At 72.7% G+C, this 57135-nt stretch carries 53 protein-coding genes (1 of these 53 only partly in view); 18 read left to right on the top strand and 35 right to left on the bottom strand.

Translation table 11 applies throughout. The features are described 5' to 3' along the window. The 8 genes from ABT296_RS16360 to ABT296_RS16325 all read right to left on the bottom strand — a co-directional run. On the bottom strand, positions 1-489 hold the 5' portion of the coding sequence (locus tag ABT296_RS16360; protein WP_351927670.1) for a DUF1266 domain-containing protein. The gene continues 132 nt to the left of window position 1, outside the view; 489 of the gene's 621 nt are visible here — the first part of the coding sequence; the start codon lies at positions 487-489; the stop codon falls past the left edge of the window. Between the two features lie 24 nt (positions 490-513). After that, complete coding sequence (locus tag ABT296_RS16355; protein ID WP_351927668.1) at positions 514-729, bottom strand: hypothetical protein; 216 nt, start codon at positions 727-729, stop codon at positions 514-516. Positions 730-843: 114 nt separating this feature from the next. After that, positions 844-1827: a DUF6879 family protein gene (locus tag ABT296_RS16350; protein WP_351927666.1), complete on the bottom strand. Its 984-nt coding sequence runs from the start codon at positions 1825-1827 to the stop codon at positions 844-846. Positions 1828-1860: 33 nt separating this feature from the next. Next, positions 1861-2829 (bottom strand): SCO2521 family protein, encoded by a 969-nt coding sequence (locus ABT296_RS16345; RefSeq protein ID WP_351927664.1) that lies wholly within the window; start codon positions 2827-2829, stop codon positions 1861-1863. A 1-nt stretch (position 2830) separates the two neighbouring features. Further along, positions 2831-3811, bottom strand: coding sequence for an SCO2522 family protein (locus tag ABT296_RS16340; RefSeq protein ID WP_351927662.1), 981 nt, complete (start codon positions 3809-3811; stop codon positions 2831-2833). Beyond that, positions 3808-4725 (bottom strand): SCO2523 family variant P-loop protein, encoded by a 918-nt coding sequence (locus tag ABT296_RS16335; protein ID WP_351927660.1) that lies wholly within the window; start codon positions 4723-4725, stop codon positions 3808-3810. Before ABT296_RS16335 ends, ABT296_RS16340 begins: the two co-directional genes overlap by 4 nt. A gap of 4 nt (positions 4726-4729) precedes the next feature. Beyond that, positions 4730-6580, bottom strand: coding sequence for an SCO2524 family protein (locus tag ABT296_RS16330; protein ID WP_351927658.1), 1851 nt, complete (start codon positions 6578-6580; stop codon positions 4730-4732). A gap of 105 nt (positions 6581-6685) precedes the next feature. Further along, positions 6686-7483, bottom strand: a complete 798-nt coding sequence (locus ABT296_RS16325; protein ID WP_351927656.1) for an SCO2525 family SAM-dependent methyltransferase — start codon at positions 7481-7483, stop codon at positions 6686-6688. Between the two features lie 356 nt (positions 7484-7839). On the opposite strand from ABT296_RS16325, the gene ABT296_RS16320 reads away from it, so the two are divergent. Together ABT296_RS16320 and ABT296_RS16315 are read left to right on the top strand one after the other, a co-directional pair. Then, on the top strand, positions 7840-8277 hold the full coding sequence (locus tag ABT296_RS16320; RefSeq protein WP_351927654.1) for a GNAT family N-acetyltransferase: 438 nt from the start codon (positions 7840-7842) through the stop codon (positions 8275-8277). A gap of 111 nt (positions 8278-8388) precedes the next feature. Further along, positions 8389-9873, top strand: coding sequence for an alpha/beta hydrolase (locus ABT296_RS16315; RefSeq protein WP_351927652.1), 1485 nt, complete (start codon positions 8389-8391; stop codon positions 9871-9873). Between the two features lie 13 nt (positions 9874-9886). On the opposite strand, the gene ABT296_RS16310 is transcribed toward ABT296_RS16315, so the two are convergent. Next, complete coding sequence (locus ABT296_RS16310) at positions 9887-10324, bottom strand: protein-tyrosine phosphatase family protein (protein ID WP_351927651.1); 438 nt, start codon at positions 10322-10324, stop codon at positions 9887-9889. 82 nt (positions 10325-10406) lie between these two features. On the opposite strand from ABT296_RS16310, the gene ABT296_RS16305 reads away from it, so the two are divergent. The 8 genes from ABT296_RS16305 (at position 10407) to ABT296_RS16270 (ending at position 20300) form a co-directional block, all read left to right on the top strand. Beyond that, positions 10407-10952: a SigE family RNA polymerase sigma factor gene (locus tag ABT296_RS16305; protein WP_351927649.1), complete on the top strand. Its 546-nt coding sequence runs from the start codon at positions 10407-10409 to the stop codon at positions 10950-10952. Next, positions 10949-11881, top strand: coding sequence for a hypothetical protein (locus tag ABT296_RS16300; protein WP_351927647.1), 933 nt, complete (start codon positions 10949-10951; stop codon positions 11879-11881). Before ABT296_RS16305 ends, ABT296_RS16300 begins: the two co-directional genes overlap by 4 nt. A 224-nt stretch (positions 11882-12105) precedes the next feature. Further along, on the top strand, positions 12106-13731 hold the full coding sequence (locus tag ABT296_RS16295) for an ABC transporter substrate-binding protein (protein WP_351927645.1): 1626 nt from the start codon (positions 12106-12108) through the stop codon (positions 13729-13731). A 1-nt stretch (position 13732) separates the two neighbouring features. Next, positions 13733-14695 (top strand): ABC transporter permease, encoded by a 963-nt coding sequence (locus ABT296_RS16290; RefSeq protein WP_351927643.1) that lies wholly within the window; start codon positions 13733-13735, stop codon positions 14693-14695. Continuing rightward, positions 14692-16671: a dipeptide/oligopeptide/nickel ABC transporter permease/ATP-binding protein gene (locus ABT296_RS16285; protein WP_351927641.1), complete on the top strand. Its 1980-nt coding sequence runs from the start codon at positions 14692-14694 to the stop codon at positions 16669-16671. The genes ABT296_RS16290 and ABT296_RS16285 overlap by 4 nt, the downstream gene beginning before the upstream one ends. 32 nt (positions 16672-16703) lie before the next feature. Further along, on the top strand, positions 16704-17717 hold the full coding sequence (locus ABT296_RS16280; RefSeq protein WP_351927855.1) for an oligopeptide/dipeptide ABC transporter ATP-binding protein: 1014 nt from the start codon (positions 16704-16706) through the stop codon (positions 17715-17717). After that, positions 17714-18640 carry a dihydrodipicolinate synthase family protein gene (locus ABT296_RS16275; RefSeq protein ID WP_351927639.1) on the top strand — a complete coding sequence of 309 codons (927 nt, stop codon included), beginning with the start codon at positions 17714-17716 and terminating at the stop codon, positions 18638-18640. The genes ABT296_RS16280 and ABT296_RS16275 overlap by 4 nt, the downstream gene beginning before the upstream one ends. Positions 18641-18764: 124 nt before the next feature. Continuing rightward, complete coding sequence (locus ABT296_RS16270; protein WP_351927637.1) at positions 18765-20300, top strand: FG-GAP-like repeat-containing protein; 1536 nt, start codon at positions 18765-18767, stop codon at positions 20298-20300. Between the two features lie 19 nt (positions 20301-20319). On the opposite strand, the gene ABT296_RS16265 is transcribed toward ABT296_RS16270, so the two are convergent. From ABT296_RS16265 to leuA, 6 genes are all read right to left on the bottom strand, one after another. Next, positions 20320-21507 carry a sialidase family protein gene (locus ABT296_RS16265; RefSeq protein WP_351927635.1) on the bottom strand — a complete coding sequence of 396 codons (1188 nt, stop codon included), beginning with the start codon at positions 21505-21507 and terminating at the stop codon, positions 20320-20322. A 38-nt stretch (positions 21508-21545) separates the two neighbouring features. Continuing rightward, a complete protein-coding gene (locus ABT296_RS16260) occupies positions 21546-22208 on the bottom strand; it encodes a response regulator (RefSeq protein WP_351927633.1) in 663 nt (220 codons plus the stop codon). After that, positions 22205-23413: a sensor histidine kinase gene (locus ABT296_RS16255; protein ID WP_351927853.1), complete on the bottom strand. Its 1209-nt coding sequence runs from the start codon at positions 23411-23413 to the stop codon at positions 22205-22207. The genes ABT296_RS16260 and ABT296_RS16255 overlap by 4 nt, the downstream gene beginning before the upstream one ends. A 124-nt stretch (positions 23414-23537) precedes the next feature. Continuing rightward, a complete protein-coding gene (locus tag ABT296_RS16250; RefSeq protein WP_351927631.1) occupies positions 23538-25628 on the bottom strand; it encodes an MMPL family transporter in 2091 nt (696 codons plus the stop codon). 149 nt (positions 25629-25777) lie between these two features. Further along, on the bottom strand, positions 25778-26473 hold the full coding sequence (locus ABT296_RS16245; RefSeq protein ID WP_351927629.1) for a TerB family tellurite resistance protein: 696 nt from the start codon (positions 26471-26473) through the stop codon (positions 25778-25780). Positions 26474-26841: 368 nt separating this feature from the next. Continuing rightward, entirely contained in the window at positions 26842-28563 is a 1722-nt protein-coding gene (gene leuA / locus ABT296_RS16240; RefSeq protein ID WP_351927627.1) for a 2-isopropylmalate synthase, read from the bottom strand. A 321-nt stretch (positions 28564-28884) separates the two neighbouring features. Here leuA and ABT296_RS16235 point away from each other — a divergent pair, with 321 nt between their 5' ends. Genes ABT296_RS16235 through ABT296_RS16220 form a run of 4 tightly spaced genes read left to right on the top strand, consistent with a single transcriptional unit; the run spans position 28885 to position 32852 of the window. Next, positions 28885-29958: a M4 family metallopeptidase gene (locus ABT296_RS16235; protein WP_351927625.1), complete on the top strand. Its 1074-nt coding sequence runs from the start codon at positions 28885-28887 to the stop codon at positions 29956-29958. Positions 29959-29979: 21 nt separating this feature from the next. Next, the gene (locus ABT296_RS16230; RefSeq protein ID WP_351927624.1) at positions 29980-30246 is read left to right on the top strand and encodes a protealysin inhibitor emfourin; all 267 of its coding nucleotides are present in this window, start codon (positions 29980-29982) and stop codon (positions 30244-30246) included. 57 nt (positions 30247-30303) lie between these two features. Continuing rightward, positions 30304-31608, top strand: a complete 1305-nt coding sequence (locus ABT296_RS16225) for a GH1 family beta-glucosidase (protein WP_351927622.1) — start codon at positions 30304-30306, stop codon at positions 31606-31608. Then, the gene (locus ABT296_RS16220) at positions 31605-32852 is read left to right on the top strand and encodes an MFS transporter (RefSeq protein ID WP_351927620.1); all 1248 of its coding nucleotides are present in this window, start codon (positions 31605-31607) and stop codon (positions 32850-32852) included. The genes ABT296_RS16225 and ABT296_RS16220 overlap by 4 nt, the downstream gene beginning before the upstream one ends. 45 nt (positions 32853-32897) lie before the next feature. On the opposite strand, the gene era is transcribed toward ABT296_RS16220, so the two are convergent. Continuing rightward, positions 32898-33851 carry a GTPase Era gene (era, locus tag ABT296_RS16215; protein WP_351927618.1) on the bottom strand — a complete coding sequence of 318 codons (954 nt, stop codon included), beginning with the start codon at positions 33849-33851 and terminating at the stop codon, positions 32898-32900. A 221-nt stretch (positions 33852-34072) separates the two neighbouring features. Here era and ABT296_RS16210 point away from each other — a divergent pair, with 221 nt between their 5' ends. Then, entirely contained in the window at positions 34073-34411 is a 339-nt protein-coding gene (locus ABT296_RS16210) for a P-II family nitrogen regulator (RefSeq protein WP_351927616.1), read from the top strand. Between the two features lie 22 nt (positions 34412-34433). Here ABT296_RS16210 and ABT296_RS16205 read toward each other — a convergent pair whose 3' ends face one another. The 9 genes from ABT296_RS16205 to ABT296_RS16165 form a co-directional block, all read right to left on the bottom strand. Continuing rightward, positions 34434-34910 (bottom strand): hypothetical protein, encoded by a 477-nt coding sequence (locus tag ABT296_RS16205; RefSeq protein WP_351927614.1) that lies wholly within the window; start codon positions 34908-34910, stop codon positions 34434-34436. Between the two features lie 187 nt (positions 34911-35097). Next, entirely contained in the window at positions 35098-35451 is a 354-nt protein-coding gene (locus ABT296_RS16200; protein ID WP_351927612.1) for a cytidine deaminase-like protein, read from the bottom strand. 23 nt (positions 35452-35474) lie between these two features. Then, on the bottom strand, positions 35475-35834 hold the full coding sequence (locus ABT296_RS16195) for an MmcQ/YjbR family DNA-binding protein (RefSeq protein WP_351927610.1): 360 nt from the start codon (positions 35832-35834) through the stop codon (positions 35475-35477). Then, the gene (locus tag ABT296_RS16190) at positions 35831-37129 is read right to left on the bottom strand and encodes a hemolysin family protein (protein WP_351927608.1); all 1299 of its coding nucleotides are present in this window, start codon (positions 37127-37129) and stop codon (positions 35831-35833) included. Before ABT296_RS16190 ends, ABT296_RS16195 begins: the two co-directional genes overlap by 4 nt. Next, entirely contained in the window at positions 37126-37623 is a 498-nt protein-coding gene (gene ybeY, locus ABT296_RS16185) for an rRNA maturation RNase YbeY (RefSeq protein ID WP_351927606.1), read from the bottom strand. Before ybeY ends, ABT296_RS16190 begins: the two co-directional genes overlap by 4 nt. 15 nt (positions 37624-37638) lie before the next feature. Then, positions 37639-38694, bottom strand: a complete 1056-nt coding sequence (locus tag ABT296_RS16180) for a PhoH family protein (RefSeq protein WP_351927604.1) — start codon at positions 38692-38694, stop codon at positions 37639-37641. 161 nt (positions 38695-38855) lie between these two features. Next, the gene (locus ABT296_RS16175; RefSeq protein WP_351927602.1) at positions 38856-40001 is read right to left on the bottom strand and encodes a carbohydrate kinase family protein; all 1146 of its coding nucleotides are present in this window, start codon (positions 39999-40001) and stop codon (positions 38856-38858) included. A 223-nt stretch (positions 40002-40224) separates the two neighbouring features. Beyond that, positions 40225-41514: a glucarate dehydratase family protein gene (locus ABT296_RS16170; RefSeq protein WP_351927600.1), complete on the bottom strand. Its 1290-nt coding sequence runs from the start codon at positions 41512-41514 to the stop codon at positions 40225-40227. Next, a complete protein-coding gene (locus tag ABT296_RS16165; protein WP_351927598.1) occupies positions 41511-42461 on the bottom strand; it encodes a 5-dehydro-4-deoxyglucarate dehydratase in 951 nt (316 codons plus the stop codon). The genes ABT296_RS16170 and ABT296_RS16165 overlap by 4 nt, the downstream gene beginning before the upstream one ends. A 285-nt stretch (positions 42462-42746) precedes the next feature. Here ABT296_RS16165 and ABT296_RS16160 point away from each other — a divergent pair, with 285 nt between their 5' ends. Then, positions 42747-43931 (top strand): MFS transporter, encoded by a 1185-nt coding sequence (locus ABT296_RS16160; protein WP_351927596.1) that lies wholly within the window; start codon positions 42747-42749, stop codon positions 43929-43931. Positions 43932-44122: 191 nt separating this feature from the next. Here ABT296_RS16160 and ABT296_RS16155 read toward each other — a convergent pair whose 3' ends face one another. The 10 genes from ABT296_RS16155 to hrcA form a co-directional block, all read right to left on the bottom strand. Then, positions 44123-45112, bottom strand: coding sequence for an adenosine deaminase (locus tag ABT296_RS16155; protein ID WP_351927594.1), 990 nt, complete (start codon positions 45110-45112; stop codon positions 44123-44125). Positions 45113-45132: 20 nt separating this feature from the next. Beyond that, positions 45133-46038 (bottom strand): ribonuclease Z, encoded by a 906-nt coding sequence (locus tag ABT296_RS16150; protein WP_351927592.1) that lies wholly within the window; start codon positions 46036-46038, stop codon positions 45133-45135. Positions 46039-46044: 6 nt separating this feature from the next. After that, positions 46045-46398 (bottom strand): histidine triad nucleotide-binding protein, encoded by a 354-nt coding sequence (locus ABT296_RS16145; protein WP_351927590.1) that lies wholly within the window; start codon positions 46396-46398, stop codon positions 46045-46047. A gap of 106 nt (positions 46399-46504) precedes the next feature. Continuing rightward, entirely contained in the window at positions 46505-49696 is a 3192-nt protein-coding gene (locus tag ABT296_RS16140; RefSeq protein ID WP_351927588.1) for a S41 family peptidase, read from the bottom strand. 65 nt (positions 49697-49761) lie between these two features. Then, positions 49762-50307 (bottom strand): hypothetical protein, encoded by a 546-nt coding sequence (locus tag ABT296_RS16135; protein WP_351927586.1) that lies wholly within the window; start codon positions 50305-50307, stop codon positions 49762-49764. Positions 50308-50413: 106 nt separating this feature from the next. Beyond that, entirely contained in the window at positions 50414-50794 is a 381-nt protein-coding gene (locus tag ABT296_RS16130; protein ID WP_351927584.1) for a VOC family protein, read from the bottom strand. 15 nt (positions 50795-50809) lie between these two features. Beyond that, on the bottom strand, positions 50810-51550 hold the full coding sequence (locus ABT296_RS16125; protein ID WP_351927582.1) for a 16S rRNA (uracil(1498)-N(3))-methyltransferase: 741 nt from the start codon (positions 51548-51550) through the stop codon (positions 50810-50812). After that, positions 51547-52632 carry a nitronate monooxygenase gene (locus tag ABT296_RS16120; protein ID WP_351927580.1) on the bottom strand — a complete coding sequence of 362 codons (1086 nt, stop codon included), beginning with the start codon at positions 52630-52632 and terminating at the stop codon, positions 51547-51549. The genes ABT296_RS16125 and ABT296_RS16120 overlap by 4 nt, the downstream gene beginning before the upstream one ends. A gap of 191 nt (positions 52633-52823) precedes the next feature. Further along, positions 52824-53960: a molecular chaperone DnaJ gene (gene dnaJ, locus ABT296_RS16115; RefSeq protein ID WP_351927578.1), complete on the bottom strand. Its 1137-nt coding sequence runs from the start codon at positions 53958-53960 to the stop codon at positions 52824-52826. Next, positions 53961-54977, bottom strand: a complete 1017-nt coding sequence (gene hrcA / locus ABT296_RS16110) for a heat-inducible transcriptional repressor HrcA (RefSeq protein ID WP_351927576.1) — start codon at positions 54975-54977, stop codon at positions 53961-53963. A 159-nt stretch (positions 54978-55136) separates the two neighbouring features. Here hrcA and ABT296_RS16105 point away from each other — a divergent pair, with 159 nt between their 5' ends. Together ABT296_RS16105 and ABT296_RS16100 are read left to right on the top strand one after the other, a co-directional pair. Continuing rightward, entirely contained in the window at positions 55137-55862 is a 726-nt protein-coding gene (locus tag ABT296_RS16105; RefSeq protein WP_351927574.1) for an MBL fold metallo-hydrolase, read from the top strand. Positions 55863-55896: 34 nt separating this feature from the next. Next, on the top strand, positions 55897-56703 hold the full coding sequence (locus ABT296_RS16100; protein WP_351927572.1) for a DUF3097 domain-containing protein: 807 nt from the start codon (positions 55897-55899) through the stop codon (positions 56701-56703). The last annotated feature ends 432 nt before the right edge of the window (positions 56704-57135 follow it).

Here is a 57135-nt window from a genome sequence, read left to right as displayed (position 1 = left end):
GGCGGTGGCGCGCAGGCCGTCCTGCCACACCCGGCGGCCCAGCAGGTAGTGGTCGGCGTACTCCCGCCAGGAGGCGTACGTCCGCACCACCGACGGGACGATGTTCTTCAGCGCGGTCCAGGTGTCGCCCTCGTCGAGCAGCCCGCAGGCGAACCCGCGCCGCGAGATGTCGACGTACAGGGCGGCGTCCCAGGCCAGCGGGGAGATCCCGGTGGCCCGGTACGCGCGCTCCCGGTACCCGGCGCGGGCCAGGTCGTCGAGGCGCTCGACCAGCTCCGCGCGCGAGGTGATCTCCCACTGCTCGGCCAGCCAGCGCCGCGCCCCGTCGTCGTCGATCCGGGTGAACGGGTACAGCGTCGTCCGCGAGGCGCTGCGGTCACGGCTGACCGGCGCGCTCAGCGACACCATCCACAGTTGGTGCGCGGTGAGCGGCACGGGATAGCGGCGGACCGCCTTCGGCCCTTTCTTCCTCCGGCTGAACAGACCCATGCCGCCGAACCCTAGCCCCAGGCGTCAGGGCACCTCACCGCGGCCGCGGGTATCGGCGGGCGCCTGCGTGACGTGGCTCCGCTCGGCGGTGGTGGCCTGCCGTACGGACTCCGGCGCCGCGTCCCACTCCAGGCCGCCGCCGTACGGTCTGAGCTGGACGTACGGTCCTTCGTGCCCCATCACGACGCCCAGCCTTCCGGAGCGGGTGTCCACGACACAGGAACCGACGGGTGGCTTCACGGCAGCTTCCCTTTCCCGTTGCTCACACTGCTTCCGTCCCGTTGGTTCCCCAGGCCTCCCCTGTTTCACTCTTCGCATCCCGACGGCGACGCTCCGCGTCTAGACTCGGCAAGATCACTCGGCGCTGCTGGCCTCCCAGAGGTCGTCGAAGCGCTCGATGCGTTCGTTGACGTGGTTCTGCTTCATCTTCAGCGTGGTCTTGGTGGGCGAGGCGCGGACGTCCGGTTCGATCTCGTAGCAGAGTTCGCCGTCGAAGATGATGAAGTCGTTCACCGAGGTCACCGGCGCGTTGTCCAGCTCCGACTGGTCCACGATCCGCGCGTCGATGCCGTACCGGCGCTGCCGCTCGCAGAGTTTGCGCAGGGCCTCGGTGATCTCGTCGGCGGAGTCGACGAGGAAGAGCCGCCTGATCTCCACTCCCCGTTTGCGGATGGCGTCGCCCTGAGCGACCAGGTACCGCTTGCCGGGGCCGCTGGACCAGAAGTCCCGGTCGACGGAGGTGCTGGTGGCGTAGAGCGTCTTCTTGGCACAGGCGGTCAGGTCGATCAGCCACTCGTGGTTCTCGCCCGGGCATTCGGCGGAGCCGTTGGAGAGGTTCTCCATCAGTAGGGCCAGGCTGGCGATCTCCTCCTGCGCGAACCGCTTCACGATCTCCGAGCCGTGCTCGCCGACCTGGGTGTACTTGCGCGCCAGCCGGGTCACCCCGTCGGAGCGCAGGACCGAGCGGTCGACCTGGCTGAAGAGCTCCGTCGCGGCGTTGATCTTGGCGAAGCTGTCGTCGACCGCAGCCCGCATCTCCCGGTGGTGGTCGGCGAGGCTGTCCCGCATCCCGCGTATCCGGCGCTTCTGGGACTCCTCGACGGCCTCCAGGCGTTCGCCGAAGTCCACCAGGTACTGCATGATCAGCACCGCGCTGCCGATGACCGCGGGCATGGTCCACTGCCACAGCTGGCCGGCGTCCGGACTGAGGACGTTGGTGAGGAAGAACGTGCCGGTCGCGACCAACGCCGTGACCAGCGTCTTGCGGAACAGTCTCGACCGCCGTTCTTCCTCCGGCTGCGGCGTTGTCGTGAGGTCTCCTGTCGTCGCCCCGTTCATGTCTCCCCCGTCGGGTGTGTCGTCGGCCGCCCCTCAGCGCCTGCTCGGCGCCTGGTGCAGCAACGGAATGGTCTGGACTGCCAGTTGGTCGCGGATCCGCTGGACGAGGTTGCGCCACTGGCGGGTGAAGCCCGGTTCTCGTTCCAGCTCGTCCCAGAGATGGCCCAGGGAGCGGTCCACATGGGCGCGCGGCATCCACAGATGCAGCAGGTGATCGACGGCCGGCCGCAGCGCGAGCAGGGCAGTGGGCCCGTCGGTCGAGCCGAGCCGGCTGATGTCCAGCATGTGCACGACGGTCGTGAGCAGCCAGTCGTGCAGTGCGAGGTCCTCGCACAGGCTTGCCGCCGCGGCCGCCGGGATCTCCTCCGGCAGCCGCAGTTCCATGGTCCGCAGCCCGTCCTCGGCCAGCGTGAAGCGGGTCAGCGCCGGTTCCTCCCCGGCCGGGGCCCGGTGCGCGGTCCACCGCAGGTGGGTGCGGCGGGACTTGAAGGGTGCCTTGTGGTCGAGGAGCGGGTGGCGCAGCAGTCGGGCGAGCATCCCCTCGGCGATGGTCCCGAGGTCCAGCTCACCGCGTCCGGCACCGCGCAGCACGCCCTGGGCGATGGCCTGTTGGGGCAGTTTGCCGAACGGCTCGACGATCCCGGGGCGGACGAGGTACTGCCCCCAGGGCCGGCGCAGGTCGGGGCCGGCGGCCGGGAGGCTGAACCAGGCGGTGGCCTGGAGGATCCGGCCCTCGGTGAGCGCGGCGCGGGCGGCCACCGTGCCGACGGCCCGGACGTGGGCCCCGTTGGCGGTGGGCAGCCGGCAGTCGACGCCGGTGAGGACCTCGGGCGAGCGGACGTAGAGGTTGGGCCGCTCGGAGACGCGGACGTGTTCGTCGGCGCGCAGCCGCAGCAGTTGGGCGGCGGCCCGGCCGTCCAGTGCGTGGAGGGACGGCAGCAGACAGGTGCGCACCTCGCCGCAGACCAGGACCGGGCGCGCCGACTGTCCGGGGGCCGCCATCTCAGCTCCCTTCGGGGGCACAGTCCGCGGGCTCCTCGTAGAAGACGTAGGAGGCGCGCTGGGCGACGGCCGCGGGGACCTGGGCCCGCTCGCCGCGCGAGCGCCGGTCGACCTGTTCCAGGGCGTCGGCGTCGACGTCTATCTGGTCCAGGATCATCCGCACCGCGTCCTCGACGGCGAGGAAGCGGTTGGGCATCAGGGTGCAGGTGCGGTAGGCGCTGAACGGGTCGGCCTGCGGGTTGAGCCGGAGCAGCGGCGGCAGCCGGTCCCAGTCGTGCGGGAAGTCGCCGCCGTCCCAGGGGGCGGGGGCGAGCACCGGTTCGCCGAGGTGGCGCAGCAGGCCGAGCCGGGCGAGCTGCCAGACGGCGGCCAGGAAGGGGCAGGACCACAGCCGTCGGCCGTCCTTCTCGGACCACAGCTCCACGTCCATGAAGACGGAGTGGTTGCGGGCGGCGGTCTCCTGGGGCGGCTGCCAGGCGGTGACCTCGGCGAGCGCGGCGCCCCGGCCGGGGCTGCGCTGGCCGTTGGCGAGCCAGCCGGTGCGGCTGACGGGCGGGCGGGAGCCGACGGAGCCGGGCGGCGGGGACTCCACGAGGCGGTGCAGGACGGACTCGGCGAGTTCGATCCGGTCGGCGACGGCGCAGCCGGACTCGCGGGCGAGGTAGTCGATGGTGAGCCCGGCCTCCTCGGCCTCCTTCAGGATCAGGGGGACGAGTTCGGCGGGGGTGGAGAAGCGGGTGAAGTAGTCGTCGATCAGGAAGCAGGTGCTGATCCTGGCCCGGCCCGGGGCGGCCCGGCGGGCGGCGGAGGCGCGGGCGGCCTCCACCCAGATCCGCACCTCGGCGAAGTGCTCCCCGAGCCGCTTGGGCCCGGCCTCGAAGTCCTCCATGTACAGGTGCCCCAGCTCCAGGGAGAGGTGGGACAGGGGGACGGCCTGGGTGCGTGGCTCTGCGCTGGTCTCCCGGAAGACGGCCTCGCTCATGCCTGCTCCCAGTACTTGTCGTCGGTGAGCCGGCCGGCCAGGTCGCTGAGCGCCTGCCAGGTCTCCATGTTGGCGATCTGGCTGTCGAGCACGTCCTCGTCGGTGATCAGCTGCTCCCGCCACTGGAGCACGGGTTCGAGGGGCACGGCGCCCAGGACCTGGCTGTAGCCGATGCCGTGCGAGGAGGCGAGCTGCTTGAGGTCGCGGTCGCACTCGCGCATCCAGGCCGACTGGGTGGCCGAGACCTGCGACCACAGCTGGGACTTGGGGTCGGGTACGGCGGCCCGGACGAAGCGGATGGAGCCGCGCAGGGTGTCCTCGTCGTGGCCGCGGGCGACTCCGCCGGCGACGATCCCGCGCTTGCCGAAGACCAGTCCGGCGGCGGCCGCCACATGCTGGCGGGTCCAGCGGTGGAAGACCAGCCAGCGGGAGTCGACGCCCCGCATCTCGGGCAGCGAGGTGGCTTCCAGGACCATGTCCACGGCGTACGAGCGGCCCGCGCTGAGGTCCACGACGATCAGGTCGAACTCGGAGTTGAGCCGGAGCAGCAGGTCCACGCAGCGGCGCAGGTTGTCGTCGTCGGTGGCGAACTCGCCGCCGCTGAGGTCGCCCGGCATCAGGACGAGTCGGCCCGAGCCGGGGGGCCGGTTGCGCAGCACGCGGTGCTCGGTGTCGGCCCAGACGTCGACGCGGACGGGCTCGCCGACCTCGCCGACGAGGTAGGAGTGCAGTCCGCGGTCCTCCGCGGCCTCGCGGGCGTCGGGCACGTCGAAGACGGCGGAGGCGGTGGGCGAGCCGAAGTCGAAGTCCAGGTAGCACACGTCGTCGCCGGCCAGCGCCCGGTGGTAGGCGAGGTTGGCACTGGTCACGGACCGGCCCGTGCCTCCCTTGTCGGAGGCGGCGAAGATCAGCACCGGGTCACACTCCCTGGGTGGCCGCTTCGCGCGCCCGGCTGAGGGCGTCGAGCTGTCCGAGGACGTCGAGGGCCAGCGAGTAGGAGGTGCCGGGCTGTTCGTCGACCAGGGCCCGGGCGCGGCGCAGTTTGACCTCGATGGTGCGCAGTTGCATGCCGTGCCGGCCGTCGTCCTTGGGCGCCGGTTCCATCTGTTCGTTGCCGAGCAGATGGGCCGCCTCGGAGAGCAGCGCCTTGGCCAGTTGGATCAGTTCGAGGCTGCGGATCGGTGGCTGCTGGTACATCTGGTACGCCTGCACCATGACCTCGGTGACCCGCTCGGTGATGCTCCAGGAGACCGGGACGCGCCGCTTGGTGATGTCGGCCTCGGGGTAGGCGGCGTGCACGTTGTCCCACAGGCCGACGCCCTCGCCCTCGCGGATCCGGCGGCGCCACATGTGGTCGAAGATGGCTTCGGCGAGCCCGAGGAGCCGGTCGTGCGAGGCGAGGTTCCGGGAGAGCGTGCAGAGTTGGACGGTCCGCTTCAGCAGCTGTGCCGAGAAGTCGCTCATCGACCAGGTCATGGGCGGTCCGAGCCGTTCGCTGCCCTGGAGGGGCAGGGCGACGCCGACGTTGTGCAGGGCGTGCACCATGGGGTCGTCCATCGTCATCCGGCTGGTGATGCGGCCGCGTTCGGCGAGGCGCTCCATGATGGTGACCGTGCGGTTGAGGTCGTCGTCGGTGGCGCGGCGGCGCATCAGGTCGTGGACGAGGATGGCGGCGACGGAGAGGGAGAAGTACTCGGACTCCAGCCGCTGTCCCGTCGTACGCCAGGGGATGTCCTCCAGGGGCCAGCGCTCGCCGTCGAAGCGGGCGATGCGGGACCAGTACTGCTGGGTGAGTTCCCAGCGCAGCCGGAGCGCCTCGGCGAGCTTCTGCTGCTCGGTGTTGAGCAGGCCCAGGGTGAGGGTGCGGTCGGTGAACAGGTCCTGGATGCCGTCGAGGGCGACGACGGTGAAGTACAGGTACGGCACCGGGGCGGCGGCGCCCTCGGGCTGCGGGCCGATGGGCTCGTCGGTCTCGATCTCGGGGGCGTCCCGGACCAGGCTCCAGGCCCAGCCGCACTCGAAGAGCTGGCTCTCGTCCTTGAGGCCTTCCTGGACGTCGATGCCGAGCTGGAGGCTCTCCACGATCGCGGCGCGCAGCGGGCGGAAGCGGTCCTGGAACTGCTTCACCACCTGGCGCTGGGACATCCGCCCCTGGCCGAGGAGTTCGCACAGGGTCTGGCCCTGGGCGGCGTCGACGTCGAAGACGTTGACGGTGAAGGAGCGCAGCAGGCTGACCATGGCCGCGGTGAGCCGGGTGCTGGTGGCCGCCCGCAGCTCGGCGATGACCTCCTTGACGTCGGTGCGCCGGGTCTTGCTCTCGTAGACCTTGAGGAAGCCGAGGGTGGCCAGGCACAGGGTGATGGACATCGAGAAGGAGTCGACGACGTCGAGCCGGCGCTGCTCCTCGGTGAGTTCCTGGTTCTGGTCCCGGGCGCCGTAGTAGGTGCCCCCGGCGAACGTGGGTCTCTTGTCCTCGCCGGTGTGGGTGCGCATGAACTCGGCGGTCGCCGTGACGAGGTTGACCGGGATGTCCAGGCGTCCGCCGGCCTTCTTCAGGACCTGTTGGACGTCGTCCTGGGTGGTGTCCGGGTCGTCCAGGCGGAACGCCGGGATCTCGGTCGCCGGATAGAGCAGGCAGAGCAGCCGCTCCGCGTCGGCGACGCTGCTCTCGCCGCCGTACTCGCCCCAGTTCCACTCCCCGCCCTCGAACGAGTGGCGTCCCAGCGCCTGCCAGATGTCCAGCAGGTGCTGACGTGGCTTGATCTGCATCCCATGCCCCTCACACAGGCCGCACTGCCGTCGATTGAGGAAGAATCCCTCTTCTGTTGTCGCCCCGCATTCGCCGGTGACTCGCGCGCGCCCGCGGGGCGGTGACTATTCGCCGACGGCTTGCGGAATATCGGCATCCGAATTTCGGCGGCCATAGGCCACGATCATTGCGGCATATCCGTCGCGCACGGCGGCCGACGATTTCAGCCGCTCGGTCCGGACGTCGTCCGCGAAACGCTTCAGGCTGACCTCGACCTCGGCCTTCGAGACATCGCAGGCGGGGAAGAAATGCTCACCGGCGTGATAGCCCTTGGAATGCTCCATGAAGGCGGCGGCGAAGGGCGCGCCGGGGGCCAGGGCGCGCAGGAAGCACTCGACTCCGCGGTCGAACTCCTCGTAGGAGGAGGTCATCGACTCGGCGACGAAGAACATCGTCCCCATCGACCATCGGCCCTCGTGGCGCGGGAGGTCGAAGAGGTTGCCCTCCTCGACGCCGACGACGTCGCGGAAGCGGGCCCTCGGGTCCATGTCGAGGGCGCCGTAGGCGTCGTTCTTGCACAGCACGCGCCAGAACTGGTCCCAGTTCCCGGCGTAGGAGGCGACCTGGGACCTGAGGTACCGGACGTTCGCGGGCGAGCGCTCGAAGAGCGTGATCCGGTCGCACCAGGGCAGCATGGCGAGCGCGGGGTAGAGGTTCGCGCCGGCGCCGACGTCGATGCCCGTGACGGGACCGCCGTCACGGCTCGGGAAATGATCGCCGAAATGATCCCTGATGGCGGAAAGGATCTCCGCGTCCTCCGCCTGTAAGTCGCGGTAGTTGTGATCTACGTAGGCGATCGGGTCGAATGACGCCCAGGAGACGTCCGCGTTCAGCTGGGCTTCCCCCGAGGATCTCAAGGTCATTCTTCAACGGTACCAACGCCGGGGACCGCACGGATCCCCCTGGGCATAATGTGACCGACTCGAATCGGGTGGGGCGCACCGGGGGCGCACGGTCGCGAATGGATTCCCTCGACCTGATCCCGCCTTGAACGGCCGGATTGTCCCGCTCAAGATGGTCGGAACTCTGCCGAACACATCCGAAAGGCAGACACCTCGCGTCTCACCCGGTACCACCCGTACGGGTGTCAACGCCATTTGACCCGAACCCGCAGGGGGGCGGTATGACGGCTCTTCCAGAGGAACGTTTCCCTTCGCGTGCCGGCAGTACCGGTCACGCGCTCTTCCGTGACCGGGGGTTCATCGACCGGCCCCTGACGATGAGAGGAGTCACCGAGGCCGACCTGCCCGAACTCGTCCGGGTGGACCGGGAGGCGTTCCCCGACGACCCGTACCCCTACTTCGTACTGCGGCAGTTGTACGACGTCCACGGTGACCGCCTGCTGGTCCTGGACGACGGTGAGCGGCTGCACGGCTACGTCCTCTTCCCGACCGTGTCGGAGGGCCGCGAGGGCCGGATCATGAGCCTGGGCGTCACCCGGGACCAGCGCGGCCGCGGTCACGGGCGCCGGCTGATGCTGGAGGTGCTGCGCCGGATGCGCGCCGAGGAGCTGCGCGAGGTCAGCCTGACGGTCGAGCCGACGAACGCGGCCGCCATCATGCTGTACCGCTCGATCGGCTTCACCTCGGAGGACAGCGTGCGCAAGAACTACTTCGGGCCCGGCGAGGACCGGCTGGTGATGACGCTGATCCTGTGAGGGCCCCTACGGTCCTAGGGCTCCCCGGAGGGCCGGGCGGGGGCAAACCCCCCTGGACACAAGGCTGTTGGCCGGATGTGGGCGGCGTCGCGGTTCCGCGAGGCTCGACCCATGAAGCAGATCGCGAAGAGCGCAGCCCTGATCACCGCGGCCGGTGTCGCCGCCGTCGGACTCGCCGTGCCCGCGGGCGCGTCCGGCGCCGCCGCGCGCGCCGAGCCGCTGCAGTGGACCGCCTGCGAGGGCGAGGGCCTCGACCCCCGCCAGCGGTGCGCCACCGTCTCCGCACCGATGGATTACTCCGAGCCCGACGGCCGGACGATCGACCTCGTCGTCTCCCGCATCCCGAGCGAGGATCCCGCCGCCCGCCGGGGCGCCCTGCTGATGATTCCGGGCGGCCCCGGCGGCGACAGCCTGGCCCACCCGTCCAACCAGGGGCAGGGGCTGCCGCAGGAGGTGCGGGACGCCTACGACCTGATCGGGTTCGCCCCGCGCGGCAACGCCCCCTCCACCGCTGTCAGTTGCGGCCTGGAACCCGGTGACCTCACCTTCTCCAAGCTGCGGCCCTGGCCCGCCGCCGACGGCTCCGTCACCGAGAACATGGTCACCGCCCGGCGCATGTCGGCCGCCTGCGCCGAGAACGGCGGCGAGCTGATCCGGCACATCGGCACCAGGAACGAGGCCCGGGACATCGACCGGATCCGGGCCGCGCTCGGCGAGCGGAAGCTGTCCGCGTGGGGCGTCTCGTACGGCACGTACGTCTCCGTCGCCTACGCGGAGATGTTCCCGCACCGCGCCGACCGGATCGTGCTGGACAGCAGCGGCCACGCCGACCCCGTCCACGCCGAGCGGGCCTGGCTGGCCGCGTTCGAGCAGGGCGTCGAGGACGTCTTCCCGGCGTTCGCGAAGTGGGCGTCCCGCCCCGGCAACCCGGACCGGGTGGCCCGCACCCCCCAGGAGGTGCGGTCGCGGTTCCTGGAGCTGGCCGACCGTCTCGACCGCGAGCCGCTGCCGTGGCCCGGCGCCAACCCGCCCGTGCTGAACGGCACCGAGCTGCGCCAGGCCATGCTCACGGCGTTCTACGACCCGGACGACTTCCCCTCGCTGGCGCGGCTGATCCGCGCGGCCGAGCAGGGCACGGTGCCGCCCGCGCCGCCGTCCCCGCCCGAGGAGGCGCTGCAGAACTACACCGCGGTCGGTGCCGGGACCATCTGCAACGATGCCGCGTGGCCCTCGGACCCGGCCGTCTACCAGAGGGACGTCAACGAGAGCCGGGCCGCGTACCCGCTGACGGCGGGCATGCCGCGCAACGCGATGCTCTGCGCCGCCTGGCCCTTCCCGCCGAAGGAGGCGCCGGTGCGGGTCTCCGGGCGCGGCCCGTCGAACATCCTCATGATCCAGAACGCGCGGGACGTGGCGACGCCGCTCGGCGGCGCGCTGAAGCTGCGCGAGGCACTGGGGAAGCGGGCGGTCATGGTGGTCAACGACGCCACCGGGCACGACGCCTACCTCGCCAACGGCACCGAGTGCGGCGACCGGCTGGTCTCCCGCTTCCTGGCGACCGGCGAACGGCCCCGCCGGGACGTGCGCTGCGACTGACCCGGCCGGAACCTCACCCGAACCGCCGCACGAACCGCCGCTGCCAAGGCGTCTCCACCGCGTGCCGGTCGTAGTGCCGGCGGACGTACGCCACGGCCTCCGCGGGCGCCACCCCGTCCAGGACCGCCACGCACGCCAGGGCCGTGCCGGTGCGGCCGCGGCCGCCTCCGCAGGCGAGTTCGACGCGTTCGCCGGCGCACCGGCGCCAGACCTCGGCGAGTGTCGCGCGGGCCGCGTCGGGGTCGGCCGGGAGCCGGAAGTCGGGCCAGCGGACCCAGCCGGACTCCCAGGGCACCTCGGGCGGCCGCCGGCCCAGCAGGTAGACGCCGTACGAGGGCGGCGGCTCCCCCGGCGGCAGGGGGCGGCGCAGGCCCCGGCCCCTGACCAGCCGTCCCGAGGGCAGCCGGAGCACACCGGCCGCCCCCTCCTCCCATCGCTCCGCATCCGTCACGCGGCCATTCGAACGCGTGCGGCAGGTCCGGGGCAACCGAATCCGCGCGGACGGTGGTCTGGAGGGCGAGGGAGGATGCTTGATGCAGGTCGAACTAGAGGACCGTTTCCAGGAGTTCGTCAGAGCCCGGTGGTCGCGTCTGGTGCGGACCGCCTATCTGCTCACCGGGGACCCGCACCTCGCCGAGGACCTGACCCAGACGGCGCTGACGAAGGCGTACCGGTCCTGGCGGCGGGTGGCGCGCAGCGACAACCCCGAGGCGTACGTCCGGCGGATGCTGGTCAGCTGCAACAGCGACCGGTTCCGCAAGCGGCGGGTGCCCGAGGCGCTGACCGCGGCCCCGCCGGAGCGGGCGGGCCGGGACGAGGCGTACGGCTGGGCCGACGAGCGCAGCGCCCTGCTGCCCGCGCTCGCCCAACTGCCGCCCCGCCAGCGGGCGGTGGTGGTGCTGCGCTACTGGGAGGACCTGTCCGAGGCGGAGGTCGCCGACACGCTCGGCTGCTCGCCCGGCACGGTCAAGAGTCAGGCGTCCAAGGGTCTGGCGAAATTGCGTACGAGTCCGGAGCTCGCGCGGGTGCTGGGCGGGGACCGGGCTGAGCCGTGTGTCGACGGGGGGAACCACCGATGAGCGAGGAACAGCGGGATTTCGAGGGAGCGGACTTCGAGGAGCGGCTGCGTGAGCTGCTCGCCGAGGACGCCTACACCATCCGTCCGTCGGCGGCGCCGTATCCGGCGATCCGGCGCCGGGGCGCGGCCGAGCGGCGGCGCCGGGTGGCGGCGGCCGGGGCGGTGCTGGTGACGCTGGCCGCGCTGCCCGTGGGGGCGTACGCGGTGGGCGGGAAGGGCGGCGGGGGCGGCTCGACGGCGTCGGCGCCGAGCCCGGCGGCGAGCGGCACGCTCGCTCCGACGCCGTCCGCCGAGCCGTCCGGGCCCGCACGGCCGGCGCGGCCCGCCACGGACGGGCAGTTGCTGGACGGGATCTCCTTCGAGCAGTCGGCGCACGCCCTGGACCAGTGCCTCTCCTACGACGCCGAGCACGCCCTCGGCCCGAGCGGCGACAACCCGAGTCCGGCGGAGGGCTACCGGATCATCCTGGCGATGAAGAGCACCGGCGACTCCAACGCCCCCGGCGACGGCATGTTCGTGGTCGCGGTGAAGGGCAGCGGCGCGGACACCACCCGGCTCATCTGCAACATCCGGGACGGGGAGGCCCAGGGGCTCAACATCAGCGGGGTCGACAACGGCCCCGACGCCGCCGTGGTCGTGCCGGACATCAACGCCGGCAAGTTGTACCAGCAGTCGGTCCTGGACCGCGGCGACTGGACCCTCCCCTTCCGCTGGGGGGTGATCGGCACCGTCGAGCCGTCGGTCGCGAAGGTCACCGTCGACTACGGCGGCGAGACCGGCCCCGCCGCCCTGGACCACGGCTGGTTCGTGGCCTCCGGCGTCCTGGAGCAGCAGGTCACGACCGCCCCCTGGGTCAAGGGCTACGACGCCGGCGGCAAGCTCGTCTACGACTCCGACCAGGACCCGGCGTACGCGAAGACGCTGCCCTAGCCAGGGCTTGGGAGGGCCCGGCGGGGCGGACGGGGGGCGAGGGGGTTGCCGTACAGGGGACGGCAACCCCCTCGCCGCGTGCCGGGGACGGCAGCCCCTCGCCGGAGCCGGGCCGGCTCGGCCATTGGTGTGGGATGCCCCGGCCGCCCCGGCCGCCGTTCCCGGGGGCGCGGCCGGCCGGGGATACGGTCGTGTCTCCCCCACCCCCTCCCCCTGGAGGAACCGTGCGCGACACGGCCCCCCACGCGGCGGCGCCCGGTCGCCGTACCCTCCTCGGGCGGACCGGCGCGCTGGGCGCGGCCCTCGCCCTCCCGGGGCTGCCGGGCTGTTCGGCCGGGCCGGAGTCCACCATCGACTTCGGCGGGGCGGACGGACCCGACCGGACCCTGACCGCGGTCGTCGGCTACGGCAACGACGGCAGCTGGGACCCCACGCAGACCGCGTCGGCGTTCAGCATGGCCGCCAACCACCACATCTACGAGGGGCTCCTCGACACCGACCCGGTCACCCGTGAGCCGTACGCGGCCCTCGCCACCCGGGTGCCGGCCGATCCGTACGCCACGGTCTGGCCGTTCACCCTCCGGGCCGGCGCCACCTTCCACGACGGGGTGCCGGTCACCGCCGACGACGTGCTCTTCGTCTTCGGGCGGATCCTCGACCCGGGGACCGAGACCCTGGTGAAGGGCTTCTTCGCCACCTGGCTGAAGGAGGTCCGCAAGGTCGACGCGCGCACCGTGGAGCTGGTGCTCGCGTTCCCGTTCCCGGACGGGCTGTCCCGGCTCACCCTGGCCAAGATCATGCCCCGGCACGTCTTCTCGCGGCCGGGCGCCTGGGAGGACGCCGTGCGGGGCCGGGCGATCGGCTCGGGCCCCTACCGGCAGGCCGCGCACCATCCGAAGTCCAACACCGTCCTGGAGGCGTACGACGGCTACAACGGCCCGCGCCGGGCCGCCTTCCGGCGGATGAACTGGCTGACCATCGTGGACGCGGCCCCCCGGGTGGCCCGCATCTCGGGGGCGAGCGCGGGGGCGCAGCTCTCCGACAACATCCCCTACGCCAACATCGGCCGGCTGCGCGGCGGCGGGCTCACGGTCGCGGGCGGCGCCGGGATGAACAACCTGTTCCTGATGTTCAACACCCGGCACAAGCCGTTCGACGACGTACGGGTGCGGCAGGCCCTGCGCTACGCCGTCGACTCCCGCCAGCTGGTGCGTGTGGCCCTCAAGGGGCACGGCACGCCCGCCAGTTCGTTCCTGAACGAGGCGCACCCCGACCACCGGCGGGCCACGACGGTCTACGACCACGACCCGGAGCGGGCGAAGGCGCTGCTGAGGGCGGCCGGGGTGCGCGGTCTGAGGGTCGACCTGACGTCGGTGAACGTCAGCTGGGTGGTGGACTGCCTGCCGACCCTGAAGGCGTCCTGGGACGCGATCGGCGTGCGGACGACTCTGTCGCCGCAGGAGACCACGGCCGTCTTCACCAGGCTGGACCAGGGCCGGGACTACCAGGTCGTCGCCGCCGCCTCCAACCCCAACCAGTTCGGCCTGGACGCGGATCTGATCCTGCGTTACAACTACGGGCCCGCCAACCTGTGGATGCGGTACGCCCGTTGGGCCGGGCACCCGGTCGCCCGACGGCTGTTCCGGCTGATGGACCGGGCCACCCGCGAGCCGGACCCGGGGCGCAGGCGCGCGATGCTCCAGGACTGCCTCGACGTCGTCGCCGAGCAGGCGGTGCTCTACCCGGTCGTCCACAACGAGCTGATGACGGCCTGGGACCCGCGCCTGCTCACCGGGCTGCGGGCGCAGCCGTATCCCGGGATCAACCTGCTCCGGGCGAGGTGGGTCTGACATGGGCGCCGTCGTGGGGATCCTGCTCCGCAGACTCCTGCTGCTGGTGCCCCTGACGCTGGGCATCGTGCTGTTCGTCTTCGTGGTGATGAGCTTCTCCGACGCGGACCCGGCGTCCGCGTTCTTCCAGGGCGCCAACCCCACCCCCGAGCAACTCCACGAGTTCCGGGAGGAGAACGGGCTGCTGGATCCGCTGCCCGTGCGCTACCTGGCCTTCGTGGGCGATCTGCTCCACGGGGACCTGGGCACCAGCGCGCTCACCCGCGAGGAGGTGCTGGACCAGGTGCTCACCGCGCTGCCGCTCACCCTTCAGCTCACCTTCCTCGGGCTGGGCGTCGCCGTCGTGCTGGCCCTGCTGGGCGGGGTCGCCGCGGCCGTGCACCGCGGCCGGTTCACGGACCGGTTCGTCCGGGTGGTCTCGCTGACCGGGGTGGCCGCGCCCGGCTTCTGGCTGGCGCTGCTGATGATCCAGTACCTGGCGGTGGGCCTGGGCTGGTTCCCGGCGGGCGGCTACATCAACCCGGCGGACTCGGTCACCGGCTGGCTGTGGACGATGACCCTGCCCGCGCTCGCCCTGTCGCTGCCGGTGGCCGCCCAGCTCACCCGCGTCGTGCGGACCTCGATGGTGGAGGAGCTGGACCGGGACTACGTCCGCACCGCGACCGGCGGCGGGCTGCCGCCGCGGGTCGTGGTCGGCCGGAACGTGCTGCGCAACGCGCTGGTCAACCCGCTCACCGTGCTGGGGCTGAGGGTCGGCTATCTGCTGGGCGGCGCGGTCGTCATCGAGACGATCTTCGCGCTGCCGGGGATGGGGAAGCTGATGATCGACGCCGTGCGGAACGGCGACCCGGCGGTCGTCCAGGGCGTCGTGCTGACGACGGCGTTCGGGTTCGTGCTCGTCAACCTCGTGATCGACATCCTGTACCTGCTGGTCAACCCGCGACTGAGGGACACGGCCGCATGATCAAGACGCGCGGGAGCCTCACCGAGGCGCTCTCCCGGCCCGGCATCCGGCTGCGCGGCCCGCGCCGGCTGCCGCCGCTGTCGAGGGCGGCGCTCGGCTTCCTGGCGCTGGTGGTGCTGGTCGCGGTGTGCGCGCCGCTGCTCGCTCCGCACGACCCGCTGGAACAGCTGCCGCCGGTGGACGGCACCGGGCACCCCTCGGCCGCGCACTGGATGGGCCAGGACAGCCTGGGCCGGGACATCCTCAGCCGGCTGATGTACGGGGCCCGCTGGTCGCTGGCGATCGGCCTCGGCGCCACCTCGCTGGCCCTGGTGGCGGGCGCCCTGATCGGGGCGGTGGCCGCGACCTCCCGCAAGGCGCTCGACGAGACGCTGATGCGCTGCCTCGACGTGGTGATGGCGTTCCCCGGCATCGCGCTGGCCGCCGTCCTGGTCGCGGTGTTCGGCGGCGGGATCACCGTGCTGATCTGCGCCATCGCGTTCCTGTTCACCCCGCCGGTGGCCCGGGTGGTGCGGGCCAACATCCTCGACCAGTACGGCGAGGACTACGTCACCGCGGAACGGGTGATCGGTGCCCGCACCCCGCACATCGTCGGGCGGCACGTGGCCGTCAACTGCGCCGCGCCGGTGCTGGTCTTCTGCACGGTGCAGGTCGCCGAGGCGATCGTGTTCGAGGCGTCGCTGTCCTTCATCGGCGCGGGTGTACGCCCGCCGGACCCGTCCTGGGGCAGTGTCATCGCCGACGGCAAGAACATGGTGCTGACCGGGGGCTGGTGGGCGACCGTCTTCCCCGGGCTGGTGATCCTGTGCACGGTGCTCTGTCTGAACGTCCTCTCCGAGGGCGTCTCGGACGCCTGGGCCGCACCGGCGGCCCGGGCGGTGGAGGTGCCCGCGGAGGCGGACCCCGCACGGTCCCCGGAGTCCCCGGAGCCGGGTGACGGCGAGGTGGTCGCGCTGCCCGGGCTCGCCGAGGCCGCCCGTCGGCTGCGCGCGCGGGCACGCCCACTGCCCTCGGGGCCGCCGGTGCTCGCGGTGGAGGACCTCGCCGTCGGGTTCGAGGGCCGGCACGGGGGCGTGGACATCGTCGACGGCGTCGGTTTCGAGGTGCGGCCGGGTGAAATCCTCGGCCTGGTCGGGGAGTCGGGGTGCGGGAAGTCGCTGACCGCGCTGACCGTCATGGGCCTGGCGCCCCGGGGCGCCCGGGTGCGCGGCCGGATCCTCTTCCGGGGCCGGGACCTGCTCGCCGAGCCGCCGCGGGCCCGCCGACGGCTGCTCGGGCACGAGATGGCGATGGTCTTCCAGGACGCCCTGTCCTCCCTGAACCCGGCGATGACCGTCCGCGCGCAGCTCGGGCAGGTCGTGCGGCGCGGCGGCGGCCGCGGCGCCGAGGAACTCCTCACGCTGGTCGGCCTCGACCCGGCGCGCACCCTGCGCAGCTACCCGCACGAGCTCTCCGGAGGCCAGCGCCAGCGGGTGCTGATCGCCATGGCCCTGTCCAGGGACCCGAAGCTGATCGTCGCCGACGAGCCGACGACCGCCCTCGACGTCACCGTGCAGGCGCAGATCATGGCGCTGCTGCTGCGGCTGCGCGAGGAGCTGGGGTTCGCGCTGGTCCTGGTCTCGCACGACCTGGCCCTGGTCGCGGACGTCACCGACCGGCTGGTGGTGATGTACGGCGGACAGGTCGTCGAGGCGGGGGTGACCGCCGACGTCCTGGAGGCGCCGGCCCACCACTACACCCGGGGGCTGCTGGGCAGTGTGCTGTCGCTGGAGGGGGCGGCCGAGCGGATGACGCAGATCAGGGGCGTGGTGCCGGCCCCCGCCGACTTCCCCGGGGGCTGCCGCTTCGCCGACCGCTGCCCGCGCGCGGGCGACGGCTGCCGGACCTCCCGGCCCCTCCCGGCGGGCCCCCCGACCCACACGGTCGCCTGCCACCGTCCGGCGGCCGAACCGGTGCCGACCGAGGCTGTTCGGTGAACGCGATCGTCGGTGCCGACGGGGGCCGTGCGGTGAACGCGATCGTCGAGGTCGACGGCGTGCACGTCGTGCACCGGGCCCGCGGCGGCGGCCTGTTCGCCCGGGACCGGGTGCACGCGCTGACCGCCGCCGACCTCACCGTGGCGCCGGGCGAGACGGTCGGAGTGGTGGGCGAGTCGGGGTGCGGGAAGTCGACGCTGGCGAAGGTGCTCGTCGGCGTGGAGCGGCCGGCCTCCGGCACGGTGCGCCACCTCGGACGGGACCTGTGGTCCATGCCGCGGGAGGAGCGGCGGGCCACCGTGGGCCGCGGCATCGGAATGATCTTCCAGGATCCCTCCACGGCCCTGAACCGGCGGCTGCCCGTACGGCGGATCCTGCGGGACCCGATGGATGTGCACGGGGAGGGAACCGGCCCCGAACGCGACTACCACGTAAGGGAGTTGATGGCACTGGTCGGCCTGCACCGAGGGCTGGCCGACGCCCTGCCGGGGCAGCTCTCCGGCGGCCAGCGACAGCGCGTCGCCATCGCCCGCGCCCTCGTCCTCGACCCGGACCTGCTGGTGGCGGACGAGCCGACCAGCGCCCTCGACGTGTCGGTCCGCGCCCAGATCCTCAACCTCCTGCTGGATCTGCGGGAGCGCCTGGGGCTGGCCATGGTCTTCGTCAGCCACGACATCCAGACGGTCCGGCGGATGAGCGACCGGGTGATCACCATGTATCTCGGGCGGATCGTGGAGGAGGCGCCGGCCGACCGGGTGACCGGGCACTCCCGTCACCCGTACACCCGCGCCCTGTTCTCCGCGGCGCCCGGACTGCTGCACGCCGTCGACCCGATTCCGCTGGTCGGGCCGGTCCCGTCGGCGGTCCGGCCGCCGAGCGGGTGCCCCTTCCGGACGCGCTGCTGGAAGGCGACAAAGGTGTGCGCGAGTGAGATGCCGGAGTTTTCCGACGCGTCCGCACCGGGGCACCGGTACCGCTGCCACCATCCTGTCGAGGAGGACCGGTCGACCCACGACCTGGCACAGTCCGCGAGGGAGCCGTCATGAACCCGCTCACCGGTGTCGTCCCGCCCGTGTGCACCCCCCTGACACCGGATCACGAGGTCGACGTCCACTCCCTGATGAGACTGGTCGACCATCTGATCGACGCCGGGGTGAACGGCCTGTTCGTGCTCGGCTCGTCGTCGGAGGCGGCCTTCCTGACGGATCACCAGCGCCGGCTCGTCGTCGAGACGGTGGCCCGGCACGTCGGCGGCCGGCTGCCGGTGCTGGCCGGCGTGATCGACATGACGACGCCCCGGGTGCTGGACCACGTCAGCAGGGTGACGGCGGCCGGCGCGGACGCGGTGGTGGCGACGGCCCCGTTCTACGCGGCCACCCACCCCGCCGAGATCGCCCGCCACTACCGGCTGATCGCCGCCGAGAGCCCGGTCCCCGTGATCGCCTACGACATCCCGTCCGCCGTGCACACCAAACTGCCCGCCGCCGTGGTGCTGGAGCTGGCCTCCGAGGGCGTGCTGGCCGGGCTGAAGGACTCCAGCGGCGATCTGGCCGGCTTCCGCGAGATCGCCGCCGGGGTCCGCGCCCGCCCCGGCATCACCGGGTTCAGCCTGCTCACCGGCTCCGAGCTGTTCGTCGACGCGGCCCTGGCGCTGGGCGCGGACGGGGCGGTGCCCGGACTCGCCAACGTCGACCCGCACGGCTACGTCCGCCTGGACCGGCTGCACCGCTCCGGCGACCTGCACCGGGCCCGCGCCGAACAGGAGCGGCTGTGCGCCCTGTTCGGCATGGTCCGGGTCGGCGACCCCGCCCGGACGGGCCCCAGTTCCTCGGCGCTCGGCGCCTTCAAGGCGGCCCTGCACCTGCGCGGCGTCATCGACTGCCCGGTGACGGCGCCGCCCCAGACGCCGCTCACGCCGGAGGAGGTCGAGGAGGTGGGGAAGTTCCTGGCGACGGCCGGGCTCAGTTGAGGTGTCCTCCTGGTGGAGTGCGCATGACGGGCGTACAACCATTCGGTTTAGCCGTGGGTCTTGTGGTGCGTGAGGGGTGGATCTGACGCCCTGTCACCTATTCGCACTCTGAGCAGGAGGCCCTGTGCGACAGCGCACACTCCGTACGACGGTGGCCGTCGCCGTCGCGATGGCCGCGTCGGCCGCCGTCGCACCCCTGGCGCAGGCCGCCCCGACGGCGGGAGCCGTCACGACCGCCCCGGCCGCGGGAACCGCCGCCCCCGGCCTCGCCGAGGCCGACTTCAACGGTGACGGCGTCGCCGACGCGGCCGCGGCCGCTCCCGACGCCACGGTCGGCGGCCACCTGCGTGCCGGGTACGTCGCCGTGACGTACGGCAGCCGCGCCCTGGCCCTGAAGGACCAGGCCCGCAAGGCCGTTCACCAGAACACCGCCGGGGTACCCGGCACGGCCGAGCCCTCCGACCGGTTCGGCTCCTCCCTGACCGCCGCGGACCTCGACGGCGACGGGTACACCGACCTGGTCGTCGGATCGTCCGGCGAGGCCGTCGGGCCGCTCGACGGGGCCGGCTCGTTGACCGTCCTGTGGGGCGGCGCGGGCGGCCTGACCGGCGGCACCGTCGTCAAGGGCACGGCCTACCGCGAGAACCTCGGCGCGATGCTGACCGCCGGCGACTTCGACCAGGACGGCCACCAGGACCTGGCCACCGGCAGCACGGTCTCCTACGGCCCGTTCGACCGGTCCACCGGTGCCTCCCGCACCGAGACGATGGACCTCCTGGGCGAGCACGCGGACGAATACACCCAGGGCTGGAATCCGTGGGACAACCCCGCCCTGTCCACGGGAGACGTCAACGGCGACGGCATCAGCGACGTCGTGGGCGTCGTCTCGACCGGCTCGGGCGAGATAGCCGACCACGGTCCCCGTCTGGTGCGCTACTTCGCGGGCGGCCGGGACGGGCTGACGGCCGGACGGACCCTGCGGGACGCGAAAACCGGCGAGCTCTTGGACGGCGGTGTCGACGTCGCCGTGGGCGACCTCGACCGGGACGGCCACGCCGACATCGTGCTGGGCCGGGCCGACGTGGACGACCGGCCCGGTGTCGGGGACGTCAACGAAGTGGGCGGCGGCGTCGAGATCGTGCGCGGCAGCGCCTCCGGGCCGGACACGGCGAACCCGCGCACCCTGCTCCACCAGGACAGCGCGGGCGTCCCGGGCACCGCCGAGCAGGGCGACGCCTTCGGGACCTCCGTCGACCTCGGCGACGTCAACGGCGACGGCCGCCTCGACCTCGCGATCGGCGTCCCCGGCGAGGACGTCGGCAGCCTGGGCGGCGCCGGTCTGGTGACCGTCCTGCCGGGCGGCGGCACCGGGCTCACCACGTCGGGCGCGAGGTCCTTCACCCAGGACACCGCCTCGGTGCCCGGCACCGCGGAGAGGTACGACGCCTTCGGCTCCGCCGTTCACCTGGCCGACGCCACCGGCGACGGCCGCGCGGAGCTGTTCACCGGAGCGGCGGGCGAGAACGGCTTCTCCGGCGGCGTCTGGGTGCTCAGGGGCACCTCCACCCAGGTGACCGGCACCGGCTCGGCCTCCTTCGGCCCGTCCGGCCTCGGCCTGACCGCCTCGCCGGGCCGCCTGGGCAGCTCCTTCGACCACTGACGCCCGAAGGCTGCCGGTCCTATCGCACCGACCCGGCCGGCAGCCGCCGGAACTCGATCGTCTCGTAGGGGCTGTCCGTTCCCGTCTCGTACAGGACGCCGACCGTCTCCTCGTCGACCCGGACCAGGTCGGAGTAGGCGGCACGCCGTTCGGAGAGCGTCAGCGACCTGGTGAAGGTCACCCCGCCGTCATCGCTGCGCCACAGCGCCATCGCCCGCCGGGCGGTGGGCACCGACGGACCGGAGAACAGCAACGGGCCGTCGGCGCCCGGCAGTTGCAGCACGCTCGCCTGCACCATCGGCACCTCGTTCAGCGCGGGCTGCACCTCGTAGGGGCGGTCCAGGGACTCCCCGCCGTCGGCGGAGAAGGTGTCGAGGCGGTGGCCCGCGCTGGTGCCGTGCTGGTCCCGGGAGTTGAAGTAGAGCCTGCCGTCGGGGAGTTCGGCGGCCGTGGACTCGTTGGCGTTGCTCCGGCCGTCGTAGGAGTCGTCCACGAAGCCGAGCTGCCAGGTGGTGCCGCCGTCGTCGCTGAGGATGGCGTGGCCGCCGTAGTGGCGGGACTCCTGGCCGGTGTCCGCGGAGCCGGGCGGCGGGGCCGCGGAGTGGTTGGCGGGGACCACCAGGCGTCCGGCGTGCGGGCCGTGCCGCAGGGCCACGGCGTGCCCGGGGCCGGTGGCGTACCAGCGCCAGTCGGGCCGCTTCACCTGCGCGGTGATCTCCAGGGGCGCGCCGAAGGTACGGCCGTCGTCCCGGCTGCGCTGGACGAAGACCCGGCGCCCCTGCTCGGGTGTCACCTCGCCCCGCATGATCTGCCCCTCGGTCACCGCCCCGCTGTTGTAGGAGGTGACCAGCACGACCGCGCCGGTCCGCGGGTCCACCACCGGTGCCGGGTTGCCCCGGGTGTCGCCGCCCCCGGCGGCCACCACCGTCAGCGGGCCCCAGGTGCAGCCGCCGTCGGCGGAGCGCCGCAGGACGACGTCGATGTTCCCGGTGTCGCCGGCGCCGTCGTGCCGGCCCTCGGCGAAGGCCAGCAGGGTGCCGCGGTCGGTGGTGACCGCCGCCGGGATGCGGTACGTGTCGTAGCCGCCCTCCCCCGAGACGAACGGGACGGAGGAGGCGCAGTCGGCGACGGCGGCGGCCCGGCCGGTCGCGGTGAGCGGGGTCAGCAGGACCGCGGTGACGAGCAGGGTGCGGCTCAGAAGGGCCATGGGGCTCCCTTGACGGAGTGTCGGCGGGGACGGGTCCGTCACAGGGTTCCCGGAGCCACCAGTCCCGACTCGTACGCCACGATCACCAGCTGGGCCCGGTCGCGCGCCCCCAGCTTGCCCATGATGCGGCTGACGTGGGTCTTGGCGGTGAGCGGGCTGAGCCCCAACGCGTCCGCGATCTCCGCGTTGTTGAGGCCGCGCGCGACCAGGGAGAGGACCCCGCGCTCCCGCTCGGACAGTCCCTCCGGACCGCCCAGCGGCGGCACCGAGGGGCTGCGCAGAAATCGCGCGATCAGCCGTGCCGTGGCGCCCGGCGAGAGCAGCGCCTCCCCGGCGGCGACCGTGCGGATCGCGTCGAGGAGGTCGGCCGGACGGGTGTCCTTCACCAGGAAGCCGGACGCCCCGGCCCGCAGCGCCTCCACGATGTGCTCGTCGGTGTCGTAGGTGGTCAGCACCAGGACCTTCACCCCGGCCAGGTCCTCGTCGGCGGCGATCAGGCGGGTCGCCTCGATGCCGTCGAGGTCGGGCATGCGGATGTCCATCACGACGAGGTCGGGCCGCTCGGCGCGGGCCAGTTCCAGCGCCTGGCGGCCGGTGCCGGCCTGTCCGACGACCGCCATGTCGGGCGCGGACTCGACGAGCATGGCGAACGCGGCCCGGACCAGGGTCTGGTCGTCGGCGAGCAGGACACGGACGGTCACGTGGCTTCTCCCAGTGGCAGTACGGCGGCCGGTGGCCCGCCCAGGGGCAGTACGGCGCTGACCCGGAAGCCGCCCGGTTCGCGCGGCCCGGCGTCGAGTGTGCCGCCCACGCTGCGGGCGCGCTCGCGCATTCCGACCAGTCCGAAGCCCGGCGGCCGTCCGGCGGCGTCCGCGGCCGGCCCGGTGCCGTCGTCGGTGACGGCGAGGTGCAGGGCGCCGTCCGCCTCGTGCAGCTCCACCCGGACCGCGGGTTCGGGCCCCGCGTGCCGTACGGCGTTGGTGAGCGCCTCCTGGACTATGCGGTAGGCGGCGGCACCGACGGCCGGGGACGCCTGCCGGATGCGTACCGTCTGCTCGACGCGGGCGCCCGCGAGCCGGGCGGCCTCCACCAGGGCGGGCAGGGAGTCCAGTCCGGGCAGCGGGCCGCGGGCGTCGGCCGGCCCGTGGTCGCGCAGCACCTCCAGGGTGGTGCGCAGTTCGCCGCGCGCGGTGCGGCAGGTCTCGGCGATGTCGTCGAGGGCCTTGGCGACCGTCTCGCGGTCCAGGCGCTCGGGGTCGGCGGCCAGCACGTGCGCGGCCACCGAGGTCTGCACGCCGATCAGGGTGATGCTGTGGGCGAGCAGGTCGTGCAGGTCGCGGGCGATGCGCAGGCGTTCCTCGGCGACCCGGCGGCGGGCCTCCTCCTCGCGGGTGCGTTCGGCGCGCTCGGCGCGTTCGAAGACCGCGGCGATGTACTGGCGGTAGTAGCGGACGTCGATGCCGACGAAGATCACGGCGAAGACCCAGCCGTAGATGCGCAGCAGTTCGGCGGCCTGCTTGTCGCCGCCGAGGCTGAGCATCCCGCCCAGCGAGAGGGCCAGTCCCGCGGCGGACACCACGAGGGTGCGGAAGGGGCGTTGGGTGACGGTGACCGTGTAAAGGGCGATGAACGAGGCGGGCACCGGCGCGGTGTGGTTGTTGTCGAGCATGTGGTACGGCAGGACGCACGCGATCACCACCGCGAACACCAGCAGTGGCCGGCGCCGCCGCCACACCAGCGGCGCGTGGGCGGCGACCAGCAGCGTCCAGCCGACCGCGTCGGGCCGGCGGCCGGCGTCGGTGACCAGGCCCAGGAACACGGCCAGGAGGGCCGCCACGATGGTGAGCAGGGCGTCGTTGCGGGTGCCGTGGGGCGCGGTCCTCGGGTCCCGGTTGATCGCGGCCATGATCCGCTCACCGATCCGGGGCCGCACCGCTGTGTCGGTTGGCTGCACGGGTTCATCTTCCGCTGGGAGGGCGCCCCTTTGGGAGACCGCGAAGGAGCGGACGGCCGAAGGGGCGCCGGTTCGGTCAGTGCGCGGCCGCGGTGACCCGCTCGGGTTCCTTCGGCGGTACGGCTCCGGCGGGCTCCTTGGAGAGGGCTCCCGGCCACCACACCTTGCGGCGCAGGGCGACACTGGCGCTGGTCACCAGGTAGGTGCGGACCAGGAAGGTGTCGAGGAGGACGCCGACGGCGATGACGAAGCCCAGCTCAACGAGCTGCACCATCGGCATGCTGGTGAGGACGGCGAAGGTGGCGGCGAGGACCAGTCCCGCGGAGGCGATGACGCCGCCCGTGGTGCGCAGTGCGGTGAGCGCGGCGGCGACGGGTTCGGCGCCGCCCAGGGACTCCTCGCGCATCCGGTGCATCAGGAAGATGCCGTAGTCGACGCCGAGGGCGACCAGGAAGACGAAGGAGAGCAGTCCGAGTCCCGGGTCGGTGCCCTCGAAGCCGAACACCGGCCCGAAGACGAGTCCGCCGATGCCGAGGGAGGCGCCCCAGACCGCGACCACGGCCGCGACCAGGAGCAGCGGCGCGACCAGGGAGCGCAGCAGGGCGACCAGGATGAGCAGGACGGACAGCAGCACGATCGGCACCACGATCATCCGGTCGCGGGCGTTGGTGTCCTTGAGGTCGATCTGTTCCGCGCTCGGTCCGCCGACGTAGGAGCCGTCGAGCCGGTCGCGCAGGTCCTCGATGGTGGCGGTCTCCCCCGCCGACTGCGGCGGCGAGGTGGCGAGGACGGAGATCTCCGTCCAGCCGTCGCCGCTGCGCCCGGTCTCGGCGCTGTCGACGCCCGGGGTGTCGCGGATCTCGGCGAGGGTGGTGTCGGCGCGGCCGGCCGGGGTGATGACGCTGATGGCCTGGGTGCCGCGTTCGGGGTAGGCGGCCGCGAGGGTCTGCATGGCGGCGACCGCGTCGGGCCTGCTGGTGAAGGAGTCCTCCTGCTTGAGGTCGCCGGGCAGGTTGAACATGCCGAGCGCCAGCGCCCCGAGCAGGAGGCCGCCTCCGACCAGGACGGCCACCGGACGGCGTCCCGCGGAGCTGCCCATCGCGGCGAACAGGGAGCGGCGGGCCTTGGGGGCGCTGCCGTACCGGGGGATCAGCGGCCAGAACACACGCCGTCCGAGGAGGACCAGGACGACGGGGAGCAGGGTCAGCATGGCGAGCAGCGCGCACAGCACGCCGACGGTGCCGAGGGGGCCCATGCCGCGGCTGGAGTTGAGGTCGGCGGCGAGCAGGCAGAGCAGTCCGGCGGCGACGGTCCCGGAGGAGGCGAGCACGGCGGGCCCGCAGCCGCGCAGGGCGGCCGTCATGGCGTCGTACGGCCGCTCGACGCGGCGCAGCTCCTCGCGGTAGCGGGAGACCAGCAGCAGGGCGTAGTCGGTGCCCGCGCCGAAGACGAGGATGGTCATGATGCCGGAGCTCTGGCCGGACACGGAGGTGCCGAACCACTGGTTGAGTCCGTAGGCGACGGCCATCGACAGGTAGTTGGCGACGCCCGCGACGACGAGCGGCACCAGCCACAGGAACGGGCTGCGGTAGATGACGATCAGCAGCAGGGCGACGACGGCGACGGTGGTGTAGAGCAGCGGTCCGTCGAGGGAGTTGTAGACCTCGGAGGCGTCGGTGGCGAGGGCCCCTTCGCCGCCGACCTCCACGCTCAGCCCGTCGCCGCCGCGGGCGACGTCCCGGACCTCGTGGACGAGGGCGTCGCGGGCCTCCTCGTCGGTGCCGGGCTCGTTGCTGGCGACGGGGTACATCAGCGTGGTGCCGTCCTTCGACGGCACGCCCGCCGGGTCGGCGGCGAGCCGGTGGGCTCCGGCGATCTCGGCGATCTGCTCCTCGGCGGTGGCCCGGTCGGCCCCGGTGAGCCCGCCGTCCCGGTGGTAGACGACGACCATCTGCGTGGTCTCACCGCCGGGCAGCCGGTCCTGGATCTTGGCGACCTGCGTCGAGTCGGCGCTCGCGGGCAGGTAGTCGACGGCCCGGTCGCGCTGCACGTCGGCGAGTTTCGCGGCGAACGGCGAGGCGATCACCAGTACGACGATCCACAGCCCGAGCACTCCCCAGGGCACGGCGATCCGGCGTCGCCGGTCAGTTGTCCTAGCGGCCCCCATGAGACGGGCCTCCCTCCGCTTCGGTTGTCCGGTACGGGTTCCAGACTTCCGGTGGAAGGGGGCGGGTTCGTCGGGCTCAGGGGCGAGCCGGGCGGTACTGCCCAGGGCGGCGGGCGGGGCCCGTTACTCCCCGGGGAGTACGCGCGGTCCTACGACGGCGTACGCGCGGCGGCGAGCAGCCGGGTCACGTCCTCGCCGCAGATGGTCAGGGCGGCGCCCACCGTGCTGAGGGCCTCCCGCTCGGCGGGGGTGTACGGGCCGTCGGCGAGGGCGATGCGGGCGCCCTGGAGGAGGATCGACTCGCGGCCCGCGGGGGCGAGGTGGGGGGCGAGGGGGTCGAGGGCCTCGTGGAGCTCTATGGCCAGGCCCGCTCCGCAGGGTTCGCCCAGGACCCGGCCGGTGTCGGCGGCGAGGGCCTCCACGAGGGCGTCGAGCTGTTCCTCGGTGCAGTCGTCGAAGCCGGCGGCGCGGACGGCCGCGGCGGCGGTCTCCAGTGCCGTACGGGAGCAGGTGCCGCCGGCGGCGAGGACCGCGAGGGCGACCGTGTGGACGGCGTCGCGGAGCATCGCGGAGAAGCGGGTGGTGGTGGGGTGGTCCAGGACGTCGGTGCCGAAGTGGCGGCGGCAGGCCGCGCATTCCACCACCGGCCCGGTCTCGCCGCGCGGCAGCACCGGTACGCCCAGCAGGGTGAAGCGGCGGCGGCCGGTCAGCCGCTGGTAGTTGCGGTCGCCCCCGCAGCCGGGGCAGAAGAACTCGCCGTCACCGACGGCCGTCCACGCCGTACGGGTGCCCAGGATGCGGGCAGGCCTGGCGGCACGGCCGTTTCGTCCCCGTCCTGGCAGCACGTCGCACCTCCGCGTGACCCCGCGGCAACATCGCCGCGCTTGCGTGATGTTAGCCACATCCCCCAGCCCAAGTCAGCACCTTGAACGAGACCTCCCCGTGACCTGCACAAGGATTGGCCGGTATACGACGATCCCCGCCCCCCTCTCAGGGGCGCGGGGAACTGCGCGACAAGCCACGACGGCGCAGCACCCGACCACCCACCCAGGGGCGCGGGGAACTGCGCGACAAACCACAACGGCGCAGCACCCACCGACCGGCCCGGGCACCCACCCCAGGGGCGCGGGGAACTGCGCGACCAGCCACGACGCACTCGCAGCCGACACACAGCCCCCGCAGGCACCCCATGGCACCCCCGTGGTCGAAAGACCTACCGCGCGGCCCGGTTCACCGCGGAGACGACCGCCTTCAGCGAGGCCCGCGTCGTGTTGGCATCAATACCGATACCCCACAGGACCTTGCCATCGATCGCACACTCGATATAGGACGCGGCCTGCGCAGACGCCCCCTCGCTCATCGTGTGCTCCTGATAGTCCAGCAGCCGCACATCGATACCGATCGACTGCAGCGCGTCGAAGAAGGCCGAGATGGGCCCGTTCCCGGTACCCGACAGCACCGTGTCCTCGCCATCGACGGTGGCCTCAACCCGCAGCGTGTCCACCCCATCGGTGTCGGTCGTCGACTGACCGTTCCTGACCTGGATGCGACCCCACGCGTTACCCGGGTTGGGCAGGTACTCGTCCTGGAAGACGGACCAGATGTCGGACCCGGTGACCTCGCCGCCCTCGGCGTCGGTCTTGGCCTGGATCAGCTTCGAGAACTCGATCTGCATCCGGCGCGGCAGGTCCAGCTTGTGGTCGTTCTTCAGGACGTAGGCGATACCGCCCTTGCCGGACTGCGAGTTGACCCGGATGACCGCCTCGTAGGAGCGGCCGACGTCCTTGGGGTCGATGGGCAGGTACGGCACGGCCCACTCGATGTCGTCGACGGTGACCCCGCGAGCCGCCGCGTCGGCCTCCATGGCGTCGAAGCCCTTCTTGATGGCGTCCTGGTGGGAGCCGGAGAAGGACGTGTAGACCAGGTCGCCCACGTACGGGTGGCGCGGGTGGACCTCCATCTGGTTGCAGTACTCCCACGTACGACGGATCTCGTCGATGTCGGAGAAGTCGATCTGCGGGTCGACGCCCTGGGAGAACAGGTTCATGCCCAGGGTGACCAGGTCGACGTTGCCGGTGCGCTCGCCCTGCCCGAACAGGCAGCCCTCGACGCGGTCGCCGCCGGCCATGACGGCCAGTTCGGCGGCGGCCACCGCCGTGCCGCGGTCGTTGTGCGGGTGGATGGACAGGCACACGTACTCGCGGCGCGACAGGTTGCGGCTCATCCACTCGAAGCGGTCCGCGTGCGTGGACGGCGTCGAACGCTCCACCGTGGCGGGCAGGTTGAGGATGATCTCGCGGCCCGGGCCGGGCTGCCAGACGTCCATGACCGCCTCGCAGACCTCCAGGGCGAAGTCCAGCTCGGTGTCGGTGAAGATCTCGGGGCTGTACTGGTAGCCGAACTCGGTCTCGGGGTCCAGCAGCTTCTCCGCGTACTCCATGACCAGACGGGTGCCGTCGACGGCGATCTGCTTGATGTCGTCCTTGGAGCCGCGGAAGACCACCCGGCGGAAGACCGGCGCGGTGGCGTTGTACAGGTGGACGGTGGCCCGCTTGGCGCCCTTCAGGGACTCCACCGTGCGCTCGATCAGGTCCTCACGGGCCTGGGTCAGCACGGAGATGGTGACGTCGTCGGGGATCGCGCCGGGCTCCTCGATGATGGAGCGTACGAAGTCGAAGTCGGTCTGGCCGGAGGCGGGGAAGCCGACCTCGATCTCCTTGTAGCCCATCTTGACCAGCTGGTCGAACATCCGGCGCTTGCGCTCGGGCGACATCGGGTCGATCAGGGCCTGGTTGCCGTCCCGCAGATCGGTGGACAGCCAGCGGGGCGCCTGGGTGATGCGCCGGTCGGGCCAGGTGCGGTCCGGGATGTCGACCTGGTCGTAGCGACCGTACTTGTGGATCGGCATGGACGTGGGCTGCTGGCGGTTTGCCATGATGCTTCGGGCTCCTCAAGGTGTCCGGAAGGACGGCCGACGACGCAACGCCAAGCACCGCGGGGAGGGGGTCGGCCTCGACTACAGGCCCTCGCCGCGGCAGCTAAGGAGAAGCAGCCCGAAAAGCATGATGCTCCGCATGCTAGCCCAGACCGCCCACGATGCGACGGTGCGTATCAGTATGCGGGACCGTAGGGACGAAAGGGACGAAACGTGTGCCATACCACTTCACGGACGCCCGGAGGGCGCCTTGTCCCCACATTTCACCAATCATGGTTGCGGGTAGTGACAGCGGCATAACGCAGTGCGAGGGTGCCGGGCATGACGACCCACGGGGGCCATGTGCCCGTCTTCTGCACCGTCGTACCACCGCACGTCCTCGACAGGCTCGCCCAGGCCGAGGACCCCGCGCTGGCCGGCCCGGCCCGCCGGACCCTCCAGCGCGACGCCTACGAGCGCACCCACCGCCGGCTGACCACCGTGCTCGGCGCGCCCGCCGTCGCCCCGCCCGCCGACGCCGAGCCCGACCGGCCGCAGCGCACCGTCTACGACGCCGGGCACGGCACCGGCCTGCCCGGCGAGAAGGTCCGCGGGGAGGGCGAGGAGCCCGGCAAGGACGCCACCGTCAACCGCGCCTACGCGGGCCTCGGCGCCACCTTCGAGCTGTTCCTGAAGGCGTTCGAGCGCAACTCGATCGACGGGAACGGCCTGCCGCTCGACGCCACCGTGCACTACGAGCAGGACTACAACAACGCCTTCTGGAACGGCGAGCAGATGGTGTTCGGCGACGGCGACGGCGAGATCTTCCTCGACTTCACCATCCCCATCGACGTCATCGGCCACGAACTCGCCCACGGCGTCACGCAGTACACCGCGAACCTCACCTACTTCGGCCAGCCCGGCGCCCTCAACGAGTCGATGTCGGACGTCTTCGGCGCGCTCATCCGGCAGTACACGCTCGGCCAGACCGCCGCGGAGGCCGACTGGCTGATCGGCGCCGGGCTGCTCGCCCCGCGGGTGACGGGCAAGGCGCTGCGCTCCATGAAGGAGCCGGGCACCGCGTACGACGACGACGTCCTCGGCAAGGACCCGCAGCCCGGGTCCATGGACGACTTCGTGCGCACCGGCCGCGACAACGGCGGCGTCCACATCAACTCCGGTATCCCCAACCGCGCGTTCTACCTGGCCGCCACCGCGCTCGGCGGCCACGCCTGGGAGCGCGCCGGACAGGTCTGGTACGACGTGCTGACCGGCGGCGAGCTGTCCTCGCAGGCCCTGTTCACCGACTTCGCCCGGCTGACGGTGGCCGCCGCCGGCGCCCGCTACGGCGACGGGGGCGAGGAGTTCCAGGCGGTGCAGAAGGCATGGGAGCAGGTCGGGGTGCGCAGCCTCTAGATCCGTACTAGACAGGACCCCATGCGCATTCAGGTGAGACGCACCGGCGGCTTCGCGGGCATCGAGCGGTTCGCCGAGGTGGAGACCTCGGGACGGCCCGACGCCCAGGAGTGGACGTCCCTGGCCGAGCGGGCGGTCGCCGCCGGCCGGGACACGCCGCCCGTCGGGGTGCCCGACGGCTTCGGCTACCAGATCACCGTGGACGGACGGACCGTGTACTGCGCCGATCCCCGGCTCACCGCCGAACAGCGCGAGCTGATCGGCAAGGTGCTCAAGGAGGGGGCGTAACGGCTTGTTCACCCGCGCCCGTTGACTTGGCCCGCGCCGGGTCCGAAGATCCGGCGCATGGCGACGCAACCGATACCTCAGTTCCCGGCGGACTTCCTGTGGGGAGTGTCGACCTCCGCCCATCAGATCGAGGGCGCGGCCGAGCTGCGCGAGCCGTCCGTGTGGGACGAGTTCACGCGCCGGGCGGGGACGGTGAAGGACGGCTCGACGGCGGCGGTGGCCTGCGACCACTACCACCGCTACCCCGAGGACGTGGCCCTGCTGGCCGGCCTCGGGGTGGGCGCGTACCGCTTCTCCGTCTCCTGGCCGCGGGTGAACTCCCCCGGCGGCCTGGACTTCTACGACCGCCTCGTCGACGAGCTGTGCGCGGCCGGCGTCCGCCCGGTCCCCACGCTCTTCCACTGGGACCTGCCGGCCGGCCTGGACTGGCTGGAGCGGGACACCGCCGCCCGGTTCGCCGAGCACGCGGCGCGGGTCGCGGAGCGGCTCGGTGACCGCGTCCACAAGTGGATCACCCTGAACGAGCCGGCCGAGCACACCCTGCTGGGGCACGCCCTCGGTGTCCACGCGCCCGGAAAGCAGCTGCTGTTCGACGCCCTGCCCGTCGCCCACCACCAACTCCTGGCGCACGGCCTCGCGGTACGGGCGCTGCGCGCGGCCGGGGTGCGGGACATCGGCATCGCCAACTCGCACGGGCCGACCTGGCCGGCCTCGCCGGAGCCCGCCGACGTGGAGGCCGCCGAGTTCTACGACGTCCTCCTGAACCGGCTCTTCGCCGACCCCGTGCTGCTCGGCGCGTACCCGGCCGGGCTCGGCGAACTGATGCCCGGCGACGTCGAGGCGGACCTGAAGGTCATCGGCGAGCCGGTCGACTGGTACGGCGTCAACTACTACGCCCCGACCAGGGTGGGCGCCCCGCAGGGCGCCGAGATCGAGTTCGGCGGTGTCTCCATGCCCGCCGAACTCCCCTTCTCGGTGCGGCAGATCGAGGGCGTACCGGTCACCGACTTCGGCTGGCCGGTGGTCCCCGAGGCGCTGACCGAGCTGCTCACCGGCTTCCACGAGCGCTACGGCGACCGGCTCCCGCCCGTCGTCATCACCGAGAACGGCTGCTCCTACGACGGCCTCGACGACCAGGACCGGATCGCCTACCTGGACGGCCATCTGCGTGCCCTGCACCGGGCGTCCGAGGCCGGGGTCGACGTCCGCGGCTACTTCGTCTGGTCGCTGCTGGACAACTTCGAGTGGGCCGAGGGATACGCGCGCCGGTTCGGCCTGGTGCACGTCGACTTCGACACCCAGGAGCGGACCCCGAAGGCGTCCTACCACTGGCTGCGGGACGTGCTGCGGGCCCAGGGATGACGACGCCGGCCGGCGCCCTGGCGGAGCCCGCCGACCGGGTCTCCCGGGGCTGGACGACGGCGCTGGCGGTCGCCAACTGGGCGATCTGGGTGGGCTGGTACGGCCCGCTGCAGATCCTGCTGCCGGAGCAGGCGGAGGACTTCGCGCCCGGCACCGGGATGTCCAAGGAGACGGTGCTGGCCTGGGTGACCGGGGTCGGCGCGGTCGTCTCGCTGCTCGCGAACCCGTTCTTCGGTGCCCTGTCGGACCGGACGACGGCCCGCGGAGGGCGGCGCCGGCCGTGGATCGTGGCCGGGGCGGCCGGGGGCACGCTGTCGTTGCTGCTGCTGGCGGGCGCGGGCGGCCTCGGGACGATGCTGGCCGGCTGGTGCCTGGTGCAGCTCACCCTGAACGCGGCCTTCGCCGCGGTGACGGCGGCGGTGCCGGACCGGGTGCCGCGGCTGCAACGCGGCTCGGTGGGCGGCTGGCTGGGCGCGGCCCAGATCCTCGGCGCGGTCGCCGGGACGGGGCTGGCGACGGCGCTGGGCGGGATCACGGCGGGGTACGCGGCGTGCGCGGTGTTCGTGCTGCTGGGCGTCCTGCCGTACGTGCTGGGGCACAAGGACGTACGGCTGGCGGCCGAGGAGCGGCCGGTGTGGTCGGCGCGGGCCTTCCTGGCCGGTTTCTGGGTGAGCCCGCGACGCCACCCGGACTTCGGGTGGGCGTGGCTGACCCGCTTCCTGATCAACCTGAGTAACGCCCTGGTGATCCTCTACCTGCTCTACTACCTGCGGGACCGGCTGGAGCGGGCCGAACCGGAGCAGGGTGTGCTGGTGCTGACCGCGGTGAACAGTGTGACGCTGCTGGCCACGGTGGTGGTGGCCGGCGTCTGGTCGGACCGGGTGGGGCGGCGCAAGCCGTTCGTGCGCTGGTCGGGGGCGCTGATGGCGGCGGCCACGGCGCTGCTGGCCCTCTGGCAGACCTGGCCGGGCGCGATCGTGGTGGCGGCGCTGCTGGGGGTCGGGCTCGGGGTGTTCATGTCGGTCGACTTCGCGCTGATGACCGATGTGCTGCCGAAGGCCCGGGACCGGGGCAAGGACCTCGGCGTGATCAACGTGGCCAACGCCCTGCCCCAGGTGGCCGCCCCCGCGCTGGCCGCGCCGGTCGTGACCCACTTCGGCGGGTACCGGGTGCTGTATCTGGCCGCGGCGCTGATCGCGGTGGCGGGGGCGGTGCTGGTGGGACGGATCAGGAGCGTGGACTGAGCGCGGGGGCGACGGGCGCCCCCGCGGTCCGGCGGGCCGGGCGGTTCAGAAGCCCAGGCGGCGCAGCTGCTTGGGGTCGCGCTGCCAGTCCTTGGCGACCTTGACGTGCAGGTCGAGGAAGACCGGGGTGCCGAGCAGGGCCTCGATCTGCTTGCGGGACTTGATGCCGACCTCCTTCAGCCGCTTGCCCTTGGGGCCGATGATGATGCCCTTCTGGCTGGGGCGCTCGATGTAGACGAAGGCGTGGATGTCCAGCAGCGGCCGGTCGGCGGGGCGGTCCTCGCGGGGCAGCATCTCCTCCACCACCACGGCGATGGAGTGCGGCAGTTCGTCGCGGACGCCCTCCAGGGCCGCCTCGCGGATCAGCTCCGCGATCATGACCTGCTCGGGCTCGTCGGTGAGGTCGCCCTCGGGGTAGAGCGCCGGGCCCTCGGGCAGCATCGGGATCAGCAGGTCGGCGAGCAAATCGACCTGCTTGTTCGCGGTCGCCGACACCGGGACGATCTGCGCCCAGTCGATGCCGAGTTCCCTGCCGAGCTGGTCGATGGCGATCAGCTGTTCGGCGAGGCGCTTGGAGTCGACGAGGTCCGTCTTGGTGACGATGGCGACCTTCGGGGACTTCTTGATCCCGGCCAGCTCCTTGGCGATGAAGCGGTCGCCGGGGCCGATCCTCTCGTTGGCGGGCAGACAGAAGCCGATCACGTCGACCTCGGCCCAGGTGGTCCGCACGACGTCGTTGAGGCGTTCGCCCAGGAGCGTGCGCGGCTTGTGCAGACCGGGGGTGTCCACCAGGATCAGCTGGGCGTCCGGGCGGTGCACGATCCCGCGCACGGTGTGCCGGGTGGTCTGCGGCTGGTCTGCGGTGATCGCCACCTTCTGCCCGACCAGAGCGTTCGTGAGGGTGGACTTGCCCGCGTTGGGGCGGCCGACGAAGCAGGCGAAGCCGGCCCGGTGGGGTGCCTCGGCCGGCTGCTCGGATGACTGGCTGCGAACGCTCATGGCGCCCATTCTCCCTGATCCACAAAGACCCGCCGCACATCAGTCCGCACACCCCGCACGGGCGCGCGCAGCGGGTCCTCGTGCGGGTCCCGGCGAGGGAGAGGGCCTGCACGGCCCTTACGGTGCGTGCGCGGGAGCGCATACGATCTCGGCGTCCCGGGCCACGGCGCCCCGGTCGGCCGCTTTGTCGTCCCCTCCGCCCAGAAGGTCAACAGCCAGGCATGAAGCTCATCACCGCGATCGTCAAGCCCTACCGCCTCGACGAGGTGAAGTCGGCGCTCCAGGAGCTCGGCGTCAACGGTCTGACCGTGACCGAGGCGAGCGGCTACGGCCGGCAGCGCGGCCACACCGAGGTGTACCGCGGCGCCGAGTACCAGATCGACCTGGTCCCCAAGGTCCGGATCGAGGTGGTCGTGGAGGACGCCGTCTGCGACGACGTGATCGACGCGATCGTGCGTTCCGCGCAGACCGGCAAGATCGGTGACGGCAAGGTCTGGGCGCTGCCCGTGGAGACCGTCGTACGGGTGCGGACGGGCGAGCGGGGCCCCGACGCGCTCTGAGGGGCCGCGCTCGCCCGCGCTGTCAGTCGAAGACGAACGGGCCCGGTGACTGCGCCCCGGTCGCCGTACAGGTGATGGTGATGCCGAGGACGGTCATCTTCAGCGAGCCGCCGTAGGCCTCCAGGCTGTCGCCGGCGGCGACGGTGCCGGGCAGCGGACCGACCTTCACCGGGTCCCCGGCGGCCATCGCCGGGTTCTCGGTGGCGGTGAAGACGGTGGTGCCGCCGCCGGCCTTCACCAGGGTCAGCGTCGAGGCGATGGAGTCCGCCCCGAGCGCTATCGGCGCGGTGATCGCCGAGGAGTCGAGCGTCATGGTGGCGGCCGTGCCGTCCTGCGTGGCCGTGAGCGTGGCCGCGCCGCCGCCGAAGAAGCCGCAGTTCGCGTTGATGGTGGCGGTGGTGGGGGTCACGGCGGCGGCGGTCGGCGCGAGGACGAGTCCGGTCACGGCGAGCGCCCCGACGGCGATGGCCGCACCGGTGCTCAAGCGGGTGCCTCTCATGGGTTGCGGGTTCCCTTCGGGAGTGGGGGGACCGGCGGCCCGTCCTCGGCAGGTGGGTGCGGACACACTGCGGGAGGACCGAATCTGACGGACCGTCGGAACTGACGTTCCCATTGATGCGCGAGAGGCGACGCGCGGCAAGGATGAAATCCGGACTACTGTGCGATGGCCGGTCTCCCGCCCCCGGCTACTGCGCGGACACGGTCTCCCGCACCGCGCCGTCGGGCCCGGCGAGCAGCACCGGGGTCCCGGCCCCGCCGAGGTCCCGTACGGCGGCCAGGTCCTCCGCCGCCACGGTCCCCGCCTGCGTCACGACCGCCGCGGCCTCCAGCGACTTCGCCCCGGACGCCACCGCCATGGCCACCGCGGTGCGCAGCGCGCTCAGCTTCAGCGAGTCCAGGTCCACGGTCCCCGCGACATACGTACGACCCGTCTCGTCCCGTACGGCGGCACCCTCGGGCACGCCGTTGCGGGCCCGCGCGGAACGGGCCAGGGTGACGATCTTGCGGTCCTCGGGGTCAAGCGCGTTGCTCTCGGTCATGCCCCGAGCATACGAAGTGCCCGTCAGGGCCGGTCCAGGCGGAGCCGTTCGGCGCGCGGCAGGCCGGCCACGACCAGGTCGTAGGAGTCCTCGACCAGTTCCCGCACGAGCCGGTCGGGCAGGGTGCCGTCGGCCGTGACGGTGTTCCAGTGGCGCTTGTTCATGTGGTAGCCGGGGACGATCAGTCCCGGGTGCTCCTCGCGCAGCCGGACGGCGTCCTCGGGGTCACATTTGAGGTTGACCTTCAGGGGCCGCGCGTCGAGGGCGGTCAGCGCGAAGAGCTTGCCGAGGACCTTGAAGACGGACGTCTCCGGGTTGAACGGGAAGTCCTCCACCGTCGCGTCGAACGACAGGCAGAGGGCGCGCAGCTCCTGGGGGGTCACCGGTCCTCCGACTCCTCCTCGACGGCGCCCAGTGGCTCCACCAGCACCGTCACGATCTTGTTGCGGCGGCCGGCGGCGGCCTCCGCCGTCAGCCGCAGCTCCCGGTCGTCGGGCAGCTTCACGAGCGCGGAGGCGCCGGCGATCGGCACCCGGCCGAGCGCCTTGGCGAGCAGCCCGCCGACGGTCTCCACGTCCTCGTCGTCGTACTCGTCGAGGCCGTAGAGCTCGCCGAGGTCGGTGATGTCGAGGCGGGCGGTGACGCGGTAGCGGTCGTCGCCCAGCTCCTCCACCGGGGGCAGCTCGCGGTCGTACTCGTCGGTGATCTCGCCGACGATCTCCTCCAGGATGTCCTCGATGGTGACGATCCCGGCGGTGCCGCCGTACTCGTCGATCACGACGGCGACGTGGTTGCGGTCCTGCTGCATCTCGCGCAGCAGGTCACCGGCGTTCTTGGTGTCGGGCACGAAGGCGGCGGGCCGCATCGCGGTGGAGACCAGCTCGCTCTCCGCGTCCCGGCTGATGTGCGTCTTGCGGGCGAGGTCCTTGAGGTAGACGATCCCGACGACGTCGTCCTCGCTCTCCCCGGTGACCGGGATGCGCGAGAAGCCGGAGCGCAGGGCCAGGGTGAGCGCCTGGCGGATGGTCTTGTAGCGCTCGATGACGACCAGGTCGGTGCGCGGGACCATGACCTCCCGCACGAGGGTGTCGCCGAGCTCGAAGACGGAGTGCACCATGCGGCGCTCCTCGTCCTCGATCAGCGACTCCTTCTCCGCAAGGTCGACCATCGCGCGCAGTTCGGCCTCGGAGGCGAACGGGCCGCGGCGGAAGCCCTTGCCGGGGGTGAGGGCGTTGCCGATGAGGATCAGCAGCGGCGGGATCGGGCCCATGATCCGGGCCAGCGGCAGCAGCACGTACGCGGCCGCGGTGGCGGTGTTCAGCGGGTGCTGGCGGCCGATGGTGCGCGGGGAGACACCGACCGCGACATAGGAGACCAGCACCATCACGCCGATCGCGGCGAGCAGGGCCTGGGTGGTGCTGTCGATCTCCCGCAGGCAGGCGTAGGTGACCAGGGCGGCGGCGGCCATCTCGCAGGCGACGCGGACCAGCAGCGCCACGTTCAGATAGCGCGTCGGGTCGGCGGCGACCTGCGCCAGCCTGGCGCTGCCCCGCCGCCCGGACCGTACGGCCTCCTCGGCGCGGAAGCTGGAGACGCGCGCCAGGCCCGCCTCCGCGCAGGCGGCGAGCCAGGCCACGACGACCAGCGCGACGGCGCCGAGGACGAGTTGGGCACTCATGAGACGGTCGGAGCCGGGGAGGGGCCGGTCAGGCCCTTCTCCGCGCGCCAGCCGTCCACGATGGCGGCCTGGAGGCCGAACATCTCGGCCTTCTCGTCCGGCTCCTCGTGGTCGTAGCCGAGCAGGTGCAGCACACCGTGGACGGTGAGCAGCTGGAGCTCCTCGTCCATGGTGTGCTGCGTCGGCGCGTCCTGCCCCTGCTTCAGGGCGACCTCCGGGCAGAGCACGATGTCACCGAGCAGGCCCTGCGGCGGCTCCTCGTCGTCCTTGGACGGCGGCCGGAGCTCGTCCATCGGGAAGGACATGACATCGGTGGGTCCGGGCAGGTCCATCCACTGGATGTGCAGCTGCTCCATGGCGTCGGAGTCCACGACGATCACCGAGAGCTCGGAGAGCGGGTGGATGCGCATCCGCGCGAGCGCGTAGCGGGCGATGTCGAGGATCGCCTGCTCGTCGACCTCGGTTCCGGACTCGTTGTTGACGTCGATCGACATGGTGCTGGTCTGTCTCTACTTCCGCTTCTGGCGGCCGCCCTGACGGGTGCCGTTCTCCGTGCCCTGATGGCTGTCGTACTTCTCGTACGCGTCGACGATACGGCCGACCAGCTTGTGCCGGACCACGTCCTCGGAGGAAAGCCGGGAGAAATGGACGTCCTCGACGCCCTCCAGGATGTCCTGCACCTGCCGCAGACCGGACTTGGTGCCGGACGGCAGGTCGACCTGGGTCACGTCACCGGTGATGACGATCTTCGAGTCGAAGCCGAGCCGGGTGAGGAACATCTTCATCTGCTCGGGGCTGGTGTTCTGGGCCTCGTCCAGGATGATGAACGCGTCGTTGAGCGTACGGCCGCGCATGTACGCCAGCGGCGCGACCTCGATCGTCCCGGCGGCCATCAGCCTCGGGATCGAGTCCGGGTCGAGCATGTCGTGCAGCGCGTCGTACAGCGGGCGCAGGTAGGGGTCGATCTTCTCGTACAGGGTGCCCGGCAGGAAGCCGAGGCGTTCGCCCGCCTCGACCGCGGGGCGGGTCAGGATGATGCGGTTGACCTGCTTGGACTGCAGGGCCTGGACCGCCTTGGCCATGGCGAGGTAGGTCTTGCCGGTGCCGGCGGGGCCGATGCCGAAGACGATCGTGTGCTTGTCGATCGCGTCGACGTACCGCTTCTGGTTGAGGGTCTTCGGGCGGATCGTGCGTCCGCGCGAGGAGAGGATGTTCTGGGTGAGCACCTCGGCCGGGGTCTCGGCCGACCCCTCGCCGTTCCCGCTCGCCCGGAGCATGGCGATCGAGCGTTCCACTGCGTCCTCCGTCATCGGCTGTCCGGTGCGGAGCACCAGCATCATCTCGTCGAACAGGCGCTGGACAAGGGCGACTTCCGCCGCGCCGCCGACCGCGCTGATCTCATTGCCCCGGACATGAATGTCGACCGCCGGGAAGGCCTTCTCGATCACACGCAGGAGGGAGTCGCCGGACCCCAGCACGGTCACCATGGGGTGCTGGGCGGGGACGGTGAAATGTGCTCTCGCCTGCCCCTGCGCGGGTGTGTGAGCTGTGCGTGTCTGAGTCATGGGCCGGCTCTGTGGCCTTGCTCGTCCTCCTCGAAACGGACCGCCCGCCCCAGGGGCGGTCTGGCGATTCCAGGGTACGCCGCACGACTGACAAGCCCGTAGGACTTTTCTCCCCGGGCAGACGGGCGGACAGGCGGCAGGCGAGGGCGGGCGGGCGTCGCTCAGGCGGAGCGGCCGAAGCCGATGGTCGGCACGGCCCGGCGCAGCGGCCAGGGGCTGGCCGGGACCGCCGGGACCAGGCCGGTCAGGAACGCGTACCGGCGCAGTGCGGCCGGGTCCTGGTCGGCGCAGGACTGGATCTCGCGCCACCAGGCGGCGATCTCCGCCCAGCCGGGGGCGGAGAGGGAGCCGCCGAACTCCTGGACGGAGAGGGCGGCGGTGAGGCCGGCGAAGGCGAGGCGGTCGGCGAGCGGCCAGTCGGCGAGGGTGCCGGCGACGAACCCGGCGACGAAGACGTCCCCGGCGCCGGTGGGGTCGAGGGCCTCCACCGCGATCGCGGGCACCTCGGCACTCTCGCCGGTGCGCCGGTCCACGGCGTAGGCGCCGTCGGCGCCGAGGGTGACCACGGCGAGCGGGACGTGTTCGGTGAGGGCGTGGGCGGCGGCGCGCGGGCAGGAGGCGCCGGTGTAGCGCATGGCCTCCTCGGCGTTGGGCAGGAAGGCCTCGCAGTGGGCGAGGTCGGTGAGGCCGGCGAGGTCCCAGGCGCCGGTCTCGTCCCAGCCGACGTCGGCGAAGACGCGGGTTCCCTTGGCGGCGGCCTGGGCGATCCAGGGGGCCCGTTTGCCGGGTTCCAGGGAGGCGACGGCGGCGCGGGCGCGGGGCGGGCAGTCGGGGGCGGGCTCCTCGGGGGGCGGTTCGTGACCGTGGGAGACCATGGTGCGCTCGCCCTCGTAGGCCATGGAGACCGTCACCGGGGAGTGCCAGCCGGGGACCGAGCGCGACAGGGCGAGGTCGATGCCCTCGCCCTGCTCCAGCGCGTCCCAGCAGTACTCGCCGTAGTGGTCGTCGCCGAAGGCCGCGGCCAGGGAGGTTCGCAGGCCCAGGCGGGCCAGCGCGGTCGCCATGTTGGCGACGCCGCCCGGGCTGGACCCCATCCCGCGTGCCCAGGTCTCGGTGCCGCGGACGGGGGCGGTGTCGAGCCCGGTGAAGACGATGTCGAGGAAGACGGTGCCGGTGAGGTAGACGTCCCAGGGCGGGTCGCCGGGTGTGCGCAGCGCGGCGAGCGGGTCGACCCGGGCCGGACGGCGCGGCCCCCCGGCGACGGAGGAAGTGGGTCCCTTTCCGGTGGACGCGGTGGACGCGATCACGGTGCGCTCCCTGACGTGGTGCGGATCAGGCCAGTGTGCACCACGTCACTGACAACGCGCCGTCGGTCACGCCGGGAGCATCCGTCGCGTCAGGCCCCCGCAGGTCCCGGGCGTGCGGTCCGTGCCGCCCCGGGAGTCGCGCGGGGCGGGGCGGCCCCGGGCGCCCCGGCCGCACGCGTACGGATCCGGTCACGGCGCGGGCGGCGAGGGGAGCGCGCCGGGGTCACCAGCGGGGCACGGCCGGGGTGGTCCAGCCGGGGTCGGCGACGCGCATCGCGGCCGCGTCGTCGCGGTCGCGCAGGGTGCCGTCGTCGTCGAGCCAGCGTCGGTGCAGCGCGCTCAGCCGGTCCCGGTCGAGTTCGACGCCGAGGCCGGGGGCGTCGGAGACGGCGATCGTGCCGTCCCGGAAGGCCAGGCGCTCGGTGAGGACGTCCTCCGCCTGCCAGGGGTAGTGGGAGTCGCAGGCGTGGTGGAGGCCGGGGACGGTGGCCGCGACGTGGGTCATCGCGGCCAGGGAGATGCCGAGGTGGGTGTTGGAGTGCATCGAGATCGCGACGCCGAAGGCACGGCAGACGGCGGCGAGCTGCTGGGTGTTGCGCAGTCCGCCCCAGTAGTGGTGGTCGGAGAGCACGACCTGCACGGCGTCCCGGGTGAACGCCTCCTTGATCTCGGCGAAGGTCGTCACGCACATGTTGGTGGCGAGCGGCACGCCGGTCGCCGCGGAGACCTCGGCCATCGCGGCGGTGCCGAGCGCGGGGTCCTCCAGGTACTCCAGGATCCCGCCCAGTTCCTGGGCCACCTTCAGCGAGGTCTCCACCGACCAGGCGCCGTTGGGGTCCAGGCGCAGCGGGTGCCCGGGGAACGCCTCGGCGAGGGCCCGTACGGCGGCGATCTCCTCGTCCGGCGGGAACACCCCGCCCTTGAGCTTGAACGAGGTGAAGCCGTGGCGTTCCTTGAACCTGCGTGCCTGTTCGACGACTCCGGCCGGGTCGACGGCGGCGCCCCAGTCGTCCGGCTCGGCGGGGACGCCCTCGGGGTGACGGGCCCACCGGTAGAAGAGGTAGGCGCTGTACTCGACGGTGTCGCGGACCTTGCCGCCGAGCAGGGCGTGCACGGGCTGTCCGAGTGCCTTGCCGAGGGCGTCCAGACAGGCCACCTCGAAGCCGGAGACGACGGACAGGCGCAGTTTGTCGGCGGTCTGGACGCCGCGCAGTCCACCGACGTCGACCCGCCCCGAGACCTGGGAGCCGTCCACGGCCACCTCCTCGGCGACGGTGAACAGCCCGTTCAGGTCACTGACCTGACGGCCGATCAGTTTCTCGGCGAAGGGCCGGGCCAGTTCCAGGTACTTGGTGTCGCCGTAGGTCTCGCCGACTCCGGTGACCCCGTCGGCGGTGACGACCTCCACGATCAGCCGGGGGGTGTAGGGCTGGTGGACGCCCTGGGTGTTGAGCAGGGGCGGGTCGGCGACGAGGATCGGGGTCAGCCGGACGTCGGTGACGGTCAGGTTCACGGGGCCGCTCCTACGAGGTCGAGTCCGGTGGCGAGCAGGTTCCTCAGCTCGGCCAGGTCGGCGGCCGAGAGGTCGGTGAGCGGGGCGCGTACGGGTCCGACCGGTTCGCCGCGCAGCCGGGCCGCGGCCTTGACCAGCGACACGGCGTAGCCGGGCACCCGGTCGCGGAGTTCGACGAGCGGGACGTAGAACTCGCGCAGCAGCCGGTCGGTCGTCTTGTCGTCGCCGTCGCGCAGGGCGGCGAAGAAGCGGTCGGCGATCTCGGGTGCGAAGGCGTGCACGGCGGAGGAGTAGGCGGGGACGCCGACGGTGGCGTAGGCGCGGGCCTGGATCTCGGCGGTGGCGGCGCCGTTGAAGAAGAGGAAGTCCTCGGGGGCGGCGAGGGTGAGGCGCTGGAGCCGGTCGAGGTCGCTGTGGCCGTCCTTGAGGCCGATGACGTTCGGCAGGGCGGCGATCCGCCGCAGCGAGTCGGCGGTGAAGGCGACCTGGCCGCGCTGGTAGACGACGAGCGGCAGCCGGGTGCCCGCGGCGATGCGCTCCACCTGCCGGACCAGGCCCTCCTGCGGGGCCGTGACCAGGTAGTGCGGCAGGACCAGCAGGGCGTCGGCGCCGGCCTCCTCGGCGATGCGGGCGAAGCGCCGGGCCTGCGCCCAGCCGTAGCCGATGCCGGCGACGACGGGCAGCCGCCCCCGCGCCTCGCGCACGGTGAGGGCGACCACCGTCCGGTACTCGTCCTCGTCGAGGGAGAAGAACTCGCCGGTGCCGCAGGCCGGGAAGACGGCGCCGGGGCCGGCCGCGATACGGCGGGCGACGTGTGCGCGGAAGCCGTCGGGGTCGAGGGAGCCGTCGGCGTGGAAGCTCGTCAGCGGGAACGAGAGCACACCGCCCGCCATGCCGTCCCGCAGTCGCCGCAGCACGGCCTCATGGGTGTCGAGGGCCACCGTCATTCATCTCCCTGACCAGATGCCATCCATGTATGTAAATGAAGGTTAGATACGCGAACACCGACCGTCAACGGGTCGGCCCGCCGCCGCACCCGCGCCGACCGGCGAAGCCGCCTCCATTACCCGGGCGATCCGCAGGCAAACACCATGTGCCCCGGATCACACCAGGCCCCCTTCTTTGGGCCTGCCCCCGCTTGATACAAATTGCCCGCGCGTTCCTGTCCGTCGACGGTCGTCGCCCCCTCCCCCTCTTCTGAGCCGCTCCTTTCGCATGCCCTGGGAACGCCCGTGTCCGCCCGCACCGCCCCGCCCTGGCCCCTCGTCGCCCTTTTCACGGCCGGGTACCTCGCCCCGTACCTCCTGCCGACCACCGTCGGACGCCTCGACTCGGGGCTGGCGCTCACCGCCACCCAGGCGGGCGCCGTCGGCAGCGCGCTGCTGCTGAGTTCGGCCTCGGCCGGGTTCCTGCTCGCCTCCCGCGTGGACCGCGTCGGGCCGCGCCTGCTCGCCCGGGCCGGCCTCGCCCTGGCCGTCCTCGGCTACGGCGGCGCCGCCCTCACCCACTTCGTCCCCGCCGTCGTGGCCGGCGCGATGCTCGGCGGTTTCGGCTCCGGTACGGCCACCGCGGTCGCCGCCACCGGTATCGCGGGGCGCCCCGACCCGCACCGCGTCACCACGTACGGGCTGCTCGGTGTCTCGGCCCTCGCGGGCCTCGTCTATCTGACCGTCCCGCACCTGGGCCCCGGCCACGGGCTGCCGCTCGGCGCGATCGCGCTCACCGCGCTGGCCGTCTGGCCGCTCACCGGTCGGCTCCCCGCGGCCGGAACCGTCACTCAGGCCCGCGCCGAATCCGGGCGCCTCCCCCACGCCCGGGCCGGGCTCGTCCTCGCCGGCGCCCTGATGTGCTGGTCCCTCGCCCAGAACTCCCTGTGGGGGGTCAGCGGACGGATCGGCCTCCTCCAGGCCCACCTCAGCGAGGTCACCGTCGGCGTGGTGTTCGCGGTCGCACTGGGTGCGGGGCTGCTCGGGGTGGTCGCGGCCGGGGCGATCGGCCCGCGGCTCGGACTGGCCGTCCCCATCGGCGTCGGAACGGCCGCCATCGCCGGCTGCATAGCCCTGAGCGCCTCCGCGCGGGACCTCACCACGTTCGCCACGGGTGAGATCGCCTGGAACGCCCTCTACCCGATCGTCCTGTCGTACGTCATAGGACTGGCCGCCTCACTCGACACCCGGGGCCGCTGGGCCGTCCTGGTCGGCTCGGCATCCTCCCTCGGCACCGCGGCCGGCCCCCTGACCGGCAGCATCCTGGCCGCCGAGGCGGGATTCCCGGCGATGGGAGCAGTCCTGGCCACGGGCCTCCTGATCATCACCGTCCCCATGACCCTGGTGGCCCGCGGCGCCGGCCGCCAACCCCTGCCGGTCGTAGAGATCACCGTGGAAGCCCCGACCTACGCCCCGGCAAAAGCAGCCTGACCCCCAGGACCGCAAGAAGCGGCGCACACCCAGAGTCGCGAGGAACCGCACGACCAGCCACAACGGATCAGGGGCGCGGGGAACTGCGCGAGAAACCACGACGGCGCCGCACAGGCCAACCGGCCGCCACCCCCACCCACCCAGGGGCGCGGGGAACTGCGCGACCAGCCACGACGGCGCCGCACAAGAGGCTAGAACTCGTACGCCTCCACCTCGGAGAGGTACCGCGCCCGCCGAGCCTCGTCGTCGTCCAGAAACGACGCCAGGAAGGAATTGCGAGCCAGTTCCCGCAGCCGCCCCTCGGAGAGACCGAGCGCCGAACGCACCGCGTCGAAGTTGTCCCCGACATACCCCCCGAAATAGGCCGGGTCGTCAGAGTTGACCGTGCACACCAGCCCCGCATCGAGCATCGCCGCAAGCGGATGATCCGCCAACACATCCACCGCACGCAGCCGAACGTTCGACAACGGACAGAGCGTCAGCGGAACCCGCTCCCGAACCAGCCGTTCCACCAGCTCCGCCGACTCCATGCACCGCAGCCCATGATCGACGCGCTCGACCCCGAGCACGTCGAGCGCCTCGGTGATGTACTCCGGCGGCCCTTCCTCACCGGCATGCGCCACCCGCCGCAACCCCAGCGCGGCAGCGACCTCGTACACCTCGCGGAACTTCGCCGGCGGATGCCCCACCTCCGCCGAGTCCAGACCGACCCCGGTGATCCGGTCCAGGTAGGGCCGGGCCGCGTCCAGCGTCGCCAGCGCCGACTCGGCGGACTCGTCGCGCAGGAAGCACAGGATGAGCCGGGTCGAGACCCCGTGGTCGGCCTCGGCGCGGTCCAGCGCACGGCCGAGCCCCTCGACGACCGTGCCCATGGACAGCCCACGCGCCAGATGCGCCTGCGGGTCGAAGAAGATCTCCGCGTGCCGCACGCCCTGCGCGGCGGCCCGGGCGAGGTAGGCGTCGGCGAGGTCCTCGAAGTCCCGCTCGGTGCGCAGCACCGCCATCAGCTCGTAGTACAGGTTCAGGAAGGACTGGAGGTCCTCGAACCGGTACGCCTCACGCAGCGCCTCGGTGTCGGCGTACGGCAGCTCGACGCCGTTCCGCTCGGCCAGCGCAAACGCCAGCTCCGGCTCCAGCGTACCTTCGATATGCAGGTGCAGTTCAGCTTTGGGTATGGGCATCAAAGCATTTTACGGTCGTTTCACCGTCGCTTCGGAACCGGCACTCTCAGCAGATCGTGCGCCACGGTCAGCTCCCCCTCGAACCCGGCGGCCCGCGCCTGCCGTTCGAACTCCTCGGGCTCGGAGTAGCGCTGGCTGAAGTGCGTGAGCACCAGATGCCGTACGCCCGCGTCCCGCGCGACCCGGGCCGCCTGCCCGGCGGTGAGGTGGCCGTGGTCCTCGGCGAGGGTGGTGTCCTCGTCGAGGAAGGTCGACTCGATGACCAGGAGGTCGCAGCCCTCGGCGAGGGCGTGCACCCCGTCGCAGAGCCGGGTGTCCATGACGAACGCGAACCGCTGCCCGCGGCGCACCTCGCTGACGTCGTCGAGCCGTACGTCCCCGACGGCGCCCTCGCGCTGGATGCGTCCGACGTCCGGGCCCCGGACCCCGAGCGCGGCGAGCCGCTCGGGCAGCATGCGGCGCCCGTCGGGCTCGACGAGGCGGTAGCCGAAGGACTCCACCGGGTGCGAGAGCCTGCGCGCTTCGAGGGTGTAGGAGGCGGTGGTGGCGAGGACGCCGTCCTCGGCGACCGGCGCCTCCTCGATGCCGACGGTCTCCCGGTACGCGGTGGCGTACCGCAGGCGGTCGAAGAAGCGCTGCCCGGAGGCCGGGTAGTGCGCGGTCACCCCGTGCGGCACCCGGTCGAGGTTGATCCGCTGGATGACCCCGGACAGGCCGAGCGAGTGGTCGCCGTGGAAGTGCGTGACGCAGATCCGGTTCAGGTCGTGGGCGGCGACCCCGGCGCGCAGCATCTGGCGCTGGGTTCCCTCGCCGGGATCGAAGAGGATGCCCTCGCCGTCCCAGCGCAGCAGGTAGCCGTTGTGGTTGCGGTGCCGGGTCGGCACCTGGCTCGCGGTGCCGAGCACCACCAGTTCGCGTACGGACACGGCCGGCTATCCGGGGGGCCACTGCATGCCACGGCCGCCGAGGACGTGGGCGTGGGCGTGGAAGACGGTCTGTCCGGCGCCGGCGCCGGTGTTGAAGACGACGCGGTAGGAGTCGAGCTTCTGCTCCTCGGCCACCTCCTTGGTCTCCTTGAGGACCGCGGCGGCGAGTTCCGGTGCTCCGGCGGCGAGTTCGGCGGCGTTCTCGTAGTGCGCCCTGGGAATCACCAGGATGTGGACCGGGGCCTGGGGGTTGATGTCCTGGAAGGCGACGGTGGCGTCCGTCTCCCGGACCACCGTCGCCGGTACGTGGCCCGCCACGATCTTGCAGAACAGGCAGTCGTCCTGCGGTTCTCCGGCCATTGCGGGTGCCTCCTGAGACGGGTGGTCGGTATGCGGGGAATCGTATCGCCGTCGGGGTGGGGGCGAGTCGTCGTCGGGCGGCGGCCACCCGTCAGGCGGCCACCCGTCAGGCGGGCAGCTCCGGCGGGGTGCTCGCGGGGCGTTCGGCCAGCGCCTCCAGCGCCAGGCGTACGGCCTCGTCGAGTTGGGCGTCCCGGCCCGCGGCGTGGTCCTGGGGCCGCTGCACCACCTCGATGTCCGGGTCGACGCCGTGGTTCTCCACGCCCCAGCCGTAACCCTCCAGCCAGAAGGCGTACTTGGGCTGGGTGATGAGGGTGCCGTCGACCAGGCGGTAGCGGCTGTCGATGCCGACGACGCCGCCCCAGGTGCGGGTGCCGACGACGGGGCCGATGCCCAGCGCCTTGATGGCCGCGTTCACGATGTCGCCGTCCGAGCCGGAGAACTCGTCGGCGACCGCGACGACGGGTCCGCGCGGCGCGTCCTCGGGATAGCTGGCGGGCCGCATGCCGCGTGGGACGCTCCAGCCGGAGACGCGGCGGGCCAGTTTCTCCACGACGAGCTGGGAGGTGTGGCCGCCCCGGTTCTCCCGGATGTCGACGATCAGCCCCTCGCGGGCGACCTCGATCCGCAGGTCCCGGTGGATCTGGGCCCAGCCGGGCGCCTGCATGTCGGGGACGTGGAGGTAGCCGAGGCGGCCCCCGGAGCGCTCGTGGACGTGGGCCCGGCGGTCGGCCACCCAGTCGTGGTAGCGCAGGGCCTCCTCGTCCGCCAGGGGCACCACGACGGCGTGCCGCAGCTCGCCGCCGCCGGCCGGGGACACCGTCAGCTCCACGGGCCGGCCCGCGGTGCCCACCAGCAGCGGGCCGGGTCCGGTCACCGGGTCCACCGGCACCCCGCCGACCGCGACGATCGCGTCCCCGGCTCGCGCCGCCACCCCGGGCGCGGCGAGCGGGGAGCGGGCCTGGGGGTCGGAGGTCTCCGAGGGGAGGATGCGGTCGATGCGCCAAGTGCCGTCCGCGCCGCGGGAGATGTCCGCGCCGAGCAGCCCCTGCCGGGGTCCGCCGGAACCGCCGCGCGGGATGACGTAGGCGTGGGAGGTGCCGAGTTCGCCCTGGACCTCGTAGAGCAGGTCGACGAGGTCGTCGTGGGTGGCGAGCCGGTCCAGCACCGGGCGGTAGCGGTCGAGGACGCCGTCCCAGTCCACTCCGCTCATGTCGGGGCGCCAGAAGTGGTCCCGCATGATGCGGCCGCTCTCCTCGTACATCTGGCGCCATTCGGCGGCCGGGTCGACGCTCTGCCGGATCCGGCCGAGGTCGACGGTGATGTTGGAGTCGCTGTCCTCGTCGCCCGAGGCCCGCCGGTCGCTGGGGACGACCTTCAGCCGGCCGTCGGTCCACAGCAACACCCGTTTGCCGTCGCCGCTGACCTCGAAGTGGTCGGCGTCGGCGGCCAGATGCTCCACCCGCTGCTGGACCAGGTCGTAGCGCTCCAGCTCGGTCTTGGGGTCGGGGTCGTCCGGCGCGGCGCGGGAGGCGCCGAGTTCGCCGGTGACGGGGTGGCGCAGCCAGAGCACTCCGTCCTTGGCGGCGCGCAGGTCGGTGTAGCGGGCGGCCTCGACCGGGAACGGCACGATCCGGTCGGCGAGCCCTTCGAGGTCGATCCGGGTGGCCGGGGTGCCCTCGCTGTCGGGGGTCTCGTCCCGGTCCGGCGCGTCGAAGGGCCGCCCGTGCCGCTGCGGCCCGAACGGCGAGGGCGTGGTCGCGGCGAGGGTGATCAGGTAGGGGCGGGAGCCGGCCACGAAGGCCAGGTCGAAGACGTGCTCGTCGTAGACCGGGTCGAAGGAGCGGGCGGAGAGGAAGGCGAGGTGCTTGCCGTCCTGGGTGAACGCCGGCGCGTAGTCCTGGAAGCGCAGCGGGGTGGCCTCGGTGACCGACAGGTCGGTGGTGTTGGCCAGGCGCAGCTGGCTGAGCGGGCTCGGGCCGGGGTGCGACCAGGCCAGCCAGGCCGAGTCCGGGGAGAAGACCAGCCCGCCCGCGTCACCGTCCTCGCTGCGGTCCACCTCGCGGACCTCTCCGGACTCCCGTTCGACGATGAGCACCCGGCCGTCGTGGGAGGCGACGGCGGCCCGGCTGCCGTCGGGGGCCACCGCCAGGTCCAGGACCCGGCCGAGCCGGCCGGCGGCGAGCCTGCGCGGGGTGGCGCCGGGGGCGAGGCCGGTCGCGGGGGCGAACTCCAGGGCGTCGTCGCCCTCGGCGTCGGTCACCCACACCACCCACTCCTCGCCCTCGACCCGGAAGGTGCGGGGCTTGCGGGCCCGTACGCCGGGTTCGGCGGCGAGCGCGCGGGCCGGGCCGGAGCGGTGGGTGACCCAGTGGACGCTGCCGCGCACCAGGACCGCGCTGCCGCGGGCGGTGCGGTCGGGGGCGGCGGCGCCGAACCAGCGGGCCGCGTTGACGGGGTGCGGGCGGCGGTCGGTGCGCTGGCCGCCGAGCCGGATGTCCAGGCGGCGGGGTTCGGCGCCGTCCAGGTCGTCCAGCAGCCAGAGTTCACCGGCCGAGGCGTAGACGACCCGGGTGCCGTCACCGGCGGCGTGGCGGGCGTAGAAGCCCTGGTCGAGGGGGGTGTGGCGGCGCAGTCCGGAGCCGTCGGCGAGGGAGGAGTAGAGGGCGCCGACGCCCTCGTGATCGCTGAGGAAGGCGATCCGGTCACCGGCCCAGACGGGGTACTCGATGTTCCCGTCGAGTTCCTCGTGCAGCCGGACGAACTCGCCGTCGCCGTCCCGGTCGATCCACAGCTTGCCCGCCCGGCCGCCCCGGTAGCGCTTCCAGTGGGCGGCCTCCAGGCTCATCACCGCCGACAGCAGCACGGTGTGCGGCCCGTGCGCGACATCGCCGACGATCCCGTACGGCAGGGTCGTCGCCGGTCCGCCGTCGAGCGGGACGGAGTGGGCCCAGGTGCGGTCGCGGCTCGCCCGGCCCCGGTTGCTGGTCGCGAGGACGTGCCCGTCGGGGGTCCAGCCGCGCACCCGGGTCCGGGCGCCCCAGTACGTCAGGCGGGTGGCGGGGCCGCCGTCGACGGGGGCGGTGTGCACCTCGGGGGCGCCGTCCCGGGAGGAGGTCCAGGCGACGGTGGTGCCGTCGGGCGAGATCCGCGGCAGGGTGACCGGCATGTTGTCGGCGCTCACCCGCCAGGCGCGGCCGCCGTCGAGGGGGGCGAGCCAGACGTCGTCCTCGGCGGTGAAGGCGACCAACTCGCCGTGCACGTGCGGGAACCGGAGATAGGCGGCAGGCTGAGTCACCCGCTCACCCTACGCAGACGGGTGACGCGGGGTGCGGGGTTTGCGATCACTCGCGCCGGCGCGGGTCACTTGCCCTCGGGCCAGCACTGCGGCTTCTCCTGGCAGTACACCGTCCTGGTGACCGTCACGGTGACGGTGGCCCCGGGCTGCGCGTCGCCGCTGGGCGGGGCGACCGGGGAGGGCGTGCCCTCGCAGTCGCCGAGGCCGTCGACCTCGAACCAGGTCTTGCCGCCGACCTTGGCGGTGACATGGCCGCGTACGCACTTGCCGTCGATCGCCCGGGTGATGACGCCGTCGACGGTGATGTCCTTGCCGTCCTTGGTCTTCCCGGTGCAGTCGACCTCGGCGACGGTCTGCTCTCCTGCGGTCGGCGCGGAGCCGGCCTCGCCGTCGTCGCCGTAGGAGGCGGTGCAGGTGAGCCACTGGACTTCCGCCTTCTGGCGTTCCAGCTCCCGGGTCACGGTCTGGTCGGTGGTCCACGCGATGGACGCGGTGCTGATGCCGGTGCCCTCGCAGGCGACGGTGCCGCCGACCGCGAGCACCACCAGCCCGGCCGCGGCCGCCACTCTCGCCCTCCGCGGGCGACGCCGAATCCGCCTCAATGCCCCCATGGGAGGGCAGCCTGCCACTGTCCGGCCCGTCGCGGTAGGGCGCGTACGGGTCACTTCACCCTCCCCGCACGCCACTCGGGCACCCCCGACGCCTGGTCAGAAGGGGCTAGCCCAGCAGGAGTTGCCACTCCTGGAGTTCCACCAGATTCCCCTCGGGGTCCTTGAGGTGGGCCACCCGCATCCGGTCCGTCAGCGGCACCGGGCCGTGGAAGATCCGCGCGCCGCGCCCGGTGATCAGCTCGCAGTAGGCGTCGAGGTCGTCGACGCGCAGCACCACCAGGGAGCGGTGCCCGGTGGCGGTCTCGCCGAGTTCACCGAGCACCTCGGCCATCGCCGCCCGGTCCTGGAGCGCTATCCCCGCCGCCCCGAACTTCTCGTACGGCCCCTCGGGCGAGCCCGACTGCGGTCTCAGGCCGAGGACTTCGGCGTAGAAGCGGTGGCAGGCGGCGAAGTCGCCGACCAGCAGCCGGACCTGGGCGAGTTCCACGGCGGTCTCCCTCGGTCAGCCCCAGCGGCCGGTGCGGCCCAGGAGCAGTGCGGCCGCCGCGGTTCCGGCGGTCGAGGTGCGCAGCACGGTCGGCCCGAGCACCCGGGCGGGCGCCCCGGCCTCCTCGAACAGCGCCAACTCCTCGGGGGAGACGCCGCCTTCGGGGCCGACGACCAGCACGATGTGCCCCTCGGCGGGGAGTTCGGCGGTGGCCAGCGGCTGCCGGCCGCTCTCATGGAGGACGGCGGCGAAGTCGGCCCCGGCGATCAGCGCGGCGACCTGCTTGCTGCTCGCCGCGTCCGCGACCTCGGGGAAGCGGACCCGCCGGGACTGCTTGCCGGCCTCGCGCGCGGTGGCCCGCCACTTGGCGAGCGACTTCAGGCCGCGCTCGCCCTTCCACTGCGTGATGCAGCGGGACGCCGACCACGGCACGATCCCGTCGACCCCGACCTCGGTCATCGTCTCCACGGCGACCTCCCCGCGGTCGCCCTTGGGCAGGGCCTGTACGACGGTGATGCGCGGGCTCGGCTCCGGTTCCTCCCCGACCGCGTCGAGCCGGACCGTCAGCCGGTCCTTGCCCTCGGCGGCCAGCACCACGCACTGCGCCCAGCGCCCGGACCCGTCGGTCAGGACGACGTCCTCGCCGGCGCGCAGCCGCTTCACGGAGACCGCGTGGCGCCCCTCGGCGCCTTCGAGGACGTACGACGCGCCCCGGGCCGCGTCGAGGCGCTCGACCACGAACACCGGAGCCGTCATCGTCCGGCACCGCCGTCCTGGCGGTCCGACAACGCTGTCCCGGCGGCGGCGAGTTCGGCGGCCAGGACCTCCACCAGCTGTCCGGCGGGCAGTTCCCGCGCCATCCGGTGCCCCTGGCCCGCCCACAGCGCCATGCCCTGCGCGTCGCCCGCCTTGGCGGCGGCCTTGCGCAGCGGCGAGGTGAGGTGGTGGATCTCGGGGTAGGCGGGCGGCGCGTACGGGCCGTGCTCGCGCATGAACCGGTTGACCAGACCGCGGGCGGGGCGGCCGGAGAACGCCCGGGTCAGCTCGGTGCGGGCGAAGAGCGGGTTGGTCAGTGCCTGCTTGTGGACGGCGCTCGCGCCGGACTCGGGGGTGGCGAGGAAGGCGGTGCCGAGCTGGGCGGCGCTCGCGCCGGCGGCGAGCACGGCGGCGATCTGGCTGCCGCGCATGATCCCGCCGGCGGCGACGAGCGGGAGGCCGACGGCCTCGCGGATCTGCGCGACCAGCGACAGCAGCCCGATGCCGGTCCCGTCGGTCTCGGGGTTGTCGCGGTGGGTGCCCTGGTGGCCGCCGGCCTCGACGCCCTGCGCGATGACCGCGTCGGCGCCGGCCCGCTCGACGGCACGGGCCTCGTCGGGGGTGGTGGCGGTGACCAGGGTGAAGGTGCCGGCCCGGCGCAGGGATTCGAGCACCTCGGCGCTCGGCACCCCGAAGTGGAAGGAGACCACCGGGACCGGGTTGTCGAGGAGGACGGCGAGCTTGGCCTCGTAGCCGTCGTCACGTCCGCTGTCGGGGTCCCCGAGCTCGGTCTCGTACCAGCCGGCCTCCCCGGCCAGCTGATGGGCGTAGACGTCCACGGCTGCCGCGTCCGCGCTCTCGGGCTGCGGCATGAAGAGGTTCACGCCGAACGGGCGGCCGGTGAGCCCCCGCAACTGCTTGATCTCCTGGTACATGCCGTCGGCCGTCTTGTACCCGGCGGCGAGGAACCCGAGCCCGCCGGCGTCGGCCACCGCGGCGGCGAGGGCCGGCACGGAGACGCCGCCCGCCATGGGGGCCTGCACGATCGGAAGGGGGCAGAGATCGGTCAGTGCGGAGGACATGACGGCATGTTGTCACGTCCTCCGAACAAGTCCGAATCCACCCGCCCTGTGGCATAGACCACGGGCAACGGCACGGTCGGACGACCGCCGCAGCGCCTCCGGCGGCCCGGTTCGGCGGCCGACGGACGCGCCCCCGCGCCGGGGAACAGCCCCACCGGGGCGGGGGTCCGAGGACCCCCGGCCGACCCGGCTCAGCGACCGTTGAACGCGTCCTTCAGCCGCGAGAACAAGCCCTGCTGCCCCGGCTGGAACTGCCCCTGGGGGCGTTCCTCGCCGCGGAGTTTGGCCAGCTCGCGCAGGAGGCGCTCCTGCTCCGGGTCGAGCTTGGTCGGGGTCTGCACCTCGACGTGGACGATCAGGTCGCCCCGGCCGCCGCCGCGCAGATGCGTGACACCCCGGCCGTGCAGCGGGATCGACTGGCCGGACTGCGTGCCCGGGCGGATGTCGACCTCCTCCATGCCGTCCAGGGTCTCCAGCGGGACCTTCGTGCCCAGGGACGCCGCCGTCATCGGGATCGTCACCGTGCAGTGCAGGTCGTCCCCGCGCCGCTGGAAGGTCGAGTGCGGCAGTTCGTGGATCTCCACGTACAGGTCGCCCGCGGGACCGCCGCCGGGCCCGACCTCGCCCTCGCCGGCCAGCTGGATCCGGGTGCCGTTGTCGACACCGGCCGGGATCTTGACCGTGAGGGTGCGCCGGGAGCGGACCCTGCCGTCGCCCGCGCACTCCGGGCACGGGGTCGGCACCACGGTGCCGAAGCCCTGGCACTGCGGGCACGGCCGCGAGGTCATGACCTGGCCCAGGAAGGACCGCGTCACCTGGGACACCTCGCCGCGGCCGCGGCACATGTCACAGGTCTGCGCCGAGGTGCCGGGCGCCGCGCCCTCGCCGCTGCAGGTGTTGCAGACGACGGCCGTGTCGACCTGGATGTCCTTCGTCGTGCCGAAGGCCGCCTCGTCCAGCTCGATCTCCAGCCGGATCATGGCGTCCTGGCCGCGGCGGGTGCGCGAGCGCGGACCGCGCTGCGAGGCCGTGCCGAAGAACGCGTCCATGATGTCGGAGAAGTTGCCGAAGCCACCGGCCCCGAAGCCGCCCGCGCCCGCGCCGCCGCTCTGCGAGAGCGGGTCGCCGCCGAGGTCGTAGACCTGCTTCTTCTGCGGGTCCGACAGCACCTCGTAAGCGGCGTTGATCTCCTTGAACCGCTCCTGGGTCTTCGGATCCGGGTTGACGTCCGGGTGCAGCTCGCGAGCGAGCCGCCGGAAGGCCTTCTTGATCTCATCCTGCGACGCGTCGCGGCGCACGCCGAGAACGGCGTAGTAGTCCGTGGCCACTTACGACTCCGCCAGGATCTGTCCGACGTACCGTGCCACCGCTCGTACCGCTCCCATCGTTCCCGGGTAATCCATGCGGGTCGGTCCGACCACGCCGAGCTTGGCTACTGCCTCGCCGCCCGAACCGTAGCCGACCGACACGACGGACGTGGAGTTGAGTCCCTCGTAGGCGTTCTCGTGCCCGATGCGCACGGTCATGCCCGAATCTCCCGCCTCGCCCAGGAGTTTGAGGAGCACGACATGCTCCTCCAGGGCCTCCAGGACGGGCCGGATGGTGAGGGGAAAGTCATGTCCGAAGCGGGTGAGATTGGCGGTGCCGCCGATCATCAGCCGCTCCTCGTTCTCCTCGACCAGCGTCTCCAGCAGGGTGGAGAGTACGGCCGAGACCGTGCCGCGGTCCTCGATGTCGAAGGCCTCGGGGAGGTCCTCGACGAGCATCGGCACATCGGTGAAGCGCCGGCCCGCGACCCGGCTGTTGAGCCGCGCCCGCAGATCGGCCAGGGACGTCTCGCCGAACGGCGCCGGACAGTCGACCATCCGCTGCTCGACCCGCCCGGTGTCCGTGATCAGTACGAGCATCACCCGCGCGGGCGCCAGTGACAGCAGCTCGACATGGCGCACCGTGGACCGGGTCAGCGAGGGGTACTGCACGACGGCGACCTGGCGGGTGAGCTGCGCGAGCAGCCGCACGGTCCGCGCGACCACGTCGTCGAGGTCGACGGAGCCGTCCAGGAAGTTCTGGATGGCGCGCCGCTCGGGCGCGGTCATCGGCTTGACGCCGGCCAGCTTGTCGACGAAGAGCCGGTAGCCCTTGTCCGTCGGGATGCGTCCGGCGCTGGTGTGCGGCTGGGCGATGAAGCCCTCGTCCTCCAGCGCCGCCATGTCGTTGCGGACGGTCGCCGGGGAGACCCCGAGGTTGTGCCGCTCGGTGAGGGCCTTGGAGCCCACCGGCTCCTCGGTGCCGACGTAGTCCTGGACGATGGCGCGCAGTACTTGCAGCCTGCGTTCACTCAGCATCCGCGCACACCTCCAGAAGTCGTCCCCGGTCCCCCGGGCGCCTGCCTGGCACTCTGTCCGTCCGAGTGCCAGCATTCCCCGGCCCAGTGTACGGCGGTGGGGTACTGCCCGGGCAAGGTCGGACCGGAGACCTGGGGCTGTGAGGTTAGCGTCGCTGCCATGACGGTGACTTGGGAAGAGCTCGGGTGGGAGCGGGTCGCGGCCGGAGTGGGCCGCTGCCGGCTGCCCGGCTGGGACTGTACGGCCGGTGTGGTCCTCGGGGAGGCCGCGGCCCTGGTGGTGGACGCCGGGTCGAGCCTGTCGGAGGGGGCCCGGCTGCGGATGCGGGCGGAGGCGCTCGCCGGGCACCGTGTGACCCATCTCGCGCTGACCCATCCGCACTTCGACCACGTCTTCGGGGCCGCGGCCTTCGCGGGCGCCGAGGTGTACGGCGCGGTCGGCGTCGACGGGGTGTACGGGCCGCACGGCCGGGCCGCGCTGCGGGCGGACGCGGTGCGCAACGGGCTGGACGCGCGGGTGGCGGACGAGGCGGTGGACGTGCTGACCCCGCCCCGCCACCACGTCTCGGGCGAGTGGACCCTGGACCTCGGCCCCGGCCGCCAGGTCCTCCTGGCCAACGTGGGCCCCGGGCACACCGCCCACGACCTGGTGGTCCTGGTCCCGGGCAGCCCGGAGGTGGTGTTCTGCGGGGACCTGGTGGAGGAGTCGGGCGAGCCGCAGGCGGGCCCGGACGCGGTGCCCTCGCAGTGGCCCGCGGCCCTGGACCGGCTGCTGTCGCTGGGCGGCGAGGACGCCCTGTACGTGCCCGGCCACGGAGCGGTGGTGGACGCCGCCTTCGTCCGGGCCCAGCGGGACGCGCTGGCGGCCCGCTTCGGCGTGTCGTAGGACCTGGCGGGGCGCTTCTCCTATCGTCATCCGAATGCGCCAGTACTCTCCGGACCTGACCCCGCCGTGGAAGAAGCCCAAGCCGGTCCCCGAGGTCGAGGCGGAGTCCGGTCTGGTGGTGGAGGAGCCCGGCACCGGCTTCTGCGGGGCGGTGATCCGCTGCGAGGCGGGCACGGTCACGCTGGAGGACCGCTTCGGCAAGCACCGGGTGTTCCCGCTGGAGCCGCGGGGGTTCCTGCTGGAGGGCAGGGTGGTGACGCTGGTCCGCCCCTCGTCGGGCGGTCCGGCCCGGCCCGCCCGTACGGCGTCCGGCTCCGTCGCGGTCCCCGGCGCCCGGGCCCGGGTGGCACGCGCCGGGCGCATCTACGTCGAGGGCCGGCACGACGCCGAGCTGGTGGAGAAGGTCTGGGGCGACGACCTGCGCATCGAGGGCGTGGTGGTGGAGTACCTGGAGGGCGTGGACGACCTGCCGTCCATCGTCGACGAGTTCGCGCCCGGCCCGGACGCGCGGCTCGGGGTGCTCGTGGACCATCTGCTCCCCGGCACCAAGGAGTGGCACATCGCGCGGTCGGTGACCTGTGAGCACGCCCTGGTGGTGGGCCACCCGTACATCGACATCTGGGAGGCGGTGAAGCCCTCGGCGCTGGGCATCGCGGCGTGGCCGAAAGTCCCCCGCGGCCAGGACTGGAAGACCGGGGTGTGCCGGGCCCTGGGCTGGCCCTCGGAGAACACGGGCGCGGTGTGGCAGGCGATCCTGGCACGGGTGGGCTCGTACAAGGACCTGGAGCCGGAGCTGCTGGGCGCGGTGGAACGACTGATCGACCATGTGACGGTGGACTGACCGGCACGGGTCCGGCGGGCCGCACGCCCGCCGCACGGGAGGCACCACGCCGGTGGGGTGCCGGCGGCCCGTCCGGGAACTTCCGTCGGCGACCTGGCTGACCGGAAGCCGTGGGCGACCTGCCGACCGGAAGCCGTCGGCAACCTGGTTGACCGAAAGCCGTCGGCGATCCGGCCGAGCAAGAGACGTCCTCGATCCGGCCGAGTGAGAGACGTCATCACCCCGCCCAAGCCGGAGTCGTCGCCAACCTGACTGACCGGCAGTCGCCGCCAGCCCGGCAGAGCGGAAGCGTCATCCACCCCGCCGAGCCGGAAACGTCATCGCCCCGCCCGAGCCAGAGACGTCATCACCCCGCCCAAGCCGGAGTCGTCGCCAACCTGACTGACCGGCAGTCGCCGCCAGCCCGGCAGAGCGGAAGCGTCATCCACCCCG

The organism is Streptomyces sp. NPDC000983, assembly GCF_040299205.1.
Taxonomy (GTDB): domain Bacteria; phylum Actinomycetota; class Actinomycetes; order Streptomycetales; family Streptomycetaceae; genus Streptomyces.
The sequence above is the reverse complement of the archived record's forward strand: the minus strand, read 5'-3'. Positions and strand labels throughout refer to the sequence as shown.

Coding starts and splice junctions, on each gene's coding strand:
- ABT296_RS16320 (WP_351927654.1), top strand. CDS start 7,840: ATGAGAGGAGTCACCGAGGCCGACCTGCCCGAACTCGTCCGGGTGGAC.
- ABT296_RS16275 (WP_351927639.1), top strand. CDS start 17,714: ATGAACCCGCTCACCGGTGTCGTCCCGCCCGTGTGCACCCCCCTGACA.
- ABT296_RS16230 (WP_351927624.1), top strand. CDS start 29,980: ATGCGCATTCAGGTGAGACGCACCGGCGGCTTCGCGGGCATCGAGCGG.
- ABT296_RS16210 (WP_351927616.1), top strand. CDS start 34,073: ATGAAGCTCATCACCGCGATCGTCAAGCCCTACCGCCTCGACGAGGTG.
- ABT296_RS16120 (WP_351927580.1), bottom strand. CDS start 52,632: ATGTCCTCCGCACTGACCGATCTCTGCCCCCTTCCGATCGTGCAGGCC.
- ABT296_RS16235 (WP_351927625.1), top strand. CDS start 28,885: ATGACGACCCACGGGGGCCATGTGCCCGTCTTCTGCACCGTCGTACCA.
- ABT296_RS16250 (WP_351927631.1), bottom strand. CDS start 25,628: ATGGGGGCCGCTAGGACAACTGACCGGCGACGCCGGATCGCCGTGCCC.
- ABT296_RS16265 (WP_351927635.1), bottom strand. CDS start 21,507: ATGGCCCTTCTGAGCCGCACCCTGCTCGTCACCGCGGTCCTGCTGACC.
- ABT296_RS16190 (WP_351927608.1), bottom strand. CDS start 37,129: ATGAGTGCCCAACTCGTCCTCGGCGCCGTCGCGCTGGTCGTCGTGGCC.
- ABT296_RS16205 (WP_351927614.1), bottom strand. CDS start 34,910: ATGAGAGGCACCCGCTTGAGCACCGGTGCGGCCATCGCCGTCGGGGCG.
- ABT296_RS16200 (WP_351927612.1), bottom strand. CDS start 35,451: ATGACCGAGAGCAACGCGCTTGACCCCGAGGACCGCAAGATCGTCACC.
- leuA (WP_351927627.1), bottom strand. CDS start 28,563: ATGGCAAACCGCCAGCAGCCCACGTCCATGCCGATCCACAAGTACGGT.
- ABT296_RS16300 (WP_351927647.1), top strand. CDS start 10,949: ATGAGCGAGGAACAGCGGGATTTCGAGGGAGCGGACTTCGAGGAGCGG.
- ABT296_RS16290 (WP_351927643.1), top strand. CDS start 13,733: ATGGGCGCCGTCGTGGGGATCCTGCTCCGCAGACTCCTGCTGCTGGTG.
- ABT296_RS16285 (WP_351927641.1), top strand. CDS start 14,692: ATGATCAAGACGCGCGGGAGCCTCACCGAGGCGCTCTCCCGGCCCGGC.
- ybeY (WP_351927606.1), bottom strand. CDS start 37,623: ATGTCGATCGACGTCAACAACGAGTCCGGAACCGAGGTCGACGAGCAG.
- ABT296_RS16135 (WP_351927586.1), bottom strand. CDS start 50,307: ATGGGGGCATTGAGGCGGATTCGGCGTCGCCCGCGGAGGGCGAGAGTG.
- ABT296_RS16125 (WP_351927582.1), bottom strand. CDS start 51,550: ATGACGGCTCCGGTGTTCGTGGTCGAGCGCCTCGACGCGGCCCGGGGC.
- ABT296_RS16350 (WP_351927666.1), bottom strand. CDS start 1,827: ATGAACGGGGCGACGACAGGAGACCTCACGACAACGCCGCAGCCGGAG.
- ABT296_RS16315 (WP_351927652.1), top strand. CDS start 8,389: ATGAAGCAGATCGCGAAGAGCGCAGCCCTGATCACCGCGGCCGGTGTC.
- ABT296_RS16325 (WP_351927656.1), bottom strand. CDS start 7,483: ATGACCTTGAGATCCTCGGGGGAAGCCCAGCTGAACGCGGACGTCTCC.
- ABT296_RS16255 (WP_351927853.1), bottom strand. CDS start 23,413: ATGGCCGCGATCAACCGGGACCCGAGGACCGCGCCCCACGGCACCCGC.
- era (WP_351927618.1), bottom strand. CDS start 33,851: ATGAGCGTTCGCAGCCAGTCATCCGAGCAGCCGGCCGAGGCACCCCAC.
- ABT296_RS16345 (WP_351927664.1), bottom strand. CDS start 2,829: ATGGCGGCCCCCGGACAGTCGGCGCGCCCGGTCCTGGTCTGCGGCGAG.
- ABT296_RS16225 (WP_351927622.1), top strand. CDS start 30,304: ATGGCGACGCAACCGATACCTCAGTTCCCGGCGGACTTCCTGTGGGGA.
- ABT296_RS16340 (WP_351927662.1), bottom strand. CDS start 3,811: ATGAGCGAGGCCGTCTTCCGGGAGACCAGCGCAGAGCCACGCACCCAG.
- hrcA (WP_351927576.1), bottom strand. CDS start 54,977: ATGCTGAGTGAACGCAGGCTGCAAGTACTGCGCGCCATCGTCCAGGAC.
- ABT296_RS16165 (WP_351927598.1), bottom strand. CDS start 42,461: ATGACGGTGGCCCTCGACACCCATGAGGCCGTGCTGCGGCGACTGCGG.
- ABT296_RS16330 (WP_351927658.1), bottom strand. CDS start 6,580: ATGCAGATCAAGCCACGTCAGCACCTGCTGGACATCTGGCAGGCGCTG.
- ABT296_RS16155 (WP_351927594.1), bottom strand. CDS start 45,112: ATGCCCATACCCAAAGCTGAACTGCACCTGCATATCGAAGGTACGCTG.
- ABT296_RS16180 (WP_351927604.1), bottom strand. CDS start 38,694: ATGACTCAGACACGCACAGCTCACACACCCGCGCAGGGGCAGGCGAGA.
- ABT296_RS16220 (WP_351927620.1), top strand. CDS start 31,605: ATGACGACGCCGGCCGGCGCCCTGGCGGAGCCCGCCGACCGGGTCTCC.
- ABT296_RS16145 (WP_351927590.1), bottom strand. CDS start 46,398: ATGGCCGGAGAACCGCAGGACGACTGCCTGTTCTGCAAGATCGTGGCG.
- ABT296_RS16305 (WP_351927649.1), top strand. CDS start 10,407: ATGCAGGTCGAACTAGAGGACCGTTTCCAGGAGTTCGTCAGAGCCCGG.
- ABT296_RS16105 (WP_351927574.1), top strand. CDS start 55,137: ATGACGGTGACTTGGGAAGAGCTCGGGTGGGAGCGGGTCGCGGCCGGA.
- ABT296_RS16100 (WP_351927572.1), top strand. CDS start 55,897: ATGCGCCAGTACTCTCCGGACCTGACCCCGCCGTGGAAGAAGCCCAAG.